This window comes from Fischerella muscicola PCC 7414 (assembly GCF_000317205.1).
GTDB lineage: Bacteria > Cyanobacteriota > Cyanobacteriia > Cyanobacteriales > Nostocaceae > Fischerella > Fischerella muscicola.
This window is the reverse complement of the sequence record NZ_AJLK01000161.1, coordinates 1-57,671: the sequence shown is the minus strand read 5'-3', so window position 1 is coordinate 57,671 and position 57,671 is coordinate 1. Positions and strand designations below refer to the sequence as shown.

At 40.7% G+C, this 57,671-nt stretch carries 45 protein-coding genes, 1 tRNA gene and 1 other annotated feature (1 of these 47 running past the window's edge); of the genes, 23 read left to right on the top strand and 23 right to left on the bottom strand.

Going from position 1 to position 57,671, the window contains the following annotated elements; all coding sequences use genetic code 11:
* Window positions 1-820: the 3' portion of a response regulator gene (locus tag UYI_RS0125490; RefSeq protein ID WP_016869515.1), read on the top strand. Its footprint begins 386 nt before the window's first position; 820 of the gene's 1,206 nt are visible here — the last part of the coding sequence; its start codon lies beyond the left edge, outside the window; it ends in the stop codon at window positions 818-820.
* A gap of 343 nt (window positions 821-1,163) precedes the next feature.
* Here the strand turns inward: UYI_RS0125490 and UYI_RS0125485 are convergent, their stop codons facing one another.
* The 7 genes from UYI_RS0125485 to UYI_RS0125455 all read right to left on the bottom strand — a co-directional run bounded on the left by UYI_RS0125485 (window position 1,164) and on the right by UYI_RS0125455 (window position 13,202).
* Complete coding sequence (locus UYI_RS0125485; protein WP_016869514.1) at window positions 1,164-2,567, bottom strand: hypothetical protein; 1,404 nt, start codon at window positions 2,565-2,567, stop codon at window positions 1,164-1,166.
* 422 nt (window positions 2,568-2,989) lie between these two features.
* Window positions 2,990-4,081, bottom strand: a complete 1,092-nt coding sequence (locus UYI_RS0125480; RefSeq protein WP_016869513.1) for a chemotaxis protein CheW — start codon at window positions 4,079-4,081, stop codon at window positions 2,990-2,992.
* Window positions 4,082-4,085: 4 nt separating this feature from the next.
* The gene (locus UYI_RS0125475; RefSeq protein WP_016869512.1) at window positions 4,086-4,937 is read right to left on the bottom strand and encodes a CheR family methyltransferase; all 852 of its coding nucleotides are present in this window, start codon (window positions 4,935-4,937) and stop codon (window positions 4,086-4,088) included.
* Window positions 4,938-4,958: 21 nt separating this feature from the next.
* Window positions 4,959-6,020 (bottom strand): chemotaxis-specific protein-glutamate methyltransferase CheB, encoded by a 1,062-nt coding sequence (gene cheB, locus UYI_RS0125470; RefSeq protein ID WP_016869511.1) that lies wholly within the window; start codon window positions 6,018-6,020, stop codon window positions 4,959-4,961.
* A 93-nt stretch (window positions 6,021-6,113) separates the two neighbouring features.
* A complete protein-coding gene (locus tag UYI_RS0125465; protein WP_016869510.1) occupies window positions 6,114-8,891 on the bottom strand; it encodes a hybrid sensor histidine kinase/response regulator in 2,778 nt (925 codons plus the stop codon).
* Between the two features lie 249 nt (window positions 8,892-9,140).
* Window positions 9,141-11,051 (bottom strand): methyl-accepting chemotaxis protein, encoded by a 1,911-nt coding sequence (locus tag UYI_RS0125460; protein ID WP_016869509.1) that lies wholly within the window; start codon window positions 11,049-11,051, stop codon window positions 9,141-9,143.
* Between the two features lie 684 nt (window positions 11,052-11,735).
* Window positions 11,736-13,202, bottom strand: coding sequence for a methyl-accepting chemotaxis protein (locus UYI_RS0125455; RefSeq protein ID WP_016869508.1), 1,467 nt, complete (start codon window positions 13,200-13,202; stop codon window positions 11,736-11,738).
* Between the two features lie 408 nt (window positions 13,203-13,610).
* Here UYI_RS0125455 and UYI_RS0125450 point away from each other — a divergent pair, with 408 nt between their 5' ends.
* Window positions 13,611-14,795 carry a PstS family phosphate ABC transporter substrate-binding protein gene (locus UYI_RS0125450; protein ID WP_016869507.1) on the top strand — a complete coding sequence of 395 codons (1,185 nt, stop codon included), beginning with the start codon at window positions 13,611-13,613 and terminating at the stop codon, window positions 14,793-14,795.
* A 145-nt stretch (window positions 14,796-14,940) separates the two neighbouring features.
* Complete coding sequence (locus tag UYI_RS0125445) at window positions 14,941-16,557, top strand: iron uptake porin (protein WP_016869506.1); 1,617 nt, start codon at window positions 14,941-14,943, stop codon at window positions 16,555-16,557.
* 110 nt (window positions 16,558-16,667) lie between these two features.
* Here UYI_RS0125445 and UYI_RS0125440 read toward each other — a convergent pair whose 3' ends face one another.
* Window positions 16,668-17,552 carry a sulfite exporter TauE/SafE family protein gene (locus tag UYI_RS0125440; RefSeq protein ID WP_016869505.1) on the bottom strand — a complete coding sequence of 295 codons (885 nt, stop codon included), beginning with the start codon at window positions 17,550-17,552 and terminating at the stop codon, window positions 16,668-16,670.
* A gap of 20 nt (window positions 17,553-17,572) precedes the next feature.
* Entirely contained in the window at window positions 17,573-18,466 is an 894-nt protein-coding gene (locus UYI_RS0125435; RefSeq protein WP_016869504.1) for a TauD/TfdA family dioxygenase, read from the bottom strand.
* A gap of 1,145 nt (window positions 18,467-19,611) precedes the next feature.
* Here UYI_RS0125435 and UYI_RS0125425 point away from each other — a divergent pair.
* From UYI_RS0125425 to guaA, 3 genes are all read left to right on the top strand, one after another.
* Window positions 19,612-20,457: a lysophospholipid acyltransferase family protein gene (locus UYI_RS0125425; protein WP_016869502.1), complete on the top strand. Its 846-nt coding sequence runs from the start codon at window positions 19,612-19,614 to the stop codon at window positions 20,455-20,457.
* 161 nt (window positions 20,458-20,618) lie between these two features.
* On the top strand, window positions 20,619-20,918 hold the full coding sequence (locus UYI_RS0125420; RefSeq protein WP_016869501.1) for a DUF7734 family protein: 300 nt from the start codon (window positions 20,619-20,621) through the stop codon (window positions 20,916-20,918).
* 486 nt (window positions 20,919-21,404) lie between these two features.
* A complete protein-coding gene (guaA, locus tag UYI_RS0125415) occupies window positions 21,405-23,027 on the top strand; it encodes a glutamine-hydrolyzing GMP synthase (protein WP_016869500.1) in 1,623 nt (540 codons plus the stop codon).
* A gap of 68 nt (window positions 23,028-23,095) precedes the next feature.
* Here guaA and UYI_RS0125410 read toward each other — a convergent pair whose 3' ends face one another.
* The 3 genes from UYI_RS0125410 to UYI_RS0125400 form a co-directional block, all read right to left on the bottom strand.
* Complete coding sequence (locus tag UYI_RS0125410) at window positions 23,096-25,105, bottom strand: hybrid sensor histidine kinase/response regulator (RefSeq protein ID WP_016869499.1); 2,010 nt, start codon at window positions 25,103-25,105, stop codon at window positions 23,096-23,098.
* Between the two features lie 2 nt (window positions 25,106-25,107).
* Window positions 25,108-25,563 carry a response regulator gene (locus UYI_RS0125405; protein ID WP_016869498.1) on the bottom strand — a complete coding sequence of 152 codons (456 nt, stop codon included), beginning with the start codon at window positions 25,561-25,563 and terminating at the stop codon, window positions 25,108-25,110.
* 661 nt (window positions 25,564-26,224) lie between these two features.
* Window positions 26,225-27,406: an RtcB family protein gene (locus UYI_RS0125400; RefSeq protein ID WP_016869497.1), complete on the bottom strand. Its 1,182-nt coding sequence runs from the start codon at window positions 27,404-27,406 to the stop codon at window positions 26,225-26,227.
* Window positions 27,407-27,860: 454 nt separating this feature from the next.
* On the opposite strand from UYI_RS0125400, the gene UYI_RS37195 reads away from it, so the two are divergent.
* The 4 genes from UYI_RS37195 to UYI_RS0125380 all read left to right on the top strand — a co-directional run bounded on the left by UYI_RS37195 (window position 27,861) and on the right by UYI_RS0125380 (window position 32,046).
* Window positions 27,861-28,019 carry a hypothetical protein gene (locus tag UYI_RS37195; RefSeq protein WP_157226389.1) on the top strand — a complete coding sequence of 53 codons (159 nt, stop codon included), beginning with the start codon at window positions 27,861-27,863 and terminating at the stop codon, window positions 28,017-28,019.
* Between the two features lie 509 nt (window positions 28,020-28,528).
* Window positions 28,529-29,818, top strand: a complete 1,290-nt coding sequence (locus UYI_RS0125390; protein WP_016869495.1) for a Glu/Leu/Phe/Val family dehydrogenase — start codon at window positions 28,529-28,531, stop codon at window positions 29,816-29,818.
* Between the two features lie 208 nt (window positions 29,819-30,026).
* Entirely contained in the window at window positions 30,027-30,692 is a 666-nt protein-coding gene (locus UYI_RS0125385; RefSeq protein ID WP_016869494.1) for a hypothetical protein, read from the top strand.
* Window positions 30,693-30,699: 7 nt separating this feature from the next.
* Window positions 30,700-32,046 (top strand): four-carbon acid sugar kinase family protein, encoded by a 1,347-nt coding sequence (locus tag UYI_RS0125380; RefSeq protein ID WP_016869493.1) that lies wholly within the window; start codon window positions 30,700-30,702, stop codon window positions 32,044-32,046.
* A gap of 96 nt (window positions 32,047-32,142) precedes the next feature.
* On the opposite strand, the gene UYI_RS0125375 is transcribed toward UYI_RS0125380, so the two are convergent.
* Window positions 32,143-33,471, bottom strand: a complete 1,329-nt coding sequence (locus UYI_RS0125375; protein ID WP_235148018.1) for a S8 family peptidase — start codon at window positions 33,469-33,471, stop codon at window positions 32,143-32,145.
* Between the two features lie 636 nt (window positions 33,472-34,107).
* Between UYI_RS0125375 and minC the strand changes: the two genes are divergently transcribed.
* The 3 genes from minC to minE are packed head-to-tail and all read left to right on the top strand — an operon-like array spanning window position 34,108 to window position 36,402.
* Entirely contained in the window at window positions 34,108-35,184 is a 1,077-nt protein-coding gene (gene minC / locus UYI_RS0125370) for a septum site-determining protein MinC (RefSeq protein WP_016869491.1), read from the top strand.
* A 49-nt stretch (window positions 35,185-35,233) separates the two neighbouring features.
* Entirely contained in the window at window positions 35,234-36,040 is an 807-nt protein-coding gene (minD, locus tag UYI_RS0125365) for a septum site-determining protein MinD (protein ID WP_016869490.1), read from the top strand.
* A 32-nt stretch (window positions 36,041-36,072) separates the two neighbouring features.
* Window positions 36,073-36,402 carry a cell division topological specificity factor MinE gene (gene minE, locus UYI_RS0125360; protein ID WP_016869489.1) on the top strand — a complete coding sequence of 110 codons (330 nt, stop codon included), beginning with the start codon at window positions 36,073-36,075 and terminating at the stop codon, window positions 36,400-36,402.
* 136 nt (window positions 36,403-36,538) lie between these two features.
* On the opposite strand, the gene UYI_RS0125355 is transcribed toward minE, so the two are convergent.
* Entirely contained in the window at window positions 36,539-38,611 is a 2,073-nt protein-coding gene (locus tag UYI_RS0125355) for a S9 family peptidase (RefSeq protein WP_016869488.1), read from the bottom strand.
* Window positions 38,612-38,636: 25 nt separating this feature from the next.
* Window positions 38,637-39,272: a hypothetical protein gene (locus UYI_RS0125350; RefSeq protein WP_016869487.1), complete on the bottom strand. Its 636-nt coding sequence runs from the start codon at window positions 39,270-39,272 to the stop codon at window positions 38,637-38,639.
* Between the two features lie 316 nt (window positions 39,273-39,588).
* On the opposite strand from UYI_RS0125350, the gene UYI_RS40275 reads away from it, so the two are divergent.
* The 9 genes from UYI_RS40275 (at window position 39,589) to UYI_RS0125310 (ending at window position 51,553) form a co-directional block, all read left to right on the top strand.
* On the top strand, window positions 39,589-39,849 hold the full coding sequence (locus UYI_RS40275) for an element excision factor XisH family protein (RefSeq protein WP_016869486.1): 261 nt from the start codon (window positions 39,589-39,591) through the stop codon (window positions 39,847-39,849).
* Complete coding sequence (locus tag UYI_RS0125345) at window positions 39,755-40,018, top strand: IS5/IS1182 family transposase (protein WP_071588879.1); 264 nt, start codon at window positions 39,755-39,757, stop codon at window positions 40,016-40,018. The genes UYI_RS40275 and UYI_RS0125345 overlap by 95 nt, the downstream gene beginning before the upstream one ends.
* Before the next feature lie 239 nt (window positions 40,019-40,257).
* Window positions 40,258-41,313 (top strand): uroporphyrinogen decarboxylase, encoded by a 1,056-nt coding sequence (gene hemE / locus UYI_RS0125340; protein WP_009457700.1) that lies wholly within the window; start codon window positions 40,258-40,260, stop codon window positions 41,311-41,313.
* A 247-nt stretch (window positions 41,314-41,560) separates the two neighbouring features.
* Window positions 41,561-42,517 carry an NAD-dependent epimerase/dehydratase family protein gene (locus UYI_RS0125335; protein WP_016869484.1) on the top strand — a complete coding sequence of 319 codons (957 nt, stop codon included), beginning with the start codon at window positions 41,561-41,563 and terminating at the stop codon, window positions 42,515-42,517.
* Window positions 42,518-42,797: 280 nt separating this feature from the next.
* Complete coding sequence (gene dxs / locus UYI_RS0125330) at window positions 42,798-44,705, top strand: 1-deoxy-D-xylulose-5-phosphate synthase (protein WP_016869483.1); 1,908 nt, start codon at window positions 42,798-42,800, stop codon at window positions 44,703-44,705.
* Between the two features lie 172 nt (window positions 44,706-44,877).
* A complete protein-coding gene (mtnA, locus tag UYI_RS0125325; protein WP_026086166.1) occupies window positions 44,878-45,939 on the top strand; it encodes an S-methyl-5-thioribose-1-phosphate isomerase in 1,062 nt (353 codons plus the stop codon).
* A 65-nt stretch (window positions 45,940-46,004) separates the two neighbouring features.
* Window positions 46,005-47,189: a retropepsin-like aspartic protease gene (locus tag UYI_RS0125320; RefSeq protein WP_016869481.1), complete on the top strand. Its 1,185-nt coding sequence runs from the start codon at window positions 46,005-46,007 to the stop codon at window positions 47,187-47,189.
* Window positions 47,190-47,648: 459 nt separating this feature from the next.
* Complete coding sequence (locus tag UYI_RS0125315) at window positions 47,649-49,487, top strand: serine/threonine-protein kinase (RefSeq protein ID WP_016869480.1); 1,839 nt, start codon at window positions 47,649-47,651, stop codon at window positions 49,485-49,487.
* A 293-nt stretch (window positions 49,488-49,780) separates the two neighbouring features.
* Window positions 49,781-51,553: a serine/threonine-protein kinase gene (locus UYI_RS0125310; protein ID WP_016869479.1), complete on the top strand. Its 1,773-nt coding sequence runs from the start codon at window positions 49,781-49,783 to the stop codon at window positions 51,551-51,553.
* Between the two features lie 244 nt (window positions 51,554-51,797).
* Here the strand turns inward: UYI_RS0125310 and rplL are convergent, their stop codons facing one another.
* The 8 genes from rplL to rplS all read right to left on the bottom strand — a co-directional run bounded on the left by rplL (window position 51,798) and on the right by rplS (window position 56,155).
* Window positions 51,798-52,196: a 50S ribosomal protein L7/L12 gene (gene rplL, locus UYI_RS0125305; RefSeq protein ID WP_016869476.1), complete on the bottom strand. Its 399-nt coding sequence runs from the start codon at window positions 52,194-52,196 to the stop codon at window positions 51,798-51,800.
* A 164-nt stretch (window positions 52,197-52,360) separates the two neighbouring features.
* Window positions 52,361-52,903 (bottom strand): 50S ribosomal protein L10, encoded by a 543-nt coding sequence (rplJ, locus tag UYI_RS0125300; protein ID WP_026086165.1) that lies wholly within the window; start codon window positions 52,901-52,903, stop codon window positions 52,361-52,363.
* A gap of 85 nt (window positions 52,904-52,988) precedes the next feature.
* Window positions 52,989-53,176, bottom strand: a sequence feature (ribosomal protein L10 leader region).
* A 62-nt stretch (window positions 53,177-53,238) separates the two neighbouring features.
* The gene (gene rplA / locus UYI_RS0125295; protein WP_016869473.1) at window positions 53,239-53,952 is read right to left on the bottom strand and encodes a 50S ribosomal protein L1; all 714 of its coding nucleotides are present in this window, start codon (window positions 53,950-53,952) and stop codon (window positions 53,239-53,241) included.
* Between the two features lie 133 nt (window positions 53,953-54,085).
* On the bottom strand, window positions 54,086-54,511 hold the full coding sequence (gene rplK / locus UYI_RS0125290; protein WP_016869472.1) for a 50S ribosomal protein L11: 426 nt from the start codon (window positions 54,509-54,511) through the stop codon (window positions 54,086-54,088).
* 6 nt (window positions 54,512-54,517) lie between these two features.
* Window positions 54,518-55,156, bottom strand: a complete 639-nt coding sequence (gene nusG / locus UYI_RS0125285; RefSeq protein ID WP_016869471.1) for a transcription termination/antitermination protein NusG — start codon at window positions 55,154-55,156, stop codon at window positions 54,518-54,520.
* Complete coding sequence (secE, locus tag UYI_RS0125280; protein WP_026086164.1) at window positions 55,153-55,377, bottom strand: preprotein translocase subunit SecE; 225 nt, start codon at window positions 55,375-55,377, stop codon at window positions 55,153-55,155. Before secE ends, nusG begins: the two co-directional genes overlap by 4 nt.
* Before the next feature lie 195 nt (window positions 55,378-55,572).
* A tRNA-Trp gene (locus UYI_RS0125275) sits at window positions 55,573-55,645 on the bottom strand.
* Window positions 55,646-55,792: 147 nt separating this feature from the next.
* Complete coding sequence (rplS, locus tag UYI_RS0125270) at window positions 55,793-56,155, bottom strand: 50S ribosomal protein L19 (protein WP_016869470.1); 363 nt, start codon at window positions 56,153-56,155, stop codon at window positions 55,793-55,795.
* 469 nt (window positions 56,156-56,624) lie between these two features.
* Between rplS and UYI_RS0125265 the strand changes: the two genes are divergently transcribed.
* A complete protein-coding gene (locus UYI_RS0125265; RefSeq protein ID WP_016869469.1) occupies window positions 56,625-57,593 on the top strand; it encodes a glycosyltransferase family 2 protein in 969 nt (322 codons plus the stop codon).
* Window positions 57,594-57,671 lie beyond the last annotated feature (78 nt).

Sequence of the window (57,671 nt, the reverse complement as noted above, 5' to 3'; positions counted from 1 at the left end):
GAAAAATGATTGGAAACCCACTCAAAAAGATATATTTCATTTACCCCAGCTCATAGCCTTATCTTCTTGGGAAATACTCTCAGTTCTCACAAAAGCAACGAACACACAAAAAAAATGGCAAGCCGCTGGGTTAGATCACCTTAGCCCCTGTCTAGCACCAGTTTTGTCACCAACAGCAAATCCTCAAGTCATCCCAGTTTCAGAAAAGAAGTACTTCAATAGTAATTTCACCCTCTGGGATATTGCTGTCGAGCAAGAAAAATCGGTGACAGATGTGGCTGTTTCCTTAATGCCGTGGGTGGATAAGGGTGTGCTGGAACTGCAAAAAATTCCAGATTTACCATTACCAACGATCAAACAAGTAGTTGCAGTAACTAACTCCCAATCAGAAAATCAACCCATTGCATTTGTTCAGGAAGCTGTTCAAGAATCCGTTCATAAATCTGTAGAAAAACAACCTTTAATTGCTTGTATTGATGATAGTCCAGTATTGGCTTACACCTTAAGAAAAATATTGATACCCGCCGGCTATCAAATGTTAAGCATTCCGGAGCCAATGCGAGGCTTTTCTCAACTTATCGAACACAAGCCTGATTTAATCTTGTTAGACTTGCTCTTGCCCAATGCTGATGGTTATAGCATCTGTAAATTTTTGCGCGACACTCCCACTTTTAGGAATACACCAATTATTTTCCTGACAGAGCGGAATACCCCTATTGATCGGGCCCACGCTATGTTAGTAGGTGCAACTGAATTTTTAGGTAAGCCTCCACAACCAGAAGAGTTATTACAAATTGTTCAGAAATATCTTGGGCGATAAGTAATATCATGTCCGCTTGAGGACTTATATTATCCGTCCTTGTCGGTAATGGGTAATGGGTAATTGGTAATTGGGTATGGTTAACAACAACCAACCAACAACCAACCACCAACCCTACCCTTACCTTAAGCCACTACGTGTCTACGGGTTCGTCAGTCGCTCATGGGGGACTCACCGGCCCCCACTCCCTGTCGCTCGTGGGGATTGGGGGCTAGGGGCCCCCTTTGGGGTTGGGGGAGGGACCCCCCTTGGGGCGCGCTGACTCACCACTAACCACTAACTATTGACAAATGACAAAGGACGACCCTCGCCAGTTATCTTTAATTGCGCCGACCTACTTAGCTCATTCCAAATTAATTAACAAATGAGTGACCAAAGTATTTCTTTCATAGGATAGTAAGTAAAGATGCAAGAGATTAGGATTATCTTTATCAAGATGCATCACAGACCCATCAATCGCTAAGCGATGATGATCTATCCATTTATTATTTGAATCTAGTAAAACACTAAAGTACGGACTTTGATCGGGATGATTTTTTTGTAGTTCTTCATAGCTTTGATAAAAAGGAGGAACCCCAATTCCCATAGGCATATATAAACCTTTAGGATATTCTGATACTGGCAATTTAGGAAGCTCTTTGAGGTTGACGCCACTAATAAAAAATCTATTTTTTTCACCTGTCTTTGTATCGCTAAAGAGTAGTTCGATTTCCTGTAAATCTCTTTGACTACCAACAGGTTTAATGTTTCTTAAAATTGCCTTTTCAAACTTACCTACTCTCCAGTATTCGTTTCCCCAAGGTTTCTGACTATCATAGAACCCGGGTGGTATAAAGCTTGCAAACTTAATATCATTTTGATTGTCATAAAAATCTCCCCAAGTAGCAAGGTTTTTGGTCAGGGTAGTTCTAACTTTTCTACTTTGTTCACCTGCTGCTATTACTTTTTCATTTGGAGAAAATTTAGTATTAGCTTCTTTTTCGTTAACTACTTTTCTTAGCAAATCAGTATTGACTACTGTACCACTTGGATCTTGCCAATGTTCTAATCTCCACCAATGTTTCCAATAGGAAATATTGTTATTTTTTTCAAACACATTTTTGTAATGTCCCATTGGGAAAGTGAACCAACCTTGGTAGTAAAGAGATTTATTGGTACTTTCTTTAGTAAAAAGTAAAACTTCCCAATATCCTGCATTTAAACAATTATTTGCTAATGCAATCTCTACAAGATTCTGCTTTTCAAAACCATCTCCTCCGCTAATTTCTATATTTGCTGAATTAGCAGGAAAACTCACCTGTTGTCTGTTCCATTCTCTATCTGTAAGGGCAATTACTTCTAAACCTGGATCTTTTTTAGTCCATGCAGGCACTTTTGGTACTAACAGATTCAACTCAACATTTTTAATAACAATCTTTGCTGTTTTTTGATTTGTCGGCTCCAACACAAAATCAAAACGTGTGTCATCTTTCTTAATAATTGTTAATTTTCTATTTGAATATCTTTGAAAATTTTTACTTAATGCAGCGGGATTTTCTGGATATTCGGCTGTAGATAGTTCTTTGATTTTGATCGGCATTTGATTAGAAAACTTATATCTGGAAGTGAACCAGAAACCTCCTGCACCTATTAAACCAAGGAATAGAATGAGTGTAGCGAATAAAATTTGTTTCTTGGTTACTCTAAAATTATATTTACCGATTAAGGAACTAGTATTGATGATAGGCACCACAGATCTTTCACTCATTTGGAATTTCTCCAAACTATAATTATACATAAGAGCATACCTTATGAGGCTGCTCATTTTTCTTGTTGTCTGTTATGAAAAATTTATGTCACCTCTTCATTTCAAAGTTTAATGACTTAAAATTGTACTAGCAGCATTTATTTATTGTTGTTCAAGGGTTTTAGTCTAAATTCTGGTTCTTCAAGAATTTAAGTTGATAAATATGTTAAAACCCTGATAAAAGATACGTTTTCGTGAATTATTTTTCCTCTATCTACTCAAAGAGAGATAGTTAGTATGAGACAATTAATTTTTTTTATATAAACAGTATAGGTTCATACTTAGAGAATACTGATTTTCAAAAATACTCTTAAAATTAAGTATCTGTTAAATAATACAAATCTTAATAGAATTTCCAATTAATTTACATATTCAAAATCACTTCAAATTGCCTCATCAACGATTAATTCGCTCTGAAGAAAAATTTTCGGCATATCCAAAATATTCATTATTTTTTCATAATAAGGAGCTGCACCTTGGCAATATTGCTCATTAATTCCATGGATAGTCTTTGGTATTGCTGTTACCTTTTGTAAGTTGAGGGAAAACATCACATCATAAATTTCTTCAACTATTACACCAGCAACTATACCCTCAACCTCTATAACCATTGCTTTAGAACCAACAACCACACCTTGCGGTGGAAAATTCAACAACACTCCCCGTAGATCAACAAGAGTAAGTATCTCACCTCGAAGATTCATATTACCGATAATATGTGCTGGGCAACAAGGGATAGGAGTCACTTGATGGATATCAATAAACTCCCGCACCATTTCTAAATCAATACCAAAAAGGTAATCATTTAAAGCAATTACTGCTAAAGTTTTAAAATTCTTGAAATCCTGAGTTTTTGTTGAAAGTCTTAGATTATCTGCTCGTTGTTTAAAAACTTTTCTTTCTTCTAAAGTTGCATTAGGGCAAAATTTAGGATTTTGTAGTAGTAATAATTCAGAGTTGTTCGTTTGAATTTCGCTTACATTATTCTCAAAAATCTCCTGTTCTAGGTTGTTTTGCCAAGACAGAAGTTGTTGTTTCTCGACATCTGCCAACCATTTTCTTGGGTTGCTTAAGATAAAAATCTCATCTGGAAACTTGACAACACCAGCAATAATATTTGTTTGTTCAACTATGACTAATTCTTGTTGCTGATTAAATTCGATAGTAATTTGCTCTAAAGATATTTCTCTAATTTCATGGATCTGATTAACAATCATACCCAGTTGTAAGTCTTCCCACTTTAAAACTACTACACTATCTGTCAAGCGATAGTCTGGGGATAGATAGCCCAATTTCAGATTCAAATCTATAATCGGTAATATTTTTCCTCGAACATTTACAAAACCAATAATTCCCTGAGGAACTTCTAGAATTGTTGTTAATTCTGGCAAAGTGAAAATTTCTTCCACATAAACTGTGTTAATACCGTAGAGATAATTGTTTAAGCTAAAGGTAAGATATAAATTTTCTTTCATTTTTTCACTTATTTTTAATATAGACAAGAGATTCAGGAAATAATTTCGTTTGAAAATTACTTAGTTTTTGACCACAAAGTTCTGTATGTCCTGTGATTAAATACCCTAATGGTTGGAGAGTGTAATAAAATTTTTCTACAATTTTGGCAATTACTGTTGGCTCCAAATAAATAAATACATTACGACAAAGGATTAAATCAATATCTCGAAAATCGGAGTATGGATGAATAAATAAATCTGTGACTAAGTTTGTATATTGGAATTTGACCATTTGCTTAATCTGTTCATCTAGATAATATTTATTATTAAAATAGAGAAAATATTGTTGTATTGTTTTTCTATCAAGGCTTCTTAGTGACCAAGCTGTGTAAATGCCTTGCTTAGCTTTTTTCAATGCTTCTTTGTTGATGTCTAAACCTAAAATCATCAGATTCCATTCCTCTAATTTAGGAATCAGTTCTTTCAAAAGAATAGCAAGAGAATAAGGTTCTTCTCCTGTTGAACACCCTGCACTACAAATACGGATAGTTTTACTATGGTATTGGCGTTTAATTATTTCTGGAATAATATGATTACGTAATAAATTAAATTGTTCTTTATCTCTAAAAAAGTAACTCTCAGTATTTGTTAAGATTGCAATAAATTTTTGCCATTCTACATAGCTATATATAGTAGAAGAAGCTAACACTTTATAATAAATTTCTGGATACAATATTTTCAGAGCTTTCATCCGTAAAAATATTTTTTGGATCAAACTTTCTCGCTCTCGCTCTCTAATTTTTAATCCGGTATGTTTGGTAATTAACCGAATAAAAGCCTCTGTTAACTCCACACTTAAAGTCTCTGCTTCTGACACTTTGACTCCTAATTATTTTCTTCACAAATCCAGAAAACTGTTTTGCAACAAAGAAATCAGCCTTGGCGCGATCGCATGAATTGGTAAAACCTGTTTTGCGGCCCCTAAATCTATTGCTGCTTTGGGCATTCCAAACACAACAGAAGAAGCTTCATCTTGAGCGATGGTGAAACCACCAGCTTGAGCGATCGCCTGCATTCCCTCTGCTCCATCTCTACCCATACCAGTTAACAAGATTCCTACACATGCTTGACCATAAAATTTAGCAACAGATGTAAATGTGACAGTCACTGAAGGGCGATGTCCTGCTACTGGTGGTGAGTCAGAGTAAATAAATCTACCCCTTTCATCCAGTTCTAAATGCTGTTGTTCTGGGGGAAAATAAATTCTCCCTGGCTTTGGCATATCCCCTGGTTGGGCAATTTGAATTGGCAATCGACAACCAACAGCTAACCAATCAAGTAATCCCTGCAAAAAACCGACATAAATGTGTTGTATACAAATCACTGGTAGGGGAAAATCTAATGGTAATTTAGATAGCAACTCTTTCAGAGCTTGGGGACCACCTGTAGATGCACCAATGACTACGACTTTTGGTCTAGCAAGAGATTTAGAAGAGAAAGTAGCAAGATTTTCTACTAGTAAATTTTGTGTAGGCAGTTTCCGCTTTTTCCGAAATACTTTTACTCCAGATAAAATTTTAATTTTGTTAATTAACTCATTTCTAAATACCTCATCATCTGCTAATAGTCCTAAAGTTGGCTTAGGAAAAATATCTACTGCTCCTGCATCTAAAAGCTGAAAAATATTTCTGGAATCATCTGTTTGTACAGAAACACTAATTACCAAAATTGGTCGTGGATAGAGTGCCATCACTTCATTTGTCAACTCTAAACCATTCATGTGGGGCATATGGAGATCTGTACAAATTACATCTGGTTCAAGTTTAGGAATCAGTTTCAAAGCTTCTAAACCAGTATGGGCTTCTCCTACAACTTCAATGTCCGATGATGATTTCAAAATTCTTTTTAAAAGTACAAGAGCAATTTGTGAATCTTCAACTAACAGAACTCGAATATTCATTTGTTATTTGTTGGTTGTTATTTGTTGGTAGTTGGTTGTTATGGCTTGTTGCTTCCAAACAACAAACAACGAACAACTATCAACACATATTAACTAAATCAATCTTCCTAATATTTCTAAGAGAACATCCTGATTAAAATTACTTTTGATAATATACGCATTCGCCCCAACATCAGCTCCCCTGGCTTTATCTGCATCGGAAGCCAGCGTTGTCACTAAAATTATTGGCAATGTCTGATATTCAGGATGCTGACGTATTTTCTTAGTCAGTGATAATCCATCCAGATTGGGCATTTCCACGTCAGAGATGACCGCATCAAAAGCATGAGTTTGGAGTTTGTTATAGCCATCTAGTCCATCTTCTGCTACTACTACTTCATATCCAGCTTTCTCTAAGAGCCGTTTTTCTTGGGTGCGAACGGGGATAGAATCTTCTACTAAGAGAATGAGCGGCTTGGTTTTGACTGTTTTCCTTGGTTTTGCCGAAACTACAGGTGTAGTTTGTTGCTGTAAAGATTTGAGCAAATCGGAGGCGTTAAGAATCATACAAACTTCTCCAGAACCGAGAATTGTTGCTCCACTAACATTACGTACCCGCTTTAATAACTGACTTTGAGGTTTAATTACAACTTGTTGAGTTTGCATGAGGCGATCGACAAACAATCCAAATACTTCTTCTCCCACCTTGATCAAGATACAAGGTTGCTGAGTTTGGTTTTCTGGTTCAATTTTGGCGATTTGGGGATAAGCAGGAGAGTTTGAAAGTTCTAGCAAATCAGCCAGATTTGCAACCGAAACCGACCGACCGTCCAAGTTAATCGTTTTGCAGTCTTCGTTGGTGAAGATTTGATTGGGGGAGATAAATAAAGTCCTTTGTACAAACTCAACAGGTAGAGCATGAACAATACCTTGAACTTCAAATAGCAGTACATTGTTAATCGCCAAGGTTGTACTTAGCTGGATGCGGAAGGTGCATCCTTGAGTTGGGGTTGATTCGATTTCAATATTGCCTTTGAGGCGTTCGATACTTGTGCGTACTACATCTAAACCGATTCCTCTACCAGAAATTTCTGTAATAAAAGTTTGGGTTGAGAAGCCAGGAGCCAAAATCAAGGCATGAATTTGGCTGGGAGCCATGGTTTCCAGTTCTTTATAACTGTACATTCCACGTTTGAAGGCGGTTTGTTTGATTTTCTCAATGTCTAGCCCTCGCCCATCATCTGCTACTTCTATGACAATGTTGTTGGCAGTTTGGTAGCCCCTCAAGGAAATAGTGGCGACGGGAGATTTACCAAGTTTTTCTCGCTCACCAGGAGTCTCAATGCCATGATCTATGGCATTGCGAACCATGTGCATTAGGGGATCTTTGATTTCTTCGAGGATACGTTTGTCTGTGGTGATTTCTTCTCCTGATACGATTAATTCCACTTGTTTGGATTGTTGTTTGGCTAAATCTCGCACTGTGCGCTTAAGCAAATCAAACACGGTGGACAGAGGTAGAAGCCGGAGGGTGCGAATTTTGTCTCTTAATTCTCCAGCAATAAAGTCTAATTTAGTACTGTGTTCTTGAATTGAATTTCTTAAAGAGTAGATTCTTTTTTCTAAGCGTTCTGTGTAGGAATCAGTGTTTAGTGATGACGACTCAGTAAGTTTGGCTTGGCTATAAAAAGCTTTCCACTCTTCCCAGAGGGTTGTTATTTCCTCAATGGCAGTGGCGGTATGAGCTATAGCATTTTTGGTAAGAGTTAGTTCCTCAGTCTGTGTAATTAGGGTGTCTAAATGGTGAGTTTGAACGCGAATTGTGTCGATGTGATAGGGTTGACTAACTCCTAAGGATGGAGGGGGTAAATCTTGGATGACTGGCTTGATAGAAGTTGGGGTGGGGAGTGGAGAAAGTTCAGGCAGAACTGGTAAAGATTCTGGGGCTGTGGATGGAGTCACAACTCCCACTAAATTATTAAGTATCTCCGCGGTATCTACCCCTGTTGCTTCACCAGTCACGGCTTCGTATACCAAAAAACCGATCGCATCCAATCCTTGATAAAGGCGATCGCTCAACTCTGGAGTTAAGGTCATTTCTTGGCGTTTGATCCCCAACAGAATCTCTTCGAGTTGATGGGTGAGAGTAACTACATTATCTACTCCTAAGCTGCGGGAGTCTCCCTTCAAGCTGTGGGCTTCCCGTAGCAACTGTTGTAACGTGGCCTCGTCTTCTGGCTGGTTTTGCAGTTGTAGTAAACCAGCTGCCAGTTTCTGCAACCGTTCTTCGCTAGTCGTTTGATAAATATCTCGCAGTTCATTGTCTTCTATTAAGGTGAATCTTGATTGAGGAGCGTTGCTTGTGGTTGTTGTAGAGACGTGGCAGGACGCGTCTTGGAACTCATTAGTGCTTGTGGTATTTCGGTTATTCTGTTCAACTGATCCTTGTGAGGCAAGAACTAGTTGTACTTCTGGAACTATTTCCTGCTTTTGTGGTTTTGACTGTGCAACTGTTACCATCAATTGTTCGAGGATGTCGGCGGTATCCACCCCAGTTGCTTCACCAGTCACAACTTCGTGTACCAAAAAACCAATTGCATCCAATCCTAGATAAAGGCGATCGCTCAACTCTGGGGTTAAGATCATTTCTTGGCGCTTCAAGCTCAAGAGAATTTTTTCAACCTGATCGCCCAGAGTTACCACATCTTCTACACCAATAATTCTGGAGTCGCCTTTAAGGCTGTGGACTACCCTCACCAACTTTTCTAAAGTAGCTTCAGCTTCATCCTTTGGCTGCTGTTGTAGATGCAGTAAACCATTTGTCAGTTTCTGTAAATTTTCCTCGCTGGAGATTTTATACAGACTCCGGAGTTCTTCATCTTCTATAAACATGATTTAGTCATTGGTCAATTGTCAATGGTCAATTGTCAATGGTTAGTAGTTGTTTGTTGGTTGTTGTTTGTTGGTTGTTGTACCAGACGTGCCATGGCACGTCTCTACATTGGTTAGTAGTTAGTGGTTAGTAGTTAGTGGTTTACTACTCCCCATACTCCACACTGCCCCTAATCCCCACTCCCCCAAGGGAGTGGGGGCCGGTGAGTTCCCCACCTCCCCACCTCCCCACCTCCCCATCACTCCTAGCTACACCATCCGTTGCAGAGTCAAAGCCACATCGCTTAGTTGCTCAGTACCCAACTTGGTTTGATTGATACCAGCAGCAGTTTCTTGTGCCCCTTTGTTGATAATGTCCATTGCTTGGACAACTTGTTGGATGGCGTCCAATTGCTGCTTGAGATTGAGTGAAATTTGTTGATTGTTCACAACCATATAATTAATGGCATCCGTCACTCCAGCAAAGGCTTGATCTGTTTTTTGGGCATTTTCTACTCCCGTTTTTACTGTCTTAGTGCCTTCTTCTGTTACCATCACTGTTGAATTAATTGCTTTTTGGATATTGGAAACTAAGACATTAATTTTTTCAGCAGATTTTTGACTTTGGTCGGATAATCTGCGAATTTCATTGGCAACTACAGCAAAGCCTTTTCCATACTCTCCAGCGCGTACTGCTTCCACCGAGGAGTTGAGCGCCAACATATTAGTTTGGTTTGCCAAGTCAGAAACAATCTGGGAAATGCTAGCAATTTGATTGGCTTGCTCACTCAGATGCACAATTTGTGCTGCGATCGCTGATACTTTTTTTTCTAAGATGAACATACCTTCTAGGGTTTCCTTCACTGCTTGGCTGCCACCTTCTGCAAGTGTCAAAGCCTGTTGCGCGGCGGTAGTGGCAGCTTTGGCTTGTTGAGTTGATTGTCTACAGGAAGCCTCCAGTTCGTCCATTGTGGTTGTGGTTTCATGCACCGAGGCAGCTTGCTGACCTGCTATGCGTGCTTGTTGATCCAAGCCAGAGAAAGTTTGTTGAATAGAGGCGGATATTATATTAACCAATTGCTTAATCAGATTTACAATTTGGCGTGCCCGAATAAATCCCAACGGTAACACCACAGCCAAAGAAACAATAATAATCAAGAAGGCGACTATCTTAAATGTGTTAACAGCAGCAAATACACTTTTGTTGGGAACTTTATTCAAAACTACTAAAAATTCTGGCTGGTTTGGGCTGGGGTCAACTCTATGGAATGTAAATAGATACTCCCCATTATCAATAAATCCTTTTTCTCTACTTAATATTTCTCGAGAAATTTCTACGGAAAAATCTTTATCTAATTTGTCGTCTTTTTTGAATTCAAATCCCCACTCTTTTTCTGGGATAGGATGGGAGATGTAGTAGCCATTTTGATTGACAATAAACTTCTGTTGCTCTTTATATATATTTTCTGCTTCTTCCTGTTGATTAACACCTTTAAAAGTGTCTATAAATTTTTTGGCAAATACATTGGCGATGACTATTCCTCTTTTTTGACCACTAGAATCAACTATTGGGGTAGCATATCGAATCACTGGTTTAAAAGGTCTTTCTATTTGACCACGTTCCTGATTTAGATCCACCCGTGAGACATACATGCTACCAGATGCAAGCTTCATTGTTTCTGTAAAGTATGGTCTATCTCCCTTGTTTTGTAGTTCTGCTTCGGAGATAACTTTAATATTTGAGCCATCTGAATCAACTCGTACTATTTCTCTACCCTTTTCGTCTATATATCGAAGTTGCATATACTGGGACTTGCGTTCCATCATGGCAGTAAATAAGGTTTGTAACTGCCCAACCCAAGCATTGTAGGATAAATTAAGTTGCCCATCGACTCCGCCATTATCTTTGGCTCTGATAATGCCTTGAATAGGCGGGGTTTTGCTCAACAATAAAACATCATCACTCACACCATTGAGAAATGCGTTAATTTTGTTAGCTTCTTTTGTTGACTCCGCCTCCATTTTTTCCTTTGCAACTTCTGATAGATTGCTGGAGGAGGAATAAATACCATACAAGCCAACAATGGAGACAGGAATAATAGTACTAAAAATTAGTAAAATGATAAATTGATCCTGAAGTTTGAATTGACTGGGTAATATTTTGAAAAGTTTCTTCAACATGGCTGGTTAGTTATAATAATTAGAGAGTTTTGGTGAATACAGATAGATTTGGTAATGGGTAATGGGTAATTGGTAATCGGTATTTGGTAGTTTTATTTCCTATTACTCATTACTGATGAAGAGTGAATTCACAGTTTTACATACTGGTAAATGTATGAACAAAATTCAGCAGAATTACCCCTTATCTGTATCAAGATAAGAATTTGCTGTACAACCTCTGGGATCACAAAGTTCTACTAGGTTGCTAGGTAAACCAACAAACACCCTGGAAATTTTTTAGCCACCTTGATGATTGCTGATGCAAAATTAGTGTTTTAGAGGCAAGCACACATTTAAATTTTCCGTTTAACCAGCATAAGCAAGCGAACAACTTTAGACAAATACTTTCATGCTTTTAGCACCCGTGCCAGATTATAAGGAAAACATCGGCGTCTTGCGTCAATTTTTCCAATAGCCTTGGACGACAATCCACAGAGGCAAATGCTGAAGTAACTCTCAACACCTGTGGCAATTTGGTAGATTTCGCAGATTATACCTCACCCTGAAGAAAAGTGAGCATTTGTGCAACAGTATTAATTGTAAATATCCGGCTCTATAAACTTATGATCTACGAAATTGAGAATTGTTCAGCCTCAACTAAATCTTGTGGAATGCGATCGCTCATGTACAAACAATATAAAATTACTACACTAGATTCTTCAGTTTTTGAACAGTTTCGTTGAGGTTGATAGTGGCATTTTTGACCAAAGAAATTCCAGTAGCGGTTTCTTTTGCCCCCAAATTGATTGCACTCATTGCTGATACAACCTGCTGTACAGCAATAGCTTGCTGTCTAGCATTGAGGACAATCTGTTGATTGTTCAGAAATACCTGATTGACAGCATCTGCGATACTTGCGAATGCATCCCCCGTTTCTTGAGCCAGTTTGATCCCTTCGGTTGCTTTTTTAGTACCCTCATCAGTCACCATTACCGCAGAGTTAATAGCCACTTGTACTTGATTAACTAAGACACTGATCTGATCAGCTGATTTCCGACTTTGGTCAGCGAGTTTGCGAATCTCATTAGCTACCACTGCAAAGCCTTTACCCTGCTCACCTGCACGCGCTGCTTCGACTTCAGCATTCAAAGCCAACATATTGGTTTGGTTTGCCAATTCTGCTACTAAATCAGAAATTGTAGAGATTTGAGTAGTCTGTTCACTTAAGTGTGTGGTCTGATTAGCGATCGCCATTACCTGATCTCTTAACTGCGAGATTCCTGCAATCGTGAGACTAACTGTTGTAGTTCCTTCTTCCGCGAGAGTTAATGCTTGCTTAGCTCCGTTGGCAGAGGTTTCGGCTTGTTCGGCTGACTGGAGTGCAGAAGTCCCTACCTCATCAATGGTAGTGGTTGTTTGATTCACTGAAGCAGATTGTTGCAAAATGATACGTTCCTGCTCAAATACACTAGTAGCAATATCCCCGGAAGAGGTCGCGACTGCATAGGCGGCTTCGTTAATTGGCTGCATGATACGGCGGATGACGTAAAATGAGATATAAATTCCAGCCCCAACACTAACAAGCCATCCACCCCAATTAATAATAGTTGACAATTGCTGAAATTGATTTGATGCTGCTTCTGTTTGCTGTAAAAGCCTCTGTTCTTGTTGCTCCATTTCAGCTAGTGTAGCTTTGATGTCATTCATAATTTGCTCTCCTTTGTTGGAAGCTAGCACAGCAAGAATTTCTTGATCTTTTCCTGCTTTTTTCAGAGCAATAGTTTGTTCTAATTCGGAAAATTTTGTCTGAGCTAATTGTATAATTTGGTCAGTTTTTTCGATCTGAGATGACTCGTCATTAACTAGCTTTTTCAAATCCTGACTACGCGCTTGAAAATTGTTTTGTAAAGTTGCAAAGCGTTGCAGATAGTTTTCTTTGCCAGTGAGCAAAAATCCACGCTGTCCTGTCTCAGCATCTACTATATCTTTCTCCAACTGCTTTAGCAGTAGCTTAACTTCATATGTATACTCCTCGATTTTGTGCATTTGTTTTAACTTAGCTTTAGAAATTTCCGAAATTGTCGTTACAATACCTGTCAATATGAGGACAATACCAAAACCTATAGGTACAATTTGATTAACTTTCAAAGGGCGTTGCACTTGCTTTTGCATGATTTTTATTCCTCGAATACTTAACGCAAACATGATTTTTAATAACAGTGAACACCCTGGTTAAGATTTTTAATTCACTCTTAACTTTCTTGCAGTTAGTTTTTGAGATCAAGCCACAACACTTGCCTCACAATCAACACTCAATAAGAGTAATTAGCAGATTCAAAAAGCATTTTCTAAATAAAATTTATAAGTCTTAAGAAATCTTAATAAGCAATGTTCTGAACCAAGCAACATACTTTCATTGTGGTGATGCGATCGCTCTTTACCTAAATTTCTACAGTTGTGTTGCCAAAAAGCCTATGCTCTGATAAATGTACTTAAGTATCTACCGATAGTTTTTTACAATAATACAGAAATCTCCTGGGTGCAATACCGTTAGTACGAACATCTACCTTGGGAGAAAAAATGAATAATCACAATCAAGAGGTTATGGTATGCAACCATTGTGGCTATGATACCAATCCTGTTACAGCTACAAACTGTTTAAAATGCGGTCAACCGCTAGACGTTTTTCCAGCAAAAAAAGTTAATAAATCTACTAAACCAGATTCCAAATTGTTGGGAGAATTGCTGCTCACACCTTGGGCAATTTGGCTTGGTTTTGGTCTGCTGTTTCTGCTGCTTAGTTGGTTAATCTTCTCGTTTTTTGGCAATTTTAGCAGTCTGAATAATCGCGATGATACTAGAGTTGTCAATTCCCGTGGTAGCAATCAGAATATCCCCCCTGATGTTAAACTTTACGATTCGATCAAAGATGTAGCAAATGTACCTTCCGGCACATTTAACTATGGTGGTGGTAATACTTTTGCAGCTTTGACTGCTCAAGGCTTTCACGAAGCTATCACTAGATCTCACCCAAATTTTCGCCTCCGCTTCACTGAACCTAGAGACGGTAAATCTGGTGGCAAAAAGGGTGTGGCTATGGTGCTTGATAGCCAACTGAGCTTTACTCTATACGGAGCATCTCTTGAGGATGAACACTATAACAAAGCTCTACAAAGAGGCTTTCAGATCAAGCAAGTGCCAGTGGCTTTAGATATGTTTGTCTTCTTTACCCATAAAAATATCTCTATTCCTGGGCTTTCAATTGATCAACTGCAAGACATATACAAAGGCAAAATAAGTAACTGGAAGGAAGTAGGAGGGCCGGATTTAGCGATCGCACCTTTCGCTAGAGACCCAAAATCTACTAATTTATTGAATGAGCTTCTCGGAAAAGAAGTAGATCAACTCAGTTCTAAGGTACAGTTAGCCCGTGATTACACTGAGATAATTCGTAAGGTTGCCGCAACACCTGGGGGAATTTCCTTTGGAGGAAGTGGGCCAATTCTTGGTCAAAAAACAATCCGCCCTCTCGCTATCGCTCAAGCTAATACCAAAGATTATGTGCAACCCTTTATAGATGATAACAAGCAGGTTAATACTACCGCACTGCGCGATGCCTCTTACCCTATGACCCGACGCATGTTTATTGTGTATCGCCTTGATGACACGATCGATCAACTAGCTGGAGAAGCCTACGTCAATATGTTACTAACCAAAGAAGGTCAGCAGATTGTTGAAAAGGCCGGGTTAGTTCCCTTGCGCTGAAACACCTTTGGAGTACTTTGTTAACTATAAATTTGCAAAGACAAACGACTCGCAAACCACCATTTAATAATCATAGTGTGTTGCTTGGCTTCAAAAGAAATTCCCTAGAAATAAATAGATTTAGATAGATTTAGGTGTAAATTAAGTGATATCTAGAGTTTGGTCAAATTTTTTGCTGCTTAGCCCTGCTGTTGTGGTGGCAAGCTTTGCTGTTTTACCCTCAACAGTTTTAGCTGAAGTATCTATAAATGAACAAGTTCAGCCAGAATTTACAACTATAGCTGAACTTTCTCCAAATAATCAAGCACAAGTCAGTTCTATTTCTCAGTTATCTGATGTACAGCCTACAGATTGGGCATTCCAAGCACTACAATCCCTGGTAGAACGATATGGTTGTATTGCTGGCTACCCAAATGGTACGTACCGGGGCAATCGATCCATGACGCGATACGAATTTGCTGCTGGTTTGAATGCTTGTTTAGACCGAGTGAATGAACTTATTGCTAGCGCTACGAGTGATTTGGTGACGAAAGAGGATTTAGCCACACTGCAAAGACTGCAAGAGGAGTTCTCAGCAGAATTAGCGACACTGCGCGGTCGTATCGATGCGTTAGAAGCGCGCACAGCTGAACTAGAGTCAAATCAATTTTCTACCACTACAAAACTTAATGGTGAAGCGATATTTGCCGTAGCTGGTGTTTTTGGTGACAATGCAGCCGATCAAGATAACGATTCTGATAACAACCCAGATTTGCAAGATAATATTATCTTCGCAGACCGTGTGCGTCTGAACTTTGATACCAGCTTTATGGGTAAAGACCGTCTGCGAGTCCGCTTGCAAGCCAGAAATATCACCGAATTTCAGGGTAACGTCACAGGTACTAGAATGACCCGTTTAGGTTTTGATGGGAATGAAGATAACGATGTAGAGTTAGATGACTTGTACTATTACTTTCCCTTAGGGGATAAGGTAAGAGTCGCAATTTCTGCTGCGAATACAGAATTGAATCATCTTGTGGAAACCCTAAGTCCCTTTGAAAGTTCTGGTAATGGTAGTATTTCGCGTTTTGGAAGATTTAACCCTATCTACCGAACGGCTGGTAGTACTGGGTTAGTGGTCAATTATCAATTTAGCGATCGCGCCAGTCTCGATTTAGCCTATATGGTTCGCGATCCTGAAGATTCTAGTGGTGAAAACGGACTGTTCAACGGTAACTATGGCGCTGTAGCACAATTCATCTTTGAGCCAATCAATAATTTAAATCTAGGCTTGACTTATGTCCGCTCCTATAATGCCGGAGGTAGTAATAGTGGTATCAACCTCACAGGTAGTACGGGTAGTACCAATGCTGTCAGACCTTTTGGTAATGTTTCTACCTCAGCAGATTCCTTTGGTTTAGAAACTAGCTGGCGCATCAGTTCTCAATTTACTCTTTCTGGTTGGTTAGCTTATTCATTGGCACGATCAGAAGTCAGCGATGATAGCGCAGATATCTTGAACTACGCTGTAACATTGGCATTTCCAGACTTAGGAGGAAAAGGTAATTTAGCCGGGATCGTCATAGGAATGCCACCAAAAGTTATAGAAAGTAGTCTGGTAGAAGATCAAGATACTTCTTTGCACATAGAAGGTTTTTATCGGTTGCAGGTTACAGATAATATTGCCATTACTCCTGGTTTATTTGTGATTACTAATCCAGAACATAATGACAATAACGACACTATATTTGTAGGAACAATTCGGACTACCTTCAAGTTTTAAATCTACTTCTGATATCATGTCAGTTTGAGGACTTATCATATCTGTGAATGTCGGTAATCGGTAATGGGTAATAGGTAATGGGAAAAACTAATTATCTATTACCCGAGCAATTAATGCATACTTTCAGCAATCATGAATGCTCCCGTACCACCCAATACCCAAGCAATTAGTTTGCGGAGATTGGAAGATTCAATCTTTTTGAGAGTTTTTGCTCCAATATAACTACCTAGTAACGTTGTTGGCACGAGTGACAAAAGAAGTGGCCAATGCACTCCCAAAGTCAACATACTAGCTGTTCCACCAGTAGCTAGAGTCAGAAAGTTAATAGCTAAGTTTGTTCCTACTGCTTCCTTTGGCTCCATACCTAAAACTTTAATCATGGCAGGTAATCTGATACTAGCTAATCCTAAACCCACTATACCTGCTAGTAACCCTAAGCCTACTCCAATTCCTATTTCAATCAAGAAACGTTGGTGAGTTGAAAGTTTATCTTCACCTTGATTAGGTTTTTTGGGATTAGCTATCTGAAAGCTTGAGTAAATAAGTACAATTCCGATAACAACTTTTATCCAATCTGCTTGTATCCGAGCAAAGGCAAGTACACTGATAATTGCACCGATTGCTGAGGGAATACCTATTGCACAGACTACCCGATAATTAACACGACCCTCCTTAATGTGATAATAGGTACCAGCACATGCGCCCATAGCAGCAGTAGCTAGATTTGTACCTGTGGCAATACCTATTCCATTAGCAGTTGATTGTAAGGCATATACAATTAAAGGTAGCCGAATCTGACCTAACATCAACCCTACAGAAGCGCCAAAAAAGCTTAAAACAAAGGAAACAATTCCAAGAATAATGATGATTGAATAATTATTAGCACTAAACATTGATGCACCCGATTTATCTTGAATATTTTTAATAGGCTTGATGAAGATTAAAATATGTGGAAATTCATGAATCACAGGTAATAATAGTGCTTGAGTATTCAAGCACTGTTACTAATCAATTTTTAATTTTTCTCACTACTTAACTGCTTATATTTCGGTATAAAACCAAGCTGAAAATAATGAGAATATTCGGAAATTCCGTTAAAGTGTAATCTATTTAGTTTGCGAAATTCATTTTCTGGAAAAGATGTTCTTCCGTGTAAAACACTTGCATTATCAAGTATAATAATTTGATGAGGTTGAAGTTGAAAAATCAATTGATTCTTGGTATCGTTGACATAATTTTTAATCAGATTGTAAGCCCTTTCTATTTGTGGTGGAATCGCAACTGAGATGATTGCATCTGCCCTAAAACACATGAATATTCTGTCTTCGTACTCTGTAAATATTGCTCGTTTACCTGTTTGCTCACCTCTGGTTATAGTCAATGGATAATTGAACAAATTCTGTAATTCTTCAGGATAGTTGTTTCTTAAATATTCATAGACAGTTTCAGCATAAATGATTTGAGATAATCCTCCTGTTTTGGAGGGGACTTCACACTGCATAGCAACAATTTTAGGAGGTTCCATTTCAAAAGACCCATCTGTATGCATGAAATGGGTTATATTACTTGTAGCTACGTAAGTTTTAGCAAGGGAAGAGTCGCGTAAGTTTTCAATTGTACTAATACCATTAGGAGCAGAAAGCTTATGTTTCTTGATGGAGCCAAAATACTTTTGTAAAGCTAACAAATTTTCTTGCAGATTCGGGATTGGTTCACATTCCAAAATGACAAATTTAAACTTATTAAATATTTCAAACAACCTTTGTAAATCTGAATTGGAAATTTCTGCAACTTTGCTAATTTTTATTGTCAACTGATTAAGATCGAGTTTAGTAGCATCAAGAAGTTCTTCGTTGTGTAAATTTACATCAAATTTGTACTGGGCTGCGTTGATATTATTTGTGACCATTCTTAGATCTCCTTGTTTAGATGCACTTGTTTAGATTTCAGAATGAAATTACTTTCACAACACAAATGGATAAATTTTAGCAGTATGCTTGCAAACTAGAATGCTGGTTAAAAGTAAGGACTTAAGATTGTTGATTCTCTGCATAAATAGTCATTTTGTTGTTGCTTTTATTGTAACTAAAATCCGTAGCAGTGAAAATAAATAAGCGAATTCATAAGCTTGGATTTTGCACCAAATTGATTATCCATCAGGAAATAAATTTTCACCCCTCAAGCGTATAAGTCCTATAATTCAAATAAATTTCTTGGTAATATTTGGTTACTCAGTATTAATCTAAAAGCCCTTGATTTAGCGATCAAAACCCATAAAAATAATGTGGCTTTATCGCACATATCCTTGCTTAGTACAGTTTTATACTTAAATCGGTGCAAGCTTTAACCTTAGAGAAGGTTTACAGGTATATATTTTCTGGGTTAGCCGACTCCCAGGTATAAAAATTCAAGCTTTACTTTTTCAGAATCAATAGCTTTTAATTCTTCTTTTCATGAAGTCTTGCTATCCACAACGTAAACTTCTACAGACTTAGGAAGTTATTCTCGAATATGAAAGTCTTGTGGATAATATATGGGAGCAAATGCTAATATGGTTAAACACTATTTAGGCCAGAAATAACCAATAGTTCAGGTAACCAATATTATAGTTGCAAAAAAAGTAGTATGTGCGCACCAAATCTTTTTCTGTTCCAGAACTAGCATTCACTAGTCGTGCAAGCACACTTTTAATAACAGTCGTGGGCATCATCACATCCTCCCGCTGTTTTGCATCCCCTGAATTAAGTTTAGAAACTTTTCTTCGTTCTACCCACAACCTAGTTCAATAAATTGTGCATTTTCAAAACCTTACACTTTGGCTTGGGCATGAGTGGTAGAAAAGACTATTATTTTTCTTCCTCTAAAACTATAGACTGATCAAGCAAATAAAGCAATACATTAATCTCTAAAAGAGTTATTTAGATAAATTACATAATACTGACATTTTTAAATATTTATTTTATCTATCACCTGTTGAGTAAAATGAGAATTCGCGACCGCTTACACATCACTCTCAAATTTACTACCACCAAAAGGGAGATTAATTGAGGCGAAATGCCAACACAGAAGTCAAAACAACTATCTCTACAAACCGAAATCGGCTGGTCTTTGGATCAGCGAGATCCACAATTTATCAAATTTTTGATGCCTTTTTGGGAGTGGCTGTATAAATACTATTTTCGAGTCCAGACTAGTGGCTGGGAAAATATTCCCGGCAACGAAAAAGTTTTATTCGTAGGTTCCCATAATGGCGGACTTGCTGCTCCTGACACACATATGATGATGTACGACTGGTTTAGACGCTTTGGTGTGGAAAAACCAATCTACGGTTTGATGCATCCCACGGTTTGGAAAGAGTTCCCGATTATAGCACAAACAGCTGCTAAAGTTGGAGCCATCATCGCCCATCCAAAAATGGCGATCGCAGCTTTGCGTTCCGGCGCTAGCGTAGTCGTGTATCCTGGTGGTGCAGAAGATTTGTTTCGACCTTATTCTTTGCGTAATCAAATCTACTTTGCTGAACGCCAAGGCTTTATCAAACTAGCACTACGAGAAAAAGTACCCATAGTACCACTCATTTCTACTGGCGCTCATGAGACACTAATTATTCTTGCTGAGCGTTACGACTTAGCACAGCAATTGCATCAATGGGGAATGCCTTGGCTATTTGGTATCGACCCAGTTGTCTTTCCGATCTATTTAGGTTTACCTTGGGGATTGTCCTTTGGGCCTTTACCTAACATTCCTTTACCAGTACCCATCCACACGCGAGTCTGTCCACCAATTGTTTTTGAACGCTATGGTAGAGAAGCAGCGTGCGATCGCGATTATGTAAATGCTTGCTACGAACTTGTCCGTAGTCAAATGCAGCAAGAGTTGGATAATTTGATTAAGCAGTAATCAGTTATCAGTTAGCAGTTATTGATTACTGATCACTGTTAACTGGTGAGTTAACTGGTGACTGTAAAAGTGGGTTTTGGCCCCGCGCCCCAAATTTATTTGAGGGCGGGATGCTGGGCTTATGACATCTATCGAAATCAGGTTAATTCAGATTAGGCATAATGGAAAATGCTACAGGTAAAAGACTGGAACAATACACTATTCAACGTCCCCAAGAAGTCTTATTGGTAACAGTAGAAATTGCTGGAGAGGAAGACCAAATTGCCATATATAAAGGCTTTTCGAGTTCTTTGATGCGTCCTACAGCCTTCGACCCCGATGTGCCTGTTTTGCCAGAGCAAGCAAATATTCTCAGAATAGACATAGTTGCGAGTCCTTATAACCCAGAAGCACCCCGCTATATTCAACAAGCACTAACTTGGAAAGATATGGAATCTCTCTTGTCCCAACTTCGGATATAGGTATTGATTGGTTGTTGGTGGTTGGTGGTTGATTGTTGGTAGTTAGTTGTTAGTTGTTAGTTGTTAGTGGCTTAATACTCCTCACACTCCTCATACCCCACCCTGCCTTAAGCCGCTTGCGCGTCTACACATCCCTCACACCACCTCATCACCCCATCACCCCACTACCCCATCTCCCCACCTCCCCGACCCCCAATCCCTATACTCATAAAACGCGAAACAGTTTGTTCACGAATCGCAAAATTATGTTAATTTATTATGAATAATCATAACAATCCCCAATAAATATATTTTTCACTAACCACTCTAGGGTAACTTTTTCTTCTTAATACCATTAACTAATACGTGGGCAAGACAAGCGCGGTTTAGTAGCGTTTGTATAGGGTTAGTTTAACCCTAAAAGCTTGGGAAAGCTGAGGAACACATGGTGTTAGCAAGACCGTAGAGCAACAATTTTTCTATTTACATTACACACCTCTCCTGATCATGAGTACAGCGGTGACCCTACCAACAGAACAAGCGTCTCAAATTGTAGAAGATTTGGGACAAATCAATCGCCAAATGATTGTTATTCTCGATTTTGGTTCTCAGTATTCTGAACTGATAGCCCGCCGAATTCGAGAAACTCAAGTTTATTCTGAAGTTCTTTCCTATCGCACCACTATTGAACAGCTGCGAAAGCTGAATCCTAAGGGAATCATACTCTCTGGTGGCCCCAGTTCAGTTTATGACCAAGGCGCTCCCAAATGCGACCCAGAAATTTGGCATTTAGGAATTCCCATCCTGGGTGTTTGCTATGGTATGCAATTGATGGTGCAGCAGTTGGGTGGGGAAGTAGCCAGAGCTGACCGAGCTGAGTATGGTAAAGCATCATTATATATAGATGATCCCACAGATTTATTGACCAACGTCGAAGATGGCACAACTATGTGGATGAGTCATGGTGACTCAGTCACATCAATGCCATCAGGGTTTGAATTGTTGGCACATACAGAAAATACTCCTTGTGCTGCGATCGCTGATCACAACCGTAAACTCTATGGTGTTCAGTTCCATCCAGAGGTAGTACATTCTATTGGTGGTCTGCCATTAATTCGCAATTTTGTTTACCATATTTGCGAGTGTGAACCAACTTGGACAACCGCCGCTTTTGTCGAAGAATCAATTCGTGAAATTCGCGCTAAAGTCGGTGACAAGCGGGTGTTGTTGGCCCTGTCTGGTGGTGTTGATTCCTCTACCCTCGCCTTTTTGCTGCATAAAGCGATCGGTGAGCAATTAACTTGTGTCTTTATTGACCAAGGCTTCATGCGGAAGTATGAACCAGAGCGATTGTTGAAGTTGTTTCAAGAGCAGTTCCATATTCCTGTGGAGTACGTTAATGCTCGCGATCGCTTCTTAAAAGCTCTCAGTGGTGTTACTGAACCAGAAGAAAAACGTCGTATTATTGGACACGAATTTATTAGAGTATTTGAAGAGGAATCAAGACGCCTTGGGCCCTTCGATTACTTGGCGCAAGGTACGCTATATCCAGACGTGATTGAATCTGCTGACACCAACGTTGACCCACAGACAGGGGAACGAGTAGCAGTGAAAATTAAGAGCCATCACAATGTCGGTGGCTTACCCAAAGACCTACGATTTAAATTGGTAGAACCACTGCGGAAACTATTCAAAGATGAAGTCCGTAAAGTCGGTCGTTCTATTGGGTTGCCAGAAGAAATCGTGCAGCGTCACCCCTTTCCTGGCCCAGGTTTAGCGATTCGGATTTTGGGCGAAATCACTGCCGAACGCTTAAAGATTTTGCGGGATGCCGATTTAATTGTCCGGCAAGAAATTAATCAAAGGGGCTTGTACCATGAGTACTGGCAAGCTTTTGCCGTATTGTTGCCAATTAAGAGCGTGGGCGTAATGGGTGATCAACGTACCTACGCTTATCCCATTGTCTTACGCATCGTCACCAGCGAAGATGGCATGACAGCAGACTGGGCGCGTGTACCATACGACGTACTAGAGGTGATTTCCAACCGGATTGTTAACGAAGTTAAAGGAGTTAACCGGGTAGTTTACGATATTACCTCCAAGCCACCTGGAACTATTGAGTGGGAGTAAATTTTGTTGTTTGTTGGTAGTTGGTAGTTGTTTGGAAATACAAACAACCAACAACCAGCAACCAACAACTAACCCCTAAATGGCAACAAGATGGTGAAAGTTGTACCTTTACCTTCACCATCGCTAGTTGCTTCGATAGTTCCGCCATGCAATTCTACTAAATGACGAGCGATCGCTAAACCCAATCCTAAACCACCTTGTTTGTGGGATTCTACCTGACGATAACGTTCAAAAATATGAGGTAAAAAGTCAGGACTGATACCGATACCTGTGTCAGTAACTGTGATTTGAGCATAGAAGTTAGACATAGAGAATCTATTCCTCATACTCTCCTTATCCGCATTGCCCCGTGTCTCCCTTGTCACTTTATCCCCATGTCCTCTATTTGTATATTTTATTACTTGCTCTAATCGTATTTCCACTCGCCCTCCTTCGGGAGTGAACTTAATAGCATTAGAAAGCACATTTCCTAAAATTTGCTGCAAGCGATTCGGATCACCAATAATTGGTGGAACTGCATCGTCAAGCTTAGACTCCAGACAAATATTTTTGTCGTCAGCGCTTGGGTAGACAGTTTCTAATGCTGTCTGGATAATAGTAACGAGATTGACTTGACATAACTGCAACTCTAGCTGACCCCGGAGTATGCGTGACATATTCAACAAATCATCTATGAGTTTTGCTTGAGATAAAGCATTACGTTCGATAGTTTGCAAAGCACGGATAGTAGTTGCTTCATCCTGTCTACGACTTTGTAGCAGTTTCGCCCAACCCAGAATGGCATTGAGAGGAGAACGCAGATCATGAGATACCATAGCCACAAACTCATCTTTAGCACGATTTGCTGCTTCTGCTTCCGCACGAGCAGCTTGCTCAAGTTGATAAAGACGGGTACGTTCTGCTTCTAATTGTTTACGCTCATTTATATCTGTACTTGTGCCAAACCACTTCACAATCCGTCCTTGCTCATCCTTTTTGGGCAAAGCTCTAGCTAAAAACCAATGATAGGTTTGGTCATGACAGCGGTAGCGCAATTCTACTTCGTACAGTTTTCCTGTATTTAAAGACTGTGTAAATGCTTGCATGACTCGTTGCGTATCCTCTGGATGCACAACTTCCAACCAACCAGAGCCAATCCCTTGCTCAACAGCTTGTCCGGTAAATTCATACCATCGTTGATTGAGATATTCACATTCACCGTTCGCATCACAAATCCATATTATTTGTGGTATTGCTTCAGATAAAAACCGATAGCGTTCTTCGCTTTCTCGCAATGCTTGTTCTATCTGCTTTTTTTTGGTGACATCCCGCCAAGATGCCACAAAGCCATCTCCCAACTTAGCCACACGGATATCAAAGGCTCTAGTGAATTGTTGTTTACCAAATATATCTGTGTAAATAAGTGATTCTTTCACAAACGGTTTGCCTGTATTTACAACCTGACAATACTGCTCAAACAAGCCATATTTTCTATGCCCAGGTAAAACTTCGCACAAACTTTTACCTAGTTGTTCTTCCTTGATCATCAGGTTAGATTCACAAGCTGCTGCGTTCAAATAATCTATTCTAAAGTCTAGAATTTCCCCTGCTTCATTGCGAATTGCTGAGTAAATACCGAAACAGTCCAGCATATTTTCAACGGAGGTACGAAAACGTTCTTCACTACGTCGCAACTGCTGACGTAGCTGGACATTTTCAATCGCAGAGTGGATAGTAAAGCGTAAACTCTCTGCTGTGATATCTCCTTTAACCAAGTAGTCTTGAACACCACTTTTCATTGCCTGCACAGCAACAGTTTCATTACCATGTCCTGTTAACATAATTACAGCTGGCATACTGCCGTTGCTCTGCTGTTTTAATTCTCTGAGAAATTCCAGCCCATCCATATCCGGCAACAAAAAATCCAATAATATACTGTCAGGCTGGAGTTGCTGACAAAGTTGTAGGGCGCTTTCCCCTGTTTCCTCTTCTAGAATTTTGTAGTTGTATTGTGGGTCTTGCAACAGATAGCGACGATAGACTGCGCGGTCTTCCGAACAATCATCAATAATTAAAATGATTAACTGTTGTTGCACCATGACTACCTGCTGATATTATCGGGAAGAACCACAATATCCAACCAATAAGCAAGGAAGTTTTGTAGCGTTTGTTTTAATTTATTAATGTCAATTGGTTTGAGAATATAACTAGCTACATTATTGCGATAACATATTTCGATATCTCTGGGATTGGCAGAGGTAGTAAATACTATAACAGGAATATCTTTGAGGTTTTGATCCTGCTTAATTTGTTCTAATAATTCTCGCCCATCTGTTCCTGGTAAGTTCAGGTCAAGTAAAATGAGTGAGGGACGAGGAGCAGTTTTAGGATCGCCGTAGGCTCCAGTGTGGTAAAGATAATCTAGTGCCTCGTCGCCATCAGCACAACGAAGAATAGGATTTAATACTTCTTGACGGTACATCACTCGCCGTAAAGCTTCAAAATCTTCGTCGCTGTCTTCAATTACAAGTATTAATTGAGTGCTATTGCCAATCATAGAAGGATGAAGGATGAAAGCTGTAGATGATCTAGCAGGGGCTTTCTGTAGGGTAGGGTGAGGCTAAAGAGCAAAGGGATAAAAACTAAATTATTTAATACTTCATAGTTTATACTTCATCCTTCACCCTTCACCTGTGAAGAAACACTTGGCTTGGGGTCGGAAGTAGAGATGAGTTCAAGTCTAAAGCCAGAGCATTTTTCTTTTGGTTTTTAACGATCCTCATGGGTATCAACGCCACGGTCAGCGATCGCCTGATAGCGTTTGTCTGTTTCCTTCCTCAAGCCTGCAAATTCACATTTTATCTATCCTGTCAAGGCGTAAGTCCTACTCATTAGCCCTTTGAAGGTGGGTAAAAATTCTTGCGCCATCAATTCCTCTGTAACCTCTTATCTCTGTGTTCTCTGATCTCCACGGTTAAATAAATTACTTTTAAACCACAGAGGCACAGAGTTAGCAGAGGAAAAAAGAGGTTTTATGAGTCAGCTTGAAAGAGATAGTTCTACCCACTACCGTGGAAACCCAAAGCAAAGCTTTGTAGTATCTGGCGTGAAGATTTGTATAAAGAATTTTGTGAAATGGTATCAGACATAATAAACCATTAAAAAAAACCTGGTTTATTCCAGAAACCAGGTTTCTAAATAGACGCACACTAATCAATTTAACCTTTCACACAAATAACCTGCTTGAGTGTAGCTACAACTTCCACTAAATCAGATTGATTTGCCATCACTTCATCGATAGGTTTATAAGCACCGGGAATTTCATCCAAAACGCCTGTATCTTTACGACATTCTACCCCTTTTGTTTGCTCAATTAAATCATCAAGAGTATAGACATTTTTTGCCTTATTTCTTGATAGTAAACGGCCAGCACCGTGACTACAAGAACAAAAGCTATTAGCACAACCTTTACCTTTGACAATGAAGGATTTTGCCCCCATCGAACCAGGTATAATGCCATAATCTTCTGTTTGGGCACGCACCGCACCTTTACGAGTTACGTACACTTCCTCACCAAAATGTACTTCTTTTTCAGCATAGTTATGATGGCAATTTACCTCTAGTAAAAGTTTTGTCGCTTTCCCACCTGCTAAATGCTTTTCGATAATGTGTTTGAAACGTGCCATCATCACATCGCGGTTAAAACGTGCGTATGCTTGCGCCCACTGTAAATCATGCCAATATGTTTGGAATTCTGGTGTACCAGCCACAAAATGAGCTAAATCTGGATCAGGCAAATTATTACCTGCCATTTTTGCTAATTCTTTAGCTGTATTAATATGAGACTGTGCTAGCATATTCCCGATATGGCGGGAACCAGAATGCAGCATCAACCAAACTTGGTTCTCTGTATCGAGACAAACTTCAACAAAATGATTACCTCCGCCTAGAGAACCCATTTGTCGCATCGCTTTTTCTTGCAAGTTTTGTACCCCTGGATGCAAGTCTTTAAAATCTCGCCATCTTTGCCAGTTAGTTACAGCTTTTTCTACTTCTTTATTTTCGTTAAAACCTGTAGGAATTGCAGCTTCGATATCTAAGCGAATTTTTTTGAGCTTACCTTCTAATTGTTCACTTTTAAATGGTGTTTTGATTGCAGCCATTCCGCAACCAATATCAACACCGACAGTCGCAGGAATAATTGCTTCTTTAGTGGCAATTACAGAACCTACTAAGGCGCCTTTACCCAAGTGAACATCTGGCATTAATGCTACATGTTTAAATACAAATGGTAGCGATGCCACGTTTTTCGCCATCTTGGTTTCTTCTGTTCCCAAAGGATGATTTGCCCAAGATAAAACAGGAGATAATGTAGAAATTTCTAATTTTTCGTAAGGCATATTTTTAAAAATAGTTGGTGGTTAATAGTTAATAGTTGTTTGTTGGAGATATTGCCAGATCCCCGACTGTTTAAAAAAGTTAGGGATCTGTCCCCTCGCAACTCCTCAGAAATTATGTCGTTGTGAGTAGTCTATGTCATTAGTTTTGATGAGTTGTGAAAGTTCGTAGTCAGGACTTTAGCCCTTAAAATTTAGCGATAAATCGCTCACTACAAACCTCTCAGAATTAATGACACAGACCAGTAGTTGGACAAAATTAAATTCGTTGGTGGAGACAGGTAATCTGCACTCTTAACCATAGGCAAGAAAGAAAGAATATGTGAATTAATACTGCGTAGTTACTTATTTATGAATTGTTAGTATTTTAGCCAACAATCATAAGATTTTTCAGTATTAATCACTAGTTATAGTCAGGAAAGAGCTTGTATTGCAATTGTAGTATTTTGTAGTACAAATGTCAACATCATCTTATGAACTACGTAAATCAGAACGGATGAAAAAACTTTCTTTACTTCAGCATAGCTGCCTACTGCCACGTCACGTGCGACAACGGAGGAGCCAGCGACGGCTACGTAGAGGAGGCGCGGGTGTGGAAGGAGTGTCCGAACTTTAAGCGCCGTCGCCGTGGTTTCTCCCCCAATCCCCCCGAGTCTCCCATGAGTGACTGGCGTCACATAGCGTGGAACCACCAAGGACGCAGTGACTCCTCTGCCTTTTTCAAATTACCTCACCAGGTAAAAAACTTTTCCCTATTTTCCACTAATACCAATTCAATTAATGATTGCAACACATCCTTGGATAAAGACGCGATTCATCGCGTCTCTACAAGATGGCCTATCTGTCGCATTCTTTTAGCGAATTGGTATTACTTATATAGTTCTACCTCAAAGACAAAATCAAATAGGAAATGAACACAGATAATAAGTATGTTTTTTATCTGTGTTCATCTATGTGTATCTCTGGTCACACTATATTACTACCTTTGGACTAGCCAAAAAAGCTACTTCCAGAGAAAATGTAACATAAACTACAAAATTTCTATTTTTTTCCAAAAAAAAGGCTAGTCTAGATATATACATCCGGTTCGATAAGGATTTTATAGAACCGTGATTGGGAGACTCTATGATTTCAACATCTCTACAACCACTGGAAGCTCCTTCTCCAGCGTATATTTGCCCATTAGACCAAGCTTGTAGCTACCTGGAAGCAGCAGGACGAGAATTAAAGCTAGATCAAGGTCTGTTGGAAGTACTTAGTCATCCACGTAAGGTAGTTACAGTATCCATTCCCGTAAAACGTGATAGTGGCGAAATACAGATTTTGGCAGGACATCGGGTGCAGCACTGCGATGTTTTAGGCCCCTACAAGGGTGGTACTCGTTACCATCCGGCGGTAACACTGCGAGAAGTATCAGCCTTAGCAATGTTGATGACCTGGAAATGTGCGCTACTTGGTATTCCCTACGGTGGTGCAAAGGGAGGCATTGCTCTAGATCCAAAACGTTATAGTGTTGGTGAACTAGAACGAATAACACGACGTTACACCAGCGAATTGATCAAAGATATTGGCCCCAGTATAGACATCCCTGCACCAGATATGGGTACTTCTGCCCGTGAAATGGCTTGGATGATGGATACTTACTCTGTGAATGTTGGTCATGCTGTGCCAGGAGTTGTAACTGGTAAACCCCTGTCTATCGGTGGTTCACGGGGACGAGAAATGGCAACAGGACGCGGCGTAATGATCATTGTCAGAGAGGCTCTACTTGATCGAGGCAAATCCTTGGCGGACGTGCGAGTAGTTATCCAGGGTTTTGGCAACGTCGGCAGTGCAGCGGCTTTATTATTCCACGAAGCTGGAGCGAAGGTGATAGCTGTTTCGACTGGGTCTGGAGGAGTGTATTCCAAAGAAGGTCTTGATATCCCTGCTTTGAAAGCTTATGCGACTGGGAACCACAGGAGTGTTGTTGGTTTCCCAGATGCAGTACCGATTAGCAACGCTGAGTTACTAACTTTACCCTGTGATGTCTTAATTCCCGCAGCTTTGGAAAACCAAATCACAGAAGAAAATGTGAATCAGGTGCAAGCCAAGATAGTTGCAGAGGCGGCTAACGGGCCAGTGACTCTGATGGCAAGCCAAGCACTAGAAGCGCGGGGTGTAACGGTATTACCAGACATCTTGGCTAACGCTGGCGGCGTAGTGGTGAGTTATCTAGAGTGGGTGCAAGGTCTTTCTTATGTATTTTGGGATGAAGAACGCGTTAACCGTGAAATGGAACACCTAATGGTGCAAGCATATCGCCAAGTGATTAAGCACTCAAGGACACGGCAAATTTCTCTAAGGTTAGCAGCTTATACTTTGGGAGTTGGTCGGGTTGCCCAAGCCCTCACTGATCGGGGTTTGTATCCTTGAACTTAGCAGATAAGATTAAGTATATCGACCACCGATGCACACAGATACACACAGATAGATTATCGGTGTTTATCCGTGTGCATCTGTGTTCGTCTCTGCCAAAAACACTGAGCGATCGCTTAAAATTTTCCTAAGTACTTTTTTATTCCTATAGTAGCCACAAGAGCAAATTTAATTTGTATTTTAATTGGAAGGGAGTATCTATGTCGTGCAGCCGGATTTACTAGGCTTGGAAATAACTAAGGGAGAACTCAAACGTTTAACTGGCGTCAAACCAGAAGATTTTCTCCTACCTTCTATGATGGCAAATCGCAAACAACGATTTGCATTTTTGATGAAGGAAATGCGGGAAACGCTGTTGCTAGTTTTATTAATTGGCGGTTTGATTTATGCGTTAATCACTCTGACGATTGGTTCCAACATTGGCTTAGGAATCGTTTTACTCATCGCTGTCGCAATTGCAGTTGTACTTGGACGTTGGTTGTGGCGACGTTTTCGCTATCCTAAGACATTGATCATTCTTTTAAATGAAGTTGATAAATATCATGCAGTTGTACAAGCGGTAGATAATCTCGATCAGCTAGCAGTTTCTGACAATTCAGAAAATAATATCAATGACAGACAAACTGTTATTACTGCCCTGGAATTGGTAAGAGAAGATTTAGTTCGGGCTTTGAAAATCGAGCGAGTATTAAGAGATAATAAAAAACTGCTTCCTGAGCAACAAGAACTGTTCGTCAATAATTTAGCTAATCTCCAAGCCTTACAAATTAGCAGTTCCACTGGAGAATATGCTCAAATTCTCAATCAGTCATTGCAGATTGACTTGGATATACAAAGCCAGATAAGAAAATTACAACAGTCGCTCCCTTAATATACAAATGACCATAAAACCAAAAATAATCGTCCTTGATGATGATCCAACAGGTTCGCAAACAGTCCACAGTTGTTTGCTGCTAATGCGTTGGGATGTGGACACTTTACGCCTGGGATTGCAAGACGATGCACCAATTTTCTTTGTACTAACAAATACAAGAGCGTTACCACCTGAGTCGGCTGCATCTGTCACCAGGCAAGTTTGTCAGAATTTGCTAGCAGCTTTAGGGACTACCCCCCCACCCCCGCAAGCAGGCGATAGGGAAGGATTTCTCATCGTCAGTCGTTCTGACTCGACTTTGCGGGGACATTACCCGATAGAAACCGATGTTATTGCTCAAGAACTCGGTCCTTTTGATGCTCATTTTCTTGTACCAGCATTTTTTGAAGGTGGACGTATTACCCGCGACAGCATACATTATCTAATTGTTGATGGTGTTCCTAAACCTGTTCATGAAACAGAATTCGCTCGTGATTCTGTGTTCGGCTACCATCACAGTTACTTACCTAAATATGTGGAGGAAAAAACACAAGGGCAGATCAAGGCAGACTCCGTAAAAAGATTTTTACTTGCAGATATCCGTAATGGCTGCTTAGAAGCCTTGATGAATCTGAGTGGTAATCAGTGCTGTGTTGTCGATGGAGAAACTCAAGCGGATTTAGATCGTTTTGCCCAAGATGTATTATCGGCAGTCAGTCAAGGGAAACGCTTTTTATTTCGCAGTGCTGCTAGTATCTTAACAGCTTTGGCTGCTTTACCCCCGCAAGCGATCGCTCCAGAAAATATGGCTGAGTATGTACGCAATGGTAAGCCAGGAGCAGTGATTGTCGGTTCTCATGTCAAAAAAACTACTCAGCAGCTAGAAGCACTACTACGAGTAGAAGGTACATTCGGGGTTGAAGTTGATGTGGCGCGTTTGTTAGATGATGTGGATCAATCTGCCCGATTGTTAACCGAAGTCCTCGAAAGTGTTCGCACTGCCCATGCAGCTGGCAAAACACCAGTAGTTTACACCAGTCGCCAAGAACTTACTTTTAAAGATGTGAATACACGCTTACAATTTGGGGCTAAGGTTTCCCGTTTATTGATGGATGTTGTACGGGGTTTGCCAGCAGATTTAGGATTTTTGATCAGTAAAGGTGGTATAACTTCTAACGATGTCTTGAGTACAGGCTTAGCCTTGACTTCTGCCCGGTTACTTGGTCAAATTTTACCAGGTTGTTCAATGGTGCGGACTCCTGCTGACCATCCCCAATTTCCTAATTTACCAGTGGTACTATTTCCAGGTAACGTCGGTGATGCTAATGGCTTGGCGACTGTATATCAACGACTGAGTCAAAAAACTAAGTAAGGGACAAGGGGGACGACTTGGGGGACACGGGGGACAAGGGAGGGGGAGAATAAACACCAATACCAATGCCCAATTTCCGATCCCCGATCCCTATTTTCAAAGACGGATACGCGATTTTTGGATACCATTTCTCGGATCAGTTACAGGAATGCCTGTGTTTTGAAAATTTGCAAGAGTGTCCGCAACACTAGCAGATGGGTTCTTCTGCTTAAAAATAGCCCAAGCTCCTGTTACATGGGGAGCTGCCATTGAAGTTCCATAGAAATTAGCGTAATTACCACCCGGAACCGAGGAGTAGATTGCTTCTCCTGGAGCCAGAAGAGATAGAAATGAAGCACTATTAGAAAAATTCGATACTTCATCAGCATTACCGCCAGAACTACCGTCTTTGGTAGAACCGACACTAATTGCTGACGAGATGCAAGCAGGGAAACTTAGACCGTCAATGCTACCATCATTTCCGGCAGCAATGACAGTAGCTATACCAACAGAACGGAGGTTATCGACGATTGCCTTGAGGTTTCCATAGCTAGCATCACAGTTAGTCGTATAGCTACCCCCTCCCAAACTCATGTTAGCTGCTGCAATTGAGAAACTGGAACGGAGGTTATAAACCTGTTCTAGAGCTCGTATTTGATCACTGGCGTAACTCAAGATACAGGGTGATGGAAGCGGCTGGCATTGTTCAGCAGAATCAAATCGAGAGAAGATTTGAATAGCAATAATCTTAGCGTCCTTGGCAACCCCAGAAAAACTAGAGCCATTACCCGCAGCGATCCCAGCCACATGGGTGCCATGATCGCAATCAACAATGGTGCTGGTGCAATTAACTGCGGAACCAGTACCCACCTGTTGAGCCGATCCATTCGGGCATAAACTTGTACTTTGGTAGGTTGAATCAGTAGTGGAATAACAAGCTTCTGAAACTACCTTGCCTGCTAAAAAAGGATGGCTGGAGTCTACACCTGTATCTAAGATGGCAACTGTTTGCCCTGCACCCGTAAACCCACTACTCCAAGCATTATTAGCTCTAGTTATAGGAATACTTTCCATCAGCGTCGCTGGTACAGCTATGTCCTCTTGAATACTGATAATGTTTGGATCAGATTGAAGAACCTTCAAAGCCCGAGCATTGAGCTGGGCAGCAAAGTAGGGAATCGTCTGAAACTTGGTGATTACAGCGGGTTTGTAAGTTGAAAGCTTGCTCAAGATGACATTTTGTCTTTGGGCGATCGCTGTTCTTTGACTCTGAGCCAAAGAAGTTGCTAGCCTGCCTTCGGGTATAAAATTTGCTTTTAAACCAATGATGACTCTGACAGTACCGTATTTGTTGGCTTTAGAAATTAGGTTATCAAAATCTAGAGTTTTAGTTTGTCCAAAGCCATTACCAGGAGGACTGATCTGAGCATGAGCAGGAGCTATCAACGTTTTAAAGCTGACAAGGGCTATAGATAAATATGAAAAACAGGAAAAGTATAATAAACATGAATGGATTGTTGAACCTAATTTCATTACTTATAATCCTTGTTAGACAAAAATCCTTCTAAACGAGGAACTTAATATTATTGGAATTTGGATAAAAAGAGAACCGCTAGTGCAACCTATAAAATAAAAATTACCATCACAATTTGTCTTAATTCGTATTTCAGCGGATAAACAAGAGGTTTTTGTTAAATAAATTTACACAACATATAGGGTTAATCGTGTACATTTATACTTTTGATTGAAAAGAGGTAACTTCGCTAGCTTTGGTTGGAAGCGGACTGAAGAAAGACAGCTATGCTGAAGATTTTAGAAAAAATTTATACTAAACAATTTAGTCCTCTGCAATTCTGTTCAAATGGTTTGTTGCCAATATAACTTCCAACATTTGGGAATAATTTGTGCTAAATTCTTATACCAAGCCAGGGTAAAGATGCATTATTAACGTGAGTTTTCCAAGAAAAGAATTCGTTCTGCCTCAGGTCAGTTTCATAATTTGCAACTTGCGAGAAGGCAGTATCAAAGACAAATAATTTAATATTGGTAGTTGCTCAGTTTCTCTCTTTAGGCTAATGCTGCATGACTTCTGATTCTGCTATCCCCAATCTCAAGTCAAATTCTGCTGTTGATGATACAGAATCAATCTCCAGCCTTTGTGATGTAGAGGTAAAGTTTACTGTTGCTGATACAGAGACAAAATCTGTTGTAGCTGTTGATGCGGAGTCAAGTTCTATACTTCCAGAAGCGGAGATCAATTCTGTTCTACTGTATTTAAAGTCCAATTCTGTTCTTACTGAATCAGAATCAAATTCTGCTGTTGCTAGTGTAGAGTCTGATACGGTTGTGGATGCAGAATTGCCTGTTGACCCTGTGGATAAAGAACCCCCTAAATCACCTCCACTGGAAAATGGGGTCAATAAAAATAGCCAAGTTCAAATGAAAACAGAGGAGGGAAGATTTTTATTAATTTTACCCACAGAATCGCAACTGTCTGCTTCGGAACGCAATTGGAATGAAATTTGGCAACAGTTAAAGTTAAGACTCAATGGTAGCGATCGCTTCACTGCACCTAATACTCCTGTGCATTTGGTAGCAGGCGATCGCCTTTTAGATGCTAGACAACTGCAACAACTTGCTGAAACTTTGAGCGAAGTGCAAATGCAACTGAAATCGGTTGCTACCAGTCGTCGCCAAACAGCGATCGCAGCAGCTACTGCTGGCTACTCTGTTGAACAAATACAACGAGAAAATATCCTGGCTTCTGAATCTAAAATCAGCAAAAAACCCTCGAAAGAAGCACTATATCTAGAAATGACGGTGCGTTCTGGTGTAGAAATTCGCCATCCTGGTAGCGTAATTATTTTAGGAGATGTAAATCCAGGTGGTATCGTAGTTGCAGATGGTGATATTCTCGTTTGGGGTCGTCTCCGAGGAGTTGCTCATGCTGGTGCTGGGGGCAATCGTGAGTGTCTGATTATGGCCTTGCAAATGGAACCAACCCAGTTGCGGATCGCAGATGCTGTTGCTAGAGCGCCAGAAAAATTACCAATGCAGTTCTATCCTGAGGTGGCATACGTCACACCCCAAGGAATTCGTATCGGTAGGGCTAGTGATTTTTCTAAGACCCAATTTAATAGGATGAACCCAGAGCTATAAAGCTCTAGTGTTATATATTTACAGAAACATCATCAAGCGCGTTTGTGTCATGACTCGCATTATTGTGATAAGCTCCGGTAAAGGAGGCGTGGGTAAAACCACTTGTACAGCCAATTTAGGCATGGCTTTAGCAAAAATCGGGCGTCAAGTAGCATTAGTTGATGCGGATTTTGGCTTGAGAAATTTAGATTTGTTGCTAGGACTAGAAAATCGCATCGTTTACACGGCGGTAGAAGTTTTAGCTAGGGAGTGTCGCCTGGAACAAGCATTGGTAAAAGACAAGCGCCAACCAAATTTGGTCTTGTTACCAGCAGCACAGAACCGTACTAAAGATGCAGTCACCCCTGATCAGATGAAGTTGCTGGTGAATGCATTGGCACAAAAGTATCAATATGTGATTATTGATAGCCCCGCAGGTATTGAAATGGGGTTTAAAAATGCGATCGCCCCAGCTAAAGAAGCATTAATTGTTACCACACCAGAAATTGCTTCCGTCCGAGACGCCGATCGCGTCGTCGGGTTATTAGAAGCACAAGGTGTCAAGCGCATTCATTTAATAATTAATCGGATCAAACCCGCAATGGTACGGGCAAATGATATGATGTCTGTGCAGGATGTTCAGGAACTTCTGGCAATTCCTCTAATTGGGGTCATTCCGGATGATGAGCGCGTTATAGTCTCTACCAATCGCGGCGAACCTTTAGTATTAGCAGAAACTCCCTCTTTAGCGGCTACAGCCTTTGATAACATTGCTCGCAGATTGGAAGGTGAAACGGTCGATTTTCTTGAACTCGACTCACCCAGCGACAGCATCTTCTCTCGTCTTAGAAGATTGTTGTGGACAAAAATCATTTGATATTTTTCCCCATCTGTCCATACCTAGCAGCAATGATCATTGAACTTCTAGAACGATTATTTACTCGTAATTCTGACGTTAACAGTCGCAATCAAGTTAAACGTCGCCTGCAATTAGTGATTGCTCACGATCGCGCTGACTTAAGCCCCCAGATGATAGAAAAAATGCGGCAAGAAATCTTAGAAATTGTTTGCCGTTATGTAGAAATCGAAACGGAGGGTTTAGAGTTTTCTTTAGAAAGTAATCAGCGAACCAGTGCCTTAATTGCCAATGTCCCTATACGTCGGGTTAAAGAAGCTGAACTTAATGAAAAGAATGAAAATAAAGAAAATAATGAGTTGGAAAGTAGCGAAATTATGTAGTTATTGGCATTTTTATTAAGTAGTCAATAACATAAATTGATATTAGTTAAATTTAAGGTGCGCTATAGCCAAGCTGTAACGCACCATAAATTATTTATTCATAATTTGAAGGCGAATTGGTATTAATCCCGTTTCCCTATCCCTTTTCTACTCCCAATCTATCCAACACAAAAGCATACTCAAACGCCAGTTCCTTGAGACTTTCGTAACGTCCAGATGCGCCACTGTGTCCTGCACCCATGTTGATTTTCAACAGGAGAATGTTGTCATTTGTTTTGAGTTCTCGTAGTTTTGCTGTCCATTTTGCAGGTTCCCAATATTTAACGCGCGCATCATTTAATCCAGCTGTAATTAACATATCTGGGTAAGTTTTCGCCTCGACGTTATCGTAGGGTGAGTATGATTTCATGTAGTCGTAATAGACTTTATCGTTGGGATTACCCCATTCTTCCCATTCCATTGCTGATAAAGGTAGGGAAGTATCCAGGATAGTTGTGACTACATCTACAAAAGGCACATCAGCAACTACCACTTTAAACAAATCTGGGCGCATATTAACTACTGCTCCCATCAATAAACCGCCAGCACTACCACCGGAAATAGCAAGCGCATTACTTGTTGTCCACCCTTCAGATATTAGATATTCTGCACAGGCAATAAAATCTGTGAAGGTATTTTTTTTGTGCAAAAATTTGCCATCTTCATACCATTTGCGCCCCATTTCTCCGCCACCACGAATATGAGCGATCGCAAATACAATTCCCCGATCTAACAATGACAATCTAGTTGAGGAAAATGATGCCGGGTAATTTGCTCCATAAGCACCATATCCAGTCAGATACAAAGGATTTTTGCCATCTTTTTTAATTCCCTTTTTATAAACAATAGATATGGGAATTTGTGTACCATCAGGCGCTGGAGCCATTAATTTTTCACTGTTATACTGGGTTCTGTCGTAGCCTCCCAAAACTTCTGTTTCTTTTTTCAATTCCCGCTCATTTGTTTCCATATCGTAATCAAATACAGATGGCGGCGTGATTAAAGAAGTGTAGTGTATCCGCAAAGTAGTAGTGTCAAATTCCGGATTGCTACCTTCAAAAAATGAGTAGGTTGGTTCGGGAAAAGTAATATTATGTTCTTCTCCACTTTTCAGGTTTTGTACCCTACCAATCGGTAATCCATCCTTACGTTCGTAAATAACCAAGTGATTGGCAAACAAACTAATTCCTGATAACATTACATCTTCCCGATGGGGAATCACAGTTTGCCAATTCTCTTTACTTGGTGCATTTACCGGAGTTTTCATTAACTTAAAGTTAATTGCCTGCTCATTTGTGACTATATAAAAATAATCATTGTGATGATCAATGTCGTATTCTACCCCTGTAGTTCGGGGATAAAATAACTGAAACTTTCCGGTAGGATTATTAGCATCTAAATAGTGGACTTCTGAGGTGATTTTGCTCCCCAAGCTCAACAAGATATAAGCTTGGCTGCGAGTTTTGCCCACTGCTAAATAATAAATATCATCCGGTTCGTGATAGATAAGAATATCTTCATTGACATCTGTTGCTAATGTATGTCGAAACAACTGAAATGGACGATTAGCATCATCTAATTTCGTGTAAAATACTGTTTGATTATCATTCGCCCACGCCAAAGAAAAATAAGTATCAGAGATACTTTCTGGATAAAGTTGACGAGTATTTAAATCTAAGAAAAACAGTGTATATCTTTCAGAACCAGTTGTATCTACCGAATAAGCTAATATTTGATGATTAGGGCTAACTTGTAGTACCCCGATACTAAAAAAATCATGCCCTTGGGCTAGTTCATTTTGGTCTAGCAGTATTTCTTCAGGAGCATCAAGACTACCTTTTTGGCGACAGTAAATTGGATAAGCTTTACCCTCTTCAGTGCGCGAATAATAATAATATTCATCTTTACGATAAGGCACGGAAAGGTCTGTTTCTTTAATCCGAGACAGCATTTCCTCATATAGCTGTTGTTGCAAAGCCTCCGTGTGCTGCATCTTAGCTTGGGTGTAAGCATTTTCTGCTTCCAGGTAGGCGATCGTTTTTGGATCTTGGTGATTGCGCATCCAAAAGTAATTATCAATCCGCCTGTCACCGTGTAACTCTAATACCTGCGGTCGTTTTTCCGCAATGGGTGGAGTAACTGTTGTTTGTGAGGAGTCGATTTTTTTCATCTTGTTTCACCTGAGTTTGCTGCAACTACTGGCGTGCAGTGATGCGGCGGGAGTAAATTTTCAACCTGCAAAAGCCAATGGCTGGAATAACTCCTAGAATAATTGCCGTCAATGCTTGTCCACTTAAATACAATATCTGAGCGCGACTGACTTCTGGAATCAGATCTTGTAAAAAAGAAAGCAACCAGACAAAGAGACTGATACACAAATACGAAAATGAGGGCAGAAAATTCCACCACCAAGCACCTGCTGTCTTCCGTCGCAATACTAACCACTGGAGAAATCCTAGCCAAATTCCCGACAAAACATAGGAGATTGTTGATAAACCTCCAAAAAATATTACATCCTCAAAAGATAAAGTTTTATTCAAGGAGTTAGCTATAGATGAAATATACTCAATCCATGCTGTAGAGACATTATTGGCAACCAACCAACCAACACTGGTAGCCAGGATCCACAACCACCATGCAGATAGATAGCGGCGCAAGACGATTGCTTGATCGGCAGCAAAAATCATCGCAAACACAACACTACTAATAGATTTTACCCATCTATCCCATGAAGGTTGTTGTTGAAGCAGACCTGGCGAGAGTGTTTGCAGGAGATATTTTTCTATAGCGATACTGGCAATTCCACCTACAACCCATCCGGTGAAAGTCATCAGCGTAAATTGGATAAAAAATTTCCGTCGTTGCGATCGCGGTATCAAAAGACTCAATACTGTTGTACCAGTGCTAGAGATAGAAACCTCTCCCGAGGATATGTTGGACTCTATTTTCATAGAAAATCAAGTAAAAATATTTACGATCAAGATTAAATACTGAAATTAGAATAAGGTAAAAATAAAATATGTAAATATTTATGGCCATTGGCGATCGGGGAAAGAGGAACAGCGAAGACGCGGAAAGTGGGAGACGCCCGTATTTGGTAGAATATACGCGCATTTGTGAGATGAATACAAACAAACTTGTTTGCTGATGTCAGCTAGAGATTTATTCCATAAAGCGGTCAAAAATGCACTCCAGAAAGAAGACTGGATAGTAACCGATGACCCACTGGAAATAGAATTTGAGGAAGTGACCGAACAAGGCAAAAGTAAAAATTTAATGGAGTTGCGTAACAAAATGGATTGGCTACCCTCAATTGATTTATCTCACCTGCGGCTATCGTGGTCAAGATTTCCAGCATTGGGTAATGGATCTCTACCGATGGATTTTGAGTGTTGTTACCCGCAATGAAGAACAAAAAGGTTTTGTTGTACACCCTAAACGTTGGTTAGTTGAGCGAACTTTTGGTTGGTTTAACTGGTGTCGGCGATTAAGTAAGGATTATGAAATCTTACCCGCAACGACAGAAACCTTTGTTTATATTGTGATGATTCGTTTGATGCTCAAACAACTTGCGTGATTCAAATCACCTATTACAAACTTTTAAGACATCCTCTTAAATCAGGAAAATTTTCAGTATTTTTTTGTTTACGGCTTACTGGGGGTTGCTAGATGTTGCGAACCGTGAAAAGTCAGTTTGTTCTCTTTGTCTTCCTTCCTTTATCCCCAATCCCCAATCCCTAAGTTCCCTGAACAACGGCAAAGCTGGAATGATAAGCTAAACAATGACATAAATAAAGAGTTTAGGATGAGTTGTTAATGGGTATTTCCTCTAATGATCCTCTTCTCCTCAGGGCAGCTCGTGGTGAAGTTGTAGATCGTCCGCCAGTATGGATGATGCGGCAAGCGGGACGATATATGAAAGCTTATCGGGATTTAAGGGAGAAATACCCTTCGTTTCGTGAACGTTCCGAAATACCAGAAGTGGCGATCGAAGTTTCCTTACAACCTTGGCGGGCTTTTCAACCAGACGGTGTAATTTTATTTTCTGATATTGTGACACCATTGCCTGGTTTGGGCATAGATATGGATATTGCCGAAGGGAAGGGGCCAATTATTCACTCTCCCATCCGCACCCAAGCACAAGTTGACAACTTGCTTCCCCTAGAACCAGAAAAATCTTTGCCATTTATCAAAACTATATTGCAGGCACTGCGCCAAGAAGTGGGCAATAAATCCACGGTGTTGGGATTTGTAGGTGCGCCGTGGACTCTCGCAGCTTACGCTGTAGAAGGAAAAGGTTCTAAAACCTATTCCATTATTAAAAACATGGCATTTTCTGATCCCACGATTCTGCATCAGTTTCTGGGAAAACTCGCAGATGCGATCGCTACCTACGTGCGCTATCAAATTGACTGTGGCGCTCAAGTTGTGCAAATGTTTGATTCTTGGGCAGGCCAATTAAGCCCCCAAGATTATGAAACTTTTGCTTTGCCTTATCAACAAAGAGTTTTCCAGCAAGTTAAGGAAACTCATCCAGATACACCCCTAATTCTATTAGTGAGTGGTAGTGCTGGTTTGCTGGAAAGAATGGCAAAATCCGGTGCCGATGTAATTACTGTAGACTGGACAGTAGACATGGCAGATGCCCGGGCAAGATTAGGCAAACACATGAAAGTGCAAGGAAATCTTGATCCTGGCGTGTTGTTCGGATCTAAGGAATTTATTCGCGATCGCATTCTCGACACCGTTCGCAAAGCTGGTAATTGGGGTCACATTCTTAACCTTGGTCACGGTGTTCTCCCCGAAACCCCAGAAGAAAATGTCGCCTTCTTCTTTGAAACAGCCAAGCAACTTAATGCTGTTAGTTGTTAGGTGTTGGTTGTTAGTTGTTGGTTGTTGGTGAGACCAGCCCCCCAAAAAGGCGGTCTCCGTCACGTAGACACGAAGTGGCTTCCCGTAAGGGTAGGGGGACTGGCGAACCCGTAGACACGAAGTGGCTTCCCGTCAGGGTAGGGTTGTTGGTTGGTGAGTGTTAGTTATGCGGAAACAAATAACCGTCAATAAACAACTATTCCAGTAAAATCCAAACAACAGACAACAAACAACTGACAACAAATTTATGACCAAAAAGCGAATTTTTGTGACCGGTGCAAGTGGCTGTATTGGTCACTATCTTAGTGAAGCATTAATTAAAGAAACAGACCACGAGTTATATCTTCTAGTTAGGAACCCAGAGAAATTAAAAATTGATACACAAGTTCGTCCGGGTGTCACCGTTTTGCAAGGTGATATGCAACAAATCCAGCATTTTGCCGACTTGCTGAAAACAATAGATGTCGCAGTATTGACAGCTACAGCTTGGGGTGGGACGGCAACTTTTGATATTAATGTTGTCAAAACTCTAGAATTATTGAGTTATTTAGATCCAGCTATCTGTGAACAGGTAATTTATTTTTCGACTGCGAGTGTTTTAGACAGCAACAACCAACCACTTAAAGAAGCCGGAGAAATAGGTACAGATTATATTCGCTCTAAATATGATTGTTTACAGAAAATCGGGAAATTAGCGATCGCGCCTAAAATCACTGAAGTTTTCCCCACCTTAGTTTTGGGTGGCGACAATAATAAACCGTATTCACATATAACACCTGGTATTCTTGAAGTCACAAAATACATAGACTTCATTCGTTTTTTTCAAGCAGACGGTAGTTTTCACTTTATTCATGCCCGAGACATTGCCACAGTCGTACGCTATTTAATAGACAATCCGCCTCAAGAAAATGAAAGCAGGCAATTAGTTTTAGGTCAAGCACCATTAACCGCCAACCAAGCAATAGAAGAAGTATGCGCTTATCTGGGCAAAAAAATTTACTTTCGCATCCCTGTGTCTTTTTCATTAGCTAACTTATTAATAGTCTTGTTTCGTATTCGGATGGCAGCTTGGGATAGATTTTGTATGAGCTATCGGCATTTTACTTATCAAAAATTTGTCAATCCTGATAGTTTTGGCTTACCTAATTACTGTGCCACTATTAGCGACGTTCTACGAATTAGTGGCGTGCAAAGTTACCGGTAACTTCTGTATTTTCATCGGTGTGTATCGGTGTGCATCTGTGGTCGAGTTTTTTTTAAGATTGTGGCAAAGTCGTAGAGATAATGATTACGAACACCGATGGACACAGATGGACACAGATGTATACAGATTTGGTTTTTCACTGTTCATTCAAGCCAGAATTCACCATTGATAGCGAAATTTGTTGAAAATTCCAGAGCTTTAAGAAAATTTGCTTAAAGTTGGTCATCACCCTAGCATGGGAAAATCAGTATATAAGATCTAGAGAGGAAAACGCTATAGTATGCATTTGAGCGAAATCACCCATCCCAACCAGTTGCACGGTTTATCAATTCGCCAGTTGCAACAAATTGCCCGCCAAATTCGAGATAAGCATCTGCAAACCGTAGCAGCGACTGGGGGGCATTTAGGACCAGGGTTGGGTGTTGTAGAGTTGACTTTAGGTCTATATCAAACACTAGATTTAGACCGTGATAAAGTCATTTGGGATGTTGGACACCAAGCCTATCCCCACAAACTGATTACTGGACGCTACAGTAATTTTCATACCCTGCGGCAAAAAGATGGAATTGCTGGTTACTTAAAACGTAGTGAAAGCAGGTTCGACCACTTCGGCGCAGGACATGCTTCTACTAGTATTTCCGCTGCTTTAGGTATGGCTTTGGCGCGAGATGCTAAAGGAGAAAAATTTAAAGTCGTTGCCATTATTGGTGATGGGGCATTAACTGGTGGTATGGCCTTAGAAGCCATTAATCACGCGGGACATCTTCCTAAAACTAATCTATTAGTTGTATTAAATGACAACGAAATGTCCATATCTCCCAATGTTGGCGCAATTCCTCGCTACCTTAACAAAATGCGTCTTAGCGGTCCGGTGCAATTTTTCAAAGATAGTTTTGAGGAACAATTTAAGCAAATTCCTTTTGTGGGTGAGTCTCTTTCTCCTGAACTAGGACGCATTAAAGAAGGGATGAAGCGGCTAGCTGTGCCAAAAGTGGGTGCTGTTTTTGAAGAACTTGGCTTTACCTATATGGGGCCAGTAGATGGGCATAATTTAGAAGAATTGATTGCTACTTTTCAACAGGCACATCAAATTACTGGGCCTGTGTTAGTGCATGTGGCAACAACAAAGGGCAAAGGTTATGAAATTGCTGAACAAGATCAAGTTGGTTATCATGCCCAATCTCCTTTTAACTTGACTACTGGTAAAGCTATCCCTTCCAGTAAACCGAAACCTCCTGCTTACTCAAAAGTATTTGCCCACACCTTAGTCAAACTTGCCGAACAAAACCCGAAAATTATCGGTATTACTGCCGCAATGGCAACGGGAACAGGTTTAGACAAACTGCAAGCAAAGCTACCTAATCAATATATAGATGTAGGTATTGCTGAACAACATGCCGTTACCCTAGCCGCCGGGTTAGCAGCTGAAGGTATGCGTCCTGTTGCTGCTATCTATTCCACATTCCTGCAACGTGCCTACGACCAAATCATCCACGATGTTTGCATCCAAAACTTACCTGTGTTCTTCTGTATGGATCGTGCAGGAATTGTTGGTGCTGATGGCCCTACCCACCAAGGGATGTACGATATTGCCTACCTGCGCTGTATTCCCAATATGGTACTGATGGCGCCCAAAGACGAAGCCGAACTCCAGCGCATGGTCGTTACAGGTGTGAATCATACTACTGGACCGATCGCTATGCGTTTCCCTCGTGGTAATGGCTATGGTGTCCCCCTGATGGAAGAAGGCTGGGAACCCTTGGAAATAGGTAAAGCCGAAATTCTCCGTCATGGAGATGATTTACTCATCTTGGGCTACGGCACAATGGTAAATCCAGCCATGCAAGTTGCAGAAATTCTCAGTGAACACGGGATTGAAACTACTGTGATCAATGCCCGTTTTGCTAAGCCCCTGGATACAGAATTGATTTTCCCTCTTGCACAAAAAATTGGACGTGTTGTTACCTTGGAAGAAGGCTGCGTGATGGGTGGCTTTGGTTCCGCAGTTGCAGAAGCACTGTTAGATGCTGATATTGTCGTGCCAATCAAGCGGATTGGTGTACCAGATGTGTTAGTTGAACACGCAGAACCAAATCAATCCAAAGCTGAATTGGGCTTAACAAGTCCACAAATTGCTGAAAAGGTTTTACAAGCTTTCTTTAATCAGCAAAAATCGGCAGTTATGTAATAAAATTAACCCCAAAAGCACAAACAAGGAAGGGGAAAGGAGATGCAAAACAGAGGAACTGGGAAACACAAAATACGCATCGGATGCGGAGAATAACCAATGTCCGATCCCCAATCCCCTGTTCCCTATTTCCTATTCCCTGTTCCGTGTTTCCTCATAACCTTCAAAGAACATGATGTTTCAAACTAACCAAGTATACCCTATCATCTGGCACAACGACTCAGTTTCGCTGATTGACCAAACGCGTTTGCCAAATGAGTATGCATTTGTAGAAATTAGTCGCAGTGAAGATATGGCAGTTGCCATCAAAACTATGATTGTCCGGGGTGCGCCCGCGATTGGTGTTGCTGCTGCCTATGGCATCTATCTTGGTGCGAGAGAAACTCATACAGACAACCGGGATGAGTTTTTGCATCACTTGGAGAATGTCGCCCAAATGCTGCGTTCTACCCGCCCCACGGCAGTCAATTTGTTTTGGGCAATATCCCGGATGATGAAAGTAGCCTATGAAACGATTGGTACAGTAGATGAGATTAAAAAAGCTCTCTTCCAAACTGCCCAAGCCATCAATGCTGAGGATTTACAAACCTGCCAAGCTATCGGTGACAATGGTTTAAAAGCCTTACCTACTCAACCAGGACAACTAACCCTACTCACCCACTGTAACGCTGGCGCATTAGCAACGGCAGGTTACGGTACAGCTTTGGGTGTAGTGCGTTCTGCCTGGCGAGAAGGACGCTTGGCACGCTTGTTTGCTGATGAAACTAGACCTAGATTGCAAGGTGCAAAACTCACTGCTTGGGAATGTGTACAAGAAGGCATCCCAGTTACGGTAATTACTGATAGTATGGCTGCCCATTGCATGAAACAAGGTTTAATTCATGCTGTAGTTGTGGGTGCTGACAGAATTGCCGCCAATGGAGATACGGCAAATAAAATTGGTACGTATAGTTTAGCACTAGTATCCAAAGCACATAACATTCCTTTCTTTGTTGCCGCACCCCTTTCTACTGTGGATTTTGACTTAGCTGATGGTAGTCAAATCCCCATTGAAGAGCGCCACCCAGGAGAAATATACCAAATTGGTGATACTATTTTGACACCGGAGGGTGTGGAATTCTACAATCCTGCTTTTGATGTCACCCCAGCAGAATTAATTACAGCCATCATTACCGAGAATGGTGTGTTTGCCCCTAGTGAGTTAAAACAGCTAGAAGCAAGAAAAGCAGCGTAATAGGAGACTTATGAATAGCAAAAGTATGGTCAGGGTTTAATCACAACAAATGCGATCGCTTACTTATGAAGATCAAATGCAAAGCCAACTGGACGCGACATCTACTAAAAAAAAGTGTAGTTATTATTACAACAACTGGGTTACTTGGTGGGTTGAAATCGACCATTGCCCAAATTCCAGCCAATAACCTTGGTGAACAACTCCTGCAACAAACAAGTCAATGTATCAAGAGTAAATTACCCGACACTCCCCCATCTAATAATTTAGAAGCTTTGCAAACAGCTTCCATGCAATGCGTCTTGCAGGTAACAATGTTAGCAGAAGATGGTAGCATTCGTTCTGATGCAAGCGATCGCATTACCGCTTTAGTTGCAGCTACCGGAGTCAGCCTTCCTCAACCCGTTAGCCAAGGACAAGCTAAAATCCCACTCAAATTACTTCCTAACACCAATGTTTTTACTTTGCCAGTTCAAATTGGTGGACTAAGCAAAACCTTTCTTTTAGATACAGGTGCTTCTGCTTCTATTATTAACAGTCAAACTGCTACCCAATTAAACCTTCAGGGTACACCTATTCCTAACGACTTCATGAAATATGTAGTAATAGGAAATGACTGTTCAAAAGTACAAGCTAGTTTCCATAAATTGCCACCTATAGCCGTGAATGCAGCTAAAGTTCAAGGTTTATTTGGCATAGGCATGAGTCAAAATTCAATTCCAGTCAATACATCTGGAGTTTTGGGTTTAGATTTTTTCACCAATTTTGATGTTGTGATTAATCCTAAAAAATTGCAACTGCAACTTTTACCACCTTCAACACCAGTGACAGGGGCAATTCCCCTACAAGGCAAACTAGGCAATATGATTGCCCAAGCCAAAATCAACGGCCAAGGGCCTTTTAACTTCCTACTAGATACAGGCGCTGAAACAACAGTTATATCCAAATCATTAGCTACAAAACTAAAAATTGACCAAACTAAACTAACCAAAACAGAAGTAAGTGGATTTTGTGGAACAGAAAAAGCTCAAAAAATCAAGTTATCACAATTAAATTTACAGCAACATCAAGCCACTCAAATCGATGCAGTAATTTTGGAAAGCGATAATATTTTTAAAGTCTTAGGAATTCAAGGTATTATTGGTCAAAACTTTCTCAATAGATATCAACAACATTGGCGTTTTGGCAAACGTAATCCCCTTGGCTACACAGAATCAGGCAGCTTAGTATTAACACCTTTATCAAACAAATAGTCATAATAACTAAAAACCAAAAAAGAAAATCATCAACCCAAACCACACACGCCAAAACCATCCGTGTTCATCCGTGTGTATCGGTGTTCGCCTTGCCAAAAAACATTGAACCATCAAGATAACTTACAGCCACAATCAAAGTCGATAAATGTCGAACACAGATAAACACAGATACACACCGATAAACCATCCGTGTTCATCCGTGTGTATCGGTGTTCGCCTTGCCAAAAACATTGAACCATCAAGATAACTTACAGCCACAATCAAAGTCGATGAATGTCGAACACAGATAAACACAGATACACACCGATAAACCATCCGTGTTCATCCGTGTGCATCGGTGTTCGATATAAAAACACCCGAACCACACGCCAAAAATTTTGTTGGCATAACATCCCGCCTGCGATGCCAGCATAACATCTAATATAAATTTGTAAAGACGCTCACTTTGAATCGAGCATGACCATAACACAGTTAAATAATCGCTATAAAGTTATCCAAGTACTTGGTGCAGGTGGGTTTGGCGAAACATTTTTGGCAGAAGATACCCACATGCCTTCTCGGCGTCGCTGTGTGATCAAGCAACTCAAACCAGTGACAAACGACCCGCAAACCTACAAAATGATTCAACAAAGGTTTGAAAGGGAAGCAGCCACCTTAGAACTTTTAGGTGAAGGTAGTGATCAAATTCCCAAACTCTACGCTTATTTTTCCGAACATGGACAATTTTATCTTGTCCAAGAATGGATTCAAGGTCAAACCCTAACAAATCTTGTCGAAACTGAAGGGTCAATCAGTGAAAATAAAGTTAGAGAAATTTTATTGAGTCTTTTATCAGTCTTAGACTATGTCCATAGTAAAGGCATTATTCACCGAGATATCAAGCCCGATAATATTATTCTTCGTACAGTTAATAATCAACCTGTTCTGATTGATTTTGGTGCAGTTAAAGAAACGATACGTTCGATTATCGCTACACCAAATTACTTGACTCAATCTTTAGTAATTGGTACGCCTGGGTATATGCCCAGCGAACAAGCCGTAGGACGCCCAGTGTATGCTACTGATATCTATAGCTTGGGTTTGACAGCAATTTATCTATTGACAGGCAAACCGCCACACGAGTTACCAACTAACCCGCAAACAGGGGAAGTCATTTGGCAGGATCTGGTTCCCGGGGTATCTCCACAATTGGCTATGATCCTCAAACAAGCAACTCAGCCTCAAGCCAGCGATCGCTACTCCACCGCCAGTAAAATGTTACATGCTTTGCAATCTGCAAGCACCATTCCTCCGACATCATACTCCTCAACTCAATCGACAATCGCCCTATCCCCTGCTGTGGCACATACCCAGCAAACCCAACCCTTAGCTTCTGCCCAAAAGTCTGCTTTTATCCCTGCGTCTACCACTTCTAACAGTTGGCAAAAACCTGCTGTAATTTTTGGTAGTTTGGTTATGGGTGGTTTGATTGCTGGGATCGCGATCGCAAACATCACTCGCCAACCACCAATAGAAGCAACTATTGATACAAATACTCCCCCAGAAACTACAGAATCACCCATCGCTACAAATCCCCCTTCTACCCCATCATCTGTAGCTCCCAGCACTGAACCTACCGATGCACCTGTTGCTTCCCAACCTCCTTTAATACCTGCCTCTCCACAGCAACCAGAAACTTCCACTTTTACTACACCTCCAGTTGTATCTGCACCGCAGCAACAACCACCAACATTTGCACCACCTCCAGTAGCACCACCTCCAGAAGATTCTCAAACTGCGGCAGTCCCAACACCAAAACAGCAACAGCCTGCTGAAAATCCTACTCCTGCTACACCTACACCACCCCCACCACCGGAAAATCAACCAAAAGTTGCCACTGCTAACACTAGTAGTCTTAGTGTTCCTGCTTATCCCACAGGTACTTCGGAAGATACAGTGAAATCAACACTAGGAAAACCCACAAAAGTTTCTCGAGGCTTATGGAACACCCGCGCTTATCTTTATCGCTTACACCCAAATCAGGTTGACCTTGGTTATTTATTTGACCGTAAAACTGGAGTATTACGGCAAACAGAAGTATCCTTTGCCCAATCTGTCCCACCCCAGGTAATGCAATCTACTTTGCAAGGAATGCTTGGAGGAAATGCCTCTGGTGAAATTAATCAAGCCCTGCAACGAGTGCATCAGCGTCAAATTAACCAATACTCATTCAGTGTTGGCGGAGTAGAAGGTGTAATTCAACGTAACCAAGAGGATCAAATTTATATTGGTGTCTGGGATGCAGACTTACATTAAAAAAAATAAGCCCGCTTTTGCGGGCTTTGTAAATTAATAATTTGATTGCAGTAAGTAGAACAACAAAATTAACCACACCAGACGCAGAGAACGCAGAGAAATAAGAGGTTATTAGGACATAAAAGTTTATTTTATTAATCTAGCTAATAGTAGAATTTTCAACTTGCAGAATACATATTTTATCTCGTATAAACTTTATTTCTTTGTCGGGAAGCTTTACCTCTAGGTATTTAGTCTACATTTAAAGAGGGCGAGCCTCTACGGAGGAGTTTGACAAACCCTTGCAAAGGAGCATGACAACGACGCTGCTAAACAATCGCTATCAAGTGGTCGAAGTACTCGGTATTGGTGGCTTTAGCGAAACCTTTTTGGCAGAAGATACCTATCTGCCATCTCGTCGTCGTTGTGTGATTAAACAACTTAAACCCGCAACAAATGACCCAAAAATTTATGACAAAATTCAGCGACGGTTTGAACGGGAAGCGACTACCTTAGAGTTTTTGGGCGAAGGTAGTGACCAAATTCCCAAACTTTATGCTTACTTTTGTGAGAATGGGCAGTTTTACTTAGTTCAAGAATGGATTCAAGGTCAAACTCTGTCAAATATTATTAAAGCTCAAGGTTCACTAAGCGAAACCGCAGTCAGAGAAATTTTGTTGAGTCTGCTGTCAGTTCTAGATTATATCCACAGCAAAGGCATTATCCACCGTGATATCAAGCCAGATAACATTATTCTCCGCTCGTCTAATCACAAGCCTGTATTGATTGATTTTGGTGCAGTTAAGGAAACAATCCGTTCGGTGGCAGATTCTCTAGGATACAGCACTCAATCACTGGTAATGGGTACGCCAGGGTATATGCCCAGCGAGCAATTTACAGGACGCCCAGTTTACGCCACTGATATTTATAGCTTAGGATTGACAGCAATTTATCTCCTAACTGGCAAACACCCCCGACAGCTACAAACTGAGCCACGAACAGGTGAAATACTCTGGCAGTATTATGCTCCTGGGGTATCGCCACAATTGGCAATGATACTGAATCGGGCAATCAAACCCCAAGCAGGCGATCGCTACAGTACTGCCAGCCAAATGTTACATGCCTTGCAATCTGCTCCTGCCTCACAGCAATTGATTGCTAGCTCTTGTATACCAACAGCTACCACTCAACCCACAGTCCCGCCAGATATCACTACTGCTACATCTGTACAAACTCAGTCATTGCCTTCTTATTCCAGCACTCCAGCTACCCTTACCTATCCAATTCCTAGAAAATGGCAAAAGCCGACTTGGATTCTTGGCAGTTTGGTTGTAGCAGGCTTAATTGGTACAGTAGCGATTATTAGTATTACCCACAAGCCAGAATCCGTAAACTCACCAATATCCACATCTACACCAATTTCAAAATCTGAAACTACAAATCCCACAGACTCACCAGAACCCACAGATTCTACTGTTAAACAAAGCAATACACCAGTGGCTTCGCAGCCATCACCCAAGCAGCCTGTTTCTTCACCTTCTCCCTCCTCAGTTGCACCTGCGCCACCAGAACCTGAAGATGCTCCTGTAGTTTCTCAACCAAATAACAACATACCTCGTCGCAGCCAGTCACCTAACACTGCCAATATCCGTAATGTTCCGGGATTCCCTGTCGGTGCATCAAGAAGTATTGTAGAAGCAGCCCTTGGCAGGCCAACACAAGATTCAAGAGGTGTTTGGGGTAATACTCGTGCTGTCAGTTATATATTAGTGCCAAATCAAATCCAGCTTGGCTACTTATTTGACCGGAATTCTGGAAGAATTCGTCAAACTGAGATTGCTTTTGCTCAATCGGTGGATCTTCAGCTAATACTGGCAACCTTAGAAGAAATGTTAGACGGTAAATTAACTGAAGAAATTAAGCAGGGGCTACTGCAAGTTCTACAGCGACGGTTGGATCATTTCCGTTTTAGCATAGGTTCTCTTAAGGGTCAGATTGTGCGTCAAAATTGCGGTCTCATCTATATCAGTATTTGGGATGCTGATTTACATGATTTTGTCAATCCTGCGGATGCTAGAAGGTGTTAAACCTGTGATCTCATCTTCGTTTGAGGACTTATCATATCTGTGAAGGACTGTATTTAATGGGTAATAGGTAATGGGAAAAATCAATTACCAAAAAGACCAACCATATTGTAAGTAATTAGACGGACTTGATATGATTTTATTAGATTTAAAAAAGGAGCCTATATCAGGCTCCTTTTAAATTTGGAATTCGCAATTAACTTGTAGATAATCCAAATTCCAAATTTTCAATTCCGAATTGGAATGACTACTTCACAGTCGCCTTACCGCCGGCTTCTTCGATACGCTTCTTCGCATCTTCAGCAGCTTCCTTAGCAATAGCTTCTTTGATTGGCTTAGGTGCAGATTCTACCAAGTCTTTTGCTTCCTTCAGACCCAAACCGGTCAATTCGCGTACGACCTTGAGGATAGCAATCTTCTTATCAGCTGGAACATCTTCGAGAATCACGTCAAATTCGGTCTTCTCTTCTACGGGTTCAGCAGCCGCAGCAGCACCAGCACCGGGAGCAGCCATCATCATCATGCCACCAGCAGGTGCAGCAGCACTAACACCGAAAGCATCTTCAATTTGCTTAACCAACTCAGCAGCTTCCAGCAGAGTCAGGGATTTTAATTTTTCCAAAATTTCATCAGTTGCAGCAGACATTGATATAACTCCTGTAATTTACATTTGTTGATGGTTGGTGGTTGGTTGTTAGTTTGAGTAAATAACAAACAACAAAATTGATTTTTTGTTTGTAGTTGGTGGTTGTTGGGTATTAGTTATTGGTTTTTTCAAACAACTAATAACAAACAACTAACAACTAACAACTAACCATTAACTTCTTCGCCTTTTTCTTTATCGGCATAGGCCTGCAAAGCACGAGCCAGCGAACTGGGAACCTCGTTGATACCAACAGCAACCTTGGTAGCCAAGGCGTTGATTGCTCCGGCAATTTGTGCCATGAGTTGCTCTTTGGATGGCAAATCGCCTAGCGCCTTAACATCAGGCTCTTTCAGCAGGCGACCTTCCATAACGCCGCCACGTAGTTCTGTCTTTTTGGTGGCTTTTTGGAATTCTTGGTAAGCCTTAATTGCAGCTGAGAAATCCTCTTGAACCAACAAAAAGGCCGAAGAACCTTTGAGCAATTCCGACAAGGGTTGCCATTTTTCATCATCTTGAATGGCAATGCCCATCAGGGTATTTTTTGTTACCTTGCATGTTGCTCCTGCTGGACGCAGCCGTCGCCGCAGGTCTGTAATTTCGGCAACTGTTAGCCCTTGATAATCAATCACCAGTGCTAATTGCGACTTACTCAAAGAATCTTTGAGTTCAGCAACAATCTCTTGTTTGTCTTCTATGGTTCTACCCATACTTGTTTCACCTCCTTTAAAGGTTTTGTTGTTGGTTGTTTGTTGGTTGTTGGTTGTTCCAAACAACAAACAACTACCAACACTCACCGAAAACAATAAACCCCAGCGTCATAGCCGGGGTTGTGGTTGAAAGGTAGATTTGCTACTACCCTTCTCCTGATGCCAGAACTACCACACCAAAGAAGGGTAGAAATTCAAGCAATTTGGATGTAAACCTCGGCAGGATATTAAGCCAACGGCACCTGCTGTCTCCGGCTTTGCTATTTAATTTTGTTGTTAGTCATTGGTCATTAGTCATTAGCAAATGACAAAGGACAAATAACCAATGACTAACTTTATGCTGCTTCTGTTTTCAGGTCGCGTAAAGCGTTGATATCGACTTTAATCGATGGCCCCATAGTGGCAGACACGTACATTGTGCGCCAATAACGACCTTTTGCTCCGGAAGGGCGGTTACGGTCAATTGTTTCTTGTAAGGCTTTCAAGTTAACCAGTAAATCTTCTGGTGAGAATGACGCCTTACCAAACATAACATGGACAATACCTGTACGATCAGCACGGAACTCTAATTTACCAGCTTTGAATTCTGCGATCGCACTTGCTAAGTCAAAGGTTACTGTACCACCTTTGGGTGAGGGCATCAAACCACGTGGGCCGAGTAATTTACCAAGCTTCGCTACCTGTGGCATCACATCAGGTGTGGCGATCAGCTTGTCAAAGTCCATCATTCCTTTTTGAATTTCGTCTATCAGTTCTTCTGAACCGACGATATCAGCGCCTGCGTTGGTTGCTTCTGTGACTTTTTCACCTCTAGCAATGACTGCCACTCGTACTTCTTGTCCTGTACCTTTAGGCAGTACTACCGTTGTCCGCAATTGTTGATCTGTATACTTCGGATCAATTCCTAAGCGAATGTGTGCTTCTGCTGCTTCGGGAAATTTTGCTGTTGCTGTCTGTTTTAAAAGACTTAAAGCATCTAAGGGAGCATACTCCCTATCTTCTACTTTTTCTAACAGCGCCTGTAAACGACGCGATACTCTTTTTGCCATTTTTCTCTCCTGGGGTCGTTAGCGAGGTAAGTTCTCTCCCCCGATAAGGTTGCTTGTTGGTTGTTTGTTGTTGGTTGTTTGTTGTTTGTTGTTTTTTCCTAACAACTACCAACTATCAACAACGAACAAATAACTAATCAGTGACTGTCACGCCCATATTTTTGGCGGTGCCTGCAATAATCTTCATTGCTGCTTCAATATCATTGGCGTTGAGGTCAGGCATTTTTGTTTGGGCGATCTGCCGCAGCTGCTCTTGTGTAATTGAACCTACTTTCTTTTTGTTGGGTTCGCTAGAGCCTTTGTCTATTTTTGCTGCTTTGGTAATCAATACCGATGCGGGTGGAGTCTTAAGTACAAAAGTGAAACTCCGGTCTTCATATACCGAAATTTCTACTGGTATCACCATCCCAGCTTGGTCTGCTGTTTTGGCGTTGTACTCTTTGCAGAACATCATAATATTAACGCCATGCTGACCCAAGGCGGGCCCAACTGGCGGTGCTGGGTTGGCTTTCCCAGCATTCAGGGCCAATTTAATGACCGCTACTACTTTTTTCGCCATTTGTGATTAGCTCTGTTTTTGAACCTGATTAAATTCCAATTCTACTGGTGTATCTCGTCCAAATATCGACAGCAAGGCTTTGAGTTTACTCCGTTCTGGGCTAACCTCTATGACCTCACCTTCAAAATCTTTAAACGGGCCAGTAAGCACGACTATCTTATCACCAGTAGCCATGTCAATTTTGACAATTGGCTCTTGTTCTGTGGTCTGTTTGAAGATTCTTTCTACTTCTGTATGACTCAGCGGCATTGGTTTAACGTGACCGCGACCTTTGCCACTACCACGTCTTTGCTCTGCTCCCACAAAATTAATTACATGGGAGGTATTTCGCACCACTTGCCAAGTGTCATCATCCATGACCATTCTTACCAGCACATAGCCAGGAAATACTTTTTCCTCAGTGTGCTGACGGCTGCCATCCTTACGGATTTTCACTGCTGGCGTGTGCGGAATCTCCACCCGGAGAATTTTGTCAGCTACATCAAAGGTTTGGATGCGCTGTTCTAGGTTTGTCTTAACACGCTTTTCACAGCCAGAGGCTACTTGTACTGCATACCAGCGGGCTTCTTGCTCTCTTACCGCAGGTTCTGAGCTCTCATCTGACTGCAAAGCCAAATTGTGACCTTCGTCTGTTGCAGAAGTCATCCGAACACCTGTTGTGCTGCCCAAGTAAAGAATTTATCGACCAAAAAAATTAAAGATGCGGAGAGTGACACCATTAATAACACAGCTGCTGATTCACTCACCAGCTGCTTTCGACTGGGCCAAACTACTTTTTCAAATTCTTCTTTAATTCCTTGAAAGAAGTTCCCCAAGCTAAAACCATTGCTGGTTTCTTCCATTTCTGCTTCATTTTTCTTGGCCACGGTCGCTTGCTCCCCCATTGCCTGATAGCTATTAACTGGTAATTTTCTATTTATAACTGTAGCCCTGGCTCAAACTAAATTTGCTTGAAGCTAGAGGCTACAAGTATAGATTCAATTATACCCAAAATCAAATACTAACACCGCTATCATCATAGCGATCGCATTTGTCTTGGGTTTATTTGTTCTCAGTTACAGCGCGCCCTGGAGGACTTGAACCCCCGACATCAGGTTTTGGAGACCTGCGTTCTACCAACTGAACTAAGAGCGCATGTGCTGTCTTTGATTCAGCTATCGCGTTTTACTTTGATCTAGTTTAACGCAATTTGGCATTTTTGGTTAACTTTTTTAGTCGGGGGACAAATCAGCGGCTGATGCCGCTTGATGATTGAGTTTTCTCCCATATCTTACTGATCTATCACAAAGGGCGGTCAAAGCGTTGCTTAATTCGAGTAGCCTTGCCAACACGATTGCGTAGATAGTAAAGCTTCGCACGCCGCACCTTACCGCGACGTATGACTTTAATGCTATCAATCCGAGGAGAGTGAATCAAAAAAACCCGTTCAACGCCAACACCTTGAAATACACGCCGGACTGTAATGGTTTCATTAATGCCGCCGTTGCGTTTAGCGATGACAACTCCTTCGTAGGGTTGTACGCGGTATTTGTCTCCTTCTTTAATTTTGACTCCGACTTTAACGGTGTCACCGACATATATATCAGGCAAATTAGATTTTAGCTGTTCCGCTTCGATTGAGCGGATAATCTCTTGAGCGTTCATAGTCAATCAAAAACTCACAATCATCCATAATAAATCTACTATCGCTTTTGAGTCTAGTAAATTTTCACCAAGCCCTTTGGGCAGGCAATAGTTATGTATATGAATACAGTTGGTGTTAGTAGATTCATCGTAATGGTGTGAGGGTGTAAGAGGCAATTAAGAGTTTTTCTGAAATTCATAATTTTTTAAATACCCCTGAATTTTTACTCATACCCACAACTCCTCCTACATCCCCACACCCTCATACCGTTTCACTATAAATCTGATACATCTGGCGACCAGGGAGACAAGGAGGACGACTTGGAAGACAAGGGGGACGATTTGTATCAAGACTTTTGTGAAATAGTATCACACCCTTTCTATGGCAACAATCCAAAATCTAAATTCTGTTAACGGATGACGTTTCCGGGAGTTGTGTCGTCAAATAGAAGATGTATTTGAAGATGGCCTTGCCACAGGTGTGAGTGTTATGAAATTTAGTGTGGTCATCACGACCTACAACCGCTTAAACTTGCTCAAAAGAGCAATAGAGTCTGCTTTAAACCAGACCATTGCCACTGAAGTAGTGGTAGCTGATGATTGTTCTTCTGATGGTACGCAAGAGTATGTAAATAGCTTAATGAAAAAGCTGTCACTCAGTGGTGACTCACGACTTGTATACCATCGTAATCAGGTAAACTCTGGTCATTCGGCAACTGTCAATGCTGGTGTTGGTAAAGCTAGCGGTGAATGGATTAAGTTTTTGGATGATGACGACTACTTAGCTGTCAATTGTCTCGAAGAAATGGCAAGGGCGATCGCACTCCAACCTCAAGCTGTAATTTGTTCCTGTATTGCTGCTCAAGTGCATGAAAATGAAGTTGAGTGCGATCGCACTCCTCAAGTGGGGCCTGGTTTAGCTTTTTATGTCCCGCAAGCTGATATTCATTACGGCATGTTGCTGGAACTTCTGCCTTTTGGTACGCCTGTACAAGTAGCTTGCCGTCGTGATGCTTTTTTGCAAACAGGAGGTTGGAATTCTAAATTTGATGCTAATTGTGATGATATTGATTCTTGGATTCACATTGCCAAATTTGGAGATGCGATTTTTCTCAATCAATGTCTTGCTTACCGCACCATCTGGCCTGGTGCTTATAACCACAAGTTTTCTCCATCTCGGCGCTTGAATGCCAATATTTTAATCAAGGAAAAGATTTATGCTTTAGTTGATGAAATGCATCATTCTCATATCCCCGCTCTTGAGGATATTAAAGATTATTTGAAATTACATTGGTTAATAGTAGCTATTAAGCAAAAAAACTTTCATAATATAATCAATATCATCTTTCCTTCTGTTTTTTCTTGGAAAGCTTGGCAACTTTTATTTAATACTACACTAGTGCGTCGTTTTCATTATCAAAACAGTCATATTCGTAAATTTGTATTGATTGAGTTATGATTTTTTTTGACAATAACAAAATTTTTGGGATTTTGGATGTAAAATAAATATTTTTCTGGAAGCTTGAAAAACAATAAA

Bases quoted from the DNA above. Each gene is read 5' to 3' on its own strand.
- rplA (WP_016869473.1), bottom strand. From the start codon at position 53,952: ATGGCAAAAAGAGTATCGCGTCGTTTACAGGCGCTGTTAGAAAAAGTA.
- UYI_RS0125405 (WP_016869498.1), bottom strand. From the start codon at position 25,563: ATGATTGGCAATAGCACTCAATTAATACTTGTAATTGAAGACAGCGAC.
- nusG (WP_016869471.1), bottom strand. From the start codon at position 55,156: ATGACTTCTGCAACAGACGAAGGTCACAATTTGGCTTTGCAGTCAGAT.
- rplK (WP_016869472.1), bottom strand. From the start codon at position 54,511: ATGGCGAAAAAAGTAGTAGCGGTCATTAAATTGGCCCTGAATGCTGGG.
- rplL (WP_016869476.1), bottom strand. From the start codon at position 52,196: ATGTCTGCTGCAACTGATGAAATTTTGGAAAAATTAAAATCCCTGACT.
- rplS (WP_016869470.1), bottom strand. From the start codon at position 56,155: ATGAACGCTCAAGAGATTATCCGCTCAATCGAAGCGGAACAGCTAAAA.
- UYI_RS0125425 (WP_016869502.1), top strand. From the start codon at position 19,612: ATGCCAACACAGAAGTCAAAACAACTATCTCTACAAACCGAAATCGGC.
- UYI_RS0125450 (WP_016869507.1), top strand. From the start codon at position 13,611: ATGAATAATCACAATCAAGAGGTTATGGTATGCAACCATTGTGGCTAT.
- UYI_RS0125350 (WP_016869487.1), bottom strand. From the start codon at position 39,272: ATGACTTTCACCGGATGGGTTGTAGGTGGAATTGCCAGTATCGCTATA.
- minC (WP_016869491.1), top strand. From the start codon at position 34,108: ATGACTTCTGATTCTGCTATCCCCAATCTCAAGTCAAATTCTGCTGTT.
- UYI_RS0125400 (WP_016869497.1), bottom strand. From the start codon at position 27,406: ATGCCTTACGAAAAATTAGAAATTTCTACATTATCTCCTGTTTTATCT.
- UYI_RS0125485 (WP_016869514.1), bottom strand. From the start codon at position 2,567: ATGAGTGAAAGATCTGTGGTGCCTATCATCAATACTAGTTCCTTAATC.
- UYI_RS0125315 (WP_016869480.1), top strand. From the start codon at position 47,649: ATGACCATAACACAGTTAAATAATCGCTATAAAGTTATCCAAGTACTT.
- UYI_RS0125265 (WP_016869469.1), top strand. From the start codon at position 56,625: ATGAAATTTAGTGTGGTCATCACGACCTACAACCGCTTAAACTTGCTC.
- hemE (WP_009457700.1), top strand. From the start codon at position 40,258: ATGGGTATTTCCTCTAATGATCCTCTTCTCCTCAGGGCAGCTCGTGGT.
- UYI_RS0125310 (WP_016869479.1), top strand. From the start codon at position 49,781: ATGACAACGACGCTGCTAAACAATCGCTATCAAGTGGTCGAAGTACTC.
- UYI_RS0125465 (WP_016869510.1), bottom strand. From the start codon at position 8,891: ATGTTTATAGAAGATGAAGAACTCCGGAGTCTGTATAAAATCTCCAGC.
- mtnA (WP_026086166.1), top strand. From the start codon at position 44,878: ATGATGTTTCAAACTAACCAAGTATACCCTATCATCTGGCACAACGAC.
- UYI_RS0125420 (WP_016869501.1), top strand. From the start codon at position 20,619: ATGGAAAATGCTACAGGTAAAAGACTGGAACAATACACTATTCAACGT.
- UYI_RS0125455 (WP_016869508.1), bottom strand. From the start codon at position 13,202: ATGCAAAAGCAAGTGCAACGCCCTTTGAAAGTTAATCAAATTGTACCT.
- minD (WP_016869490.1), top strand. From the start codon at position 35,234: ATGACTCGCATTATTGTGATAAGCTCCGGTAAAGGAGGCGTGGGTAAA.
- UYI_RS0125390 (WP_016869495.1), top strand. From the start codon at position 28,529: ATGATTTCAACATCTCTACAACCACTGGAAGCTCCTTCTCCAGCGTAT.
- guaA (WP_016869500.1), top strand. From the start codon at position 21,405: ATGAGTACAGCGGTGACCCTACCAACAGAACAAGCGTCTCAAATTGTA.
- minE (WP_016869489.1), top strand. From the start codon at position 36,073: ATGATCATTGAACTTCTAGAACGATTATTTACTCGTAATTCTGACGTT.
- UYI_RS0125320 (WP_016869481.1), top strand. From the start codon at position 46,005: ATGAAGATCAAATGCAAAGCCAACTGGACGCGACATCTACTAAAAAAA.
- UYI_RS0125460 (WP_016869509.1), bottom strand. From the start codon at position 11,051: ATGTTGAAGAAACTTTTCAAAATATTACCCAGTCAATTCAAACTTCAG.
- dxs (WP_016869483.1), top strand. From the start codon at position 42,798: ATGCATTTGAGCGAAATCACCCATCCCAACCAGTTGCACGGTTTATCA.
- UYI_RS40275 (WP_016869486.1), top strand. From the start codon at position 39,589: ATGTCAGCTAGAGATTTATTCCATAAAGCGGTCAAAAATGCACTCCAG.
- cheB (WP_016869511.1), bottom strand. From the start codon at position 6,020: ATGAATATTCGAGTTCTGTTAGTTGAAGATTCACAAATTGCTCTTGTA.
- UYI_RS37195 (WP_157226389.1), top strand. From the start codon at position 27,861: ATGTCAACATCATCTTATGAACTACGTAAATCAGAACGGATGAAAAAA.
- UYI_RS0125380 (WP_016869493.1), top strand. From the start codon at position 30,700: ATGACCATAAAACCAAAAATAATCGTCCTTGATGATGATCCAACAGGT.
- UYI_RS0125335 (WP_016869484.1), top strand. From the start codon at position 41,561: ATGACCAAAAAGCGAATTTTTGTGACCGGTGCAAGTGGCTGTATTGGT.
- rplJ (WP_026086165.1), bottom strand. From the start codon at position 52,903: ATGGGTAGAACCATAGAAGACAAACAAGAGATTGTTGCTGAACTCAAA.
- UYI_RS0125480 (WP_016869513.1), bottom strand. From the start codon at position 4,081: ATGAAAGAAAATTTATATCTTACCTTTAGCTTAAACAATTATCTCTAC.
- UYI_RS0125355 (WP_016869488.1), bottom strand. From the start codon at position 38,611: ATGAAAAAAATCGACTCCTCACAAACAACAGTTACTCCACCCATTGCG.
- UYI_RS0125410 (WP_016869499.1), bottom strand. From the start codon at position 25,105: ATGGTGCAACAACAGTTAATCATTTTAATTATTGATGATTGTTCGGAA.
- UYI_RS0125435 (WP_016869504.1), bottom strand. From the start codon at position 18,466: ATGGTCACAAATAATATCAACGCAGCCCAGTACAAATTTGATGTAAAT.